The 57,671-nt window shown below is 34.3% G+C and carries 54 protein-coding genes, 1 pseudogene, 1 riboswitch and 1 other annotated feature (2 of these 57 running past the window's edge); of the genes and pseudogenes, 16 read left to right on the top strand and 39 right to left on the bottom strand.

Annotation, left to right across the window (positions count from 1 at the left end; translation table 11 throughout):
- The 7 genes from nagA to AABL52_RS18045 all read right to left on the bottom strand — a co-directional run.
- Window positions 1–136, bottom strand: the 5' portion of a protein-coding gene (gene nagA, locus AABL52_RS18015; RefSeq protein WP_001110425.1) for an N-acetylglucosamine-6-phosphate deacetylase. The gene continues 1,028 nt to the left of window position 1, outside the view; 136 of the gene's 1,164 nt are visible here — the first part of the coding sequence; its start codon is at window positions 134–136; its stop codon lies beyond the left edge, outside the window.
- Between the two features lie 6 nt (window positions 137–142).
- Window positions 143–1,330, bottom strand: coding sequence for an SIS domain-containing protein (locus AABL52_RS18020; protein ID WP_000924259.1), 1,188 nt, complete (start codon window positions 1,328–1,330; stop codon window positions 143–145).
- A 77-nt stretch (window positions 1,331–1,407) separates the two neighbouring features.
- Entirely contained in the window at window positions 1,408–2,127 is a 720-nt protein-coding gene (locus AABL52_RS18025; RefSeq protein ID WP_000560687.1) for a GntR family transcriptional regulator, read from the bottom strand.
- A 164-nt stretch (window positions 2,128–2,291) separates the two neighbouring features.
- Window positions 2,292–3,557, bottom strand: coding sequence for a Gfo/Idh/MocA family protein (locus AABL52_RS18030; protein WP_000626889.1), 1,266 nt, complete (start codon window positions 3,555–3,557; stop codon window positions 2,292–2,294).
- A gap of 26 nt (window positions 3,558–3,583) precedes the next feature.
- Window positions 3,584–4,417, bottom strand: coding sequence for a carbohydrate ABC transporter permease (locus tag AABL52_RS18035; protein ID WP_033659821.1), 834 nt, complete (start codon window positions 4,415–4,417; stop codon window positions 3,584–3,586).
- The gene (locus AABL52_RS18040; protein ID WP_000389888.1) at window positions 4,410–5,354 is read right to left on the bottom strand and encodes a carbohydrate ABC transporter permease; all 945 of its coding nucleotides are present in this window, start codon (window positions 5,352–5,354) and stop codon (window positions 4,410–4,412) included. Before AABL52_RS18040 ends, AABL52_RS18035 begins: the two co-directional genes overlap by 8 nt.
- A 53-nt stretch (window positions 5,355–5,407) precedes the next feature.
- Complete coding sequence (locus AABL52_RS18045) at window positions 5,408–6,658, bottom strand: ABC transporter substrate-binding protein (RefSeq protein ID WP_000758669.1); 1,251 nt, start codon at window positions 6,656–6,658, stop codon at window positions 5,408–5,410.
- A gap of 434 nt (window positions 6,659–7,092) precedes the next feature.
- Between AABL52_RS18045 and AABL52_RS18050 the strand changes: the two genes are divergently transcribed.
- The 3 genes from AABL52_RS18050 (at window position 7,093) to AABL52_RS18060 (ending at window position 10,246) form a co-directional block, all read left to right on the top strand.
- Window positions 7,093–7,956: a PucR family transcriptional regulator gene (locus tag AABL52_RS18050; protein WP_341518115.1), complete on the top strand. Its 864-nt coding sequence runs from the start codon at window positions 7,093–7,095 to the stop codon at window positions 7,954–7,956.
- A 102-nt stretch (window positions 7,957–8,058) separates the two neighbouring features.
- Window positions 8,059–9,162 carry an ABC transporter ATP-binding protein gene (locus AABL52_RS18055; RefSeq protein WP_341518116.1) on the top strand — a complete coding sequence of 368 codons (1,104 nt, stop codon included), beginning with the start codon at window positions 8,059–8,061 and terminating at the stop codon, window positions 9,160–9,162.
- 619 nt (window positions 9,163–9,781) lie between these two features.
- The gene (locus AABL52_RS18060) at window positions 9,782–10,246 is read left to right on the top strand and encodes a hypothetical protein (RefSeq protein WP_016134128.1); all 465 of its coding nucleotides are present in this window, start codon (window positions 9,782–9,784) and stop codon (window positions 10,244–10,246) included.
- A 19-nt stretch (window positions 10,247–10,265) separates the two neighbouring features.
- On the opposite strand, the gene AABL52_RS18065 is transcribed toward AABL52_RS18060, so the two are convergent.
- The 4 genes from AABL52_RS18065 to AABL52_RS18080 form a co-directional block, all read right to left on the bottom strand.
- On the bottom strand, window positions 10,266–10,544 hold the full coding sequence (locus AABL52_RS18065; protein WP_016134127.1) for a hypothetical protein: 279 nt from the start codon (window positions 10,542–10,544) through the stop codon (window positions 10,266–10,268).
- A 28-nt stretch (window positions 10,545–10,572) separates the two neighbouring features.
- On the bottom strand, window positions 10,573–11,835 hold the full coding sequence (locus AABL52_RS18070) for an MFS transporter (RefSeq protein WP_341518117.1): 1,263 nt from the start codon (window positions 11,833–11,835) through the stop codon (window positions 10,573–10,575).
- 144 nt (window positions 11,836–11,979) lie between these two features.
- Window positions 11,980–13,392, bottom strand: coding sequence for an S-layer homology domain-containing protein (locus AABL52_RS18075; protein WP_341518118.1), 1,413 nt, complete (start codon window positions 13,390–13,392; stop codon window positions 11,980–11,982).
- A gap of 309 nt (window positions 13,393–13,701) precedes the next feature.
- Window positions 13,702–14,943, bottom strand: coding sequence for an N-acetylmuramoyl-L-alanine amidase (locus tag AABL52_RS18080; protein ID WP_341518119.1), 1,242 nt, complete (start codon window positions 14,941–14,943; stop codon window positions 13,702–13,704).
- A gap of 169 nt (window positions 14,944–15,112) precedes the next feature.
- Between AABL52_RS18080 and AABL52_RS18085 the strand changes: the two genes are divergently transcribed.
- Window positions 15,113–15,598, top strand: a complete 486-nt coding sequence (locus AABL52_RS18085; protein WP_000070003.1) for an 8-oxo-dGTP diphosphatase — start codon at window positions 15,113–15,115, stop codon at window positions 15,596–15,598.
- A gap of 28 nt (window positions 15,599–15,626) precedes the next feature.
- On the opposite strand, the gene AABL52_RS18090 is transcribed toward AABL52_RS18085, so the two are convergent.
- The 3 genes from AABL52_RS18090 to AABL52_RS18100 are packed head-to-tail and all read right to left on the bottom strand — an operon-like array spanning window position 15,627 to window position 18,781.
- Window positions 15,627–17,252 carry a YndJ family protein gene (locus tag AABL52_RS18090; RefSeq protein ID WP_098258138.1) on the bottom strand — a complete coding sequence of 542 codons (1,626 nt, stop codon included), beginning with the start codon at window positions 17,250–17,252 and terminating at the stop codon, window positions 15,627–15,629.
- 5 nt (window positions 17,253–17,257) lie between these two features.
- Window positions 17,258–17,869 (bottom strand): DUF4166 domain-containing protein, encoded by a 612-nt coding sequence (locus AABL52_RS18095; RefSeq protein WP_341518120.1) that lies wholly within the window; start codon window positions 17,867–17,869, stop codon window positions 17,258–17,260.
- Window positions 17,870–17,872: 3 nt separating this feature from the next.
- Window positions 17,873–18,781 (bottom strand): DoxX-like family protein, encoded by a 909-nt coding sequence (locus AABL52_RS18100; RefSeq protein WP_341518121.1) that lies wholly within the window; start codon window positions 18,779–18,781, stop codon window positions 17,873–17,875.
- 191 nt (window positions 18,782–18,972) lie between these two features.
- A riboswitch (Lysine riboswitch) is annotated at window positions 18,973–19,159 on the top strand.
- A 198-nt stretch (window positions 19,160–19,357) separates the two neighbouring features.
- Between AABL52_RS18100 and AABL52_RS18105 the strand changes: the two genes are divergently transcribed.
- Together AABL52_RS18105 and AABL52_RS18110 are read left to right on the top strand one after the other, a co-directional pair.
- A complete protein-coding gene (locus tag AABL52_RS18105) occupies window positions 19,358–20,587 on the top strand; it encodes an aspartate kinase (protein ID WP_341518122.1) in 1,230 nt (409 codons plus the stop codon).
- A gap of 346 nt (window positions 20,588–20,933) precedes the next feature.
- A complete protein-coding gene (locus tag AABL52_RS18110) occupies window positions 20,934–21,389 on the top strand; it encodes a VOC family protein (RefSeq protein ID WP_341518123.1) in 456 nt (151 codons plus the stop codon).
- 194 nt (window positions 21,390–21,583) lie between these two features.
- On the opposite strand, the gene AABL52_RS18115 is transcribed toward AABL52_RS18110, so the two are convergent.
- Window positions 21,584–22,021, bottom strand: coding sequence for a helix-turn-helix domain-containing protein (locus AABL52_RS18115; RefSeq protein ID WP_098258142.1), 438 nt, complete (start codon window positions 22,019–22,021; stop codon window positions 21,584–21,586).
- 138 nt (window positions 22,022–22,159) lie between these two features.
- A complete protein-coding gene (gene asnA, locus AABL52_RS18120) occupies window positions 22,160–23,143 on the bottom strand; it encodes an aspartate--ammonia ligase (RefSeq protein WP_341518124.1) in 984 nt (327 codons plus the stop codon).
- 70 nt (window positions 23,144–23,213) lie between these two features.
- Window positions 23,214–23,472: a binding site (T-box leader), on the bottom strand.
- Between the two features lie 405 nt (window positions 23,473–23,877).
- Between asnA and AABL52_RS18125 the strand changes: the two genes are divergently transcribed.
- On the top strand, window positions 23,878–24,012 hold the full coding sequence (locus AABL52_RS18125) for a DUF3934 domain-containing protein (RefSeq protein ID WP_000047588.1): 135 nt from the start codon (window positions 23,878–23,880) through the stop codon (window positions 24,010–24,012).
- A gap of 100 nt (window positions 24,013–24,112) precedes the next feature.
- Here the strand turns inward: AABL52_RS18125 and AABL52_RS18130 are convergent, their stop codons facing one another.
- From AABL52_RS18130 to AABL52_RS18155, 6 genes are all read right to left on the bottom strand, one after another.
- Window positions 24,113–27,319: an SNF2 helicase associated domain-containing protein gene (locus AABL52_RS18130; protein ID WP_341518125.1), complete on the bottom strand. Its 3,207-nt coding sequence runs from the start codon at window positions 27,317–27,319 to the stop codon at window positions 24,113–24,115.
- A 118-nt stretch (window positions 27,320–27,437) separates the two neighbouring features.
- The gene (locus AABL52_RS18135) at window positions 27,438–28,370 is read right to left on the bottom strand and encodes a response regulator (RefSeq protein ID WP_341518126.1); all 933 of its coding nucleotides are present in this window, start codon (window positions 28,368–28,370) and stop codon (window positions 27,438–27,440) included.
- Between the two features lie 2 nt (window positions 28,371–28,372).
- The gene (locus AABL52_RS18140; RefSeq protein ID WP_341518127.1) at window positions 28,373–29,671 is read right to left on the bottom strand and encodes a sensor histidine kinase; all 1,299 of its coding nucleotides are present in this window, start codon (window positions 29,669–29,671) and stop codon (window positions 28,373–28,375) included.
- Between the two features lie 63 nt (window positions 29,672–29,734).
- Window positions 29,735–31,447, bottom strand: coding sequence for an oxaloacetate-decarboxylating malate dehydrogenase (gene malS / locus AABL52_RS18145; protein WP_341518128.1), 1,713 nt, complete (start codon window positions 31,445–31,447; stop codon window positions 29,735–29,737).
- Between the two features lie 75 nt (window positions 31,448–31,522).
- Window positions 31,523–32,962: an aspartate ammonia-lyase gene (gene aspA / locus AABL52_RS18150; protein WP_061676611.1), complete on the bottom strand. Its 1,440-nt coding sequence runs from the start codon at window positions 32,960–32,962 to the stop codon at window positions 31,523–31,525.
- Between the two features lie 24 nt (window positions 32,963–32,986).
- Window positions 32,987–34,258, bottom strand: coding sequence for a cation:dicarboxylate symporter family transporter (locus tag AABL52_RS18155; protein ID WP_061676610.1), 1,272 nt, complete (start codon window positions 34,256–34,258; stop codon window positions 32,987–32,989).
- 377 nt (window positions 34,259–34,635) lie between these two features.
- Between AABL52_RS18155 and pyrH the strand changes: the two genes are divergently transcribed.
- Window positions 34,636–35,379: a UMP kinase gene (gene pyrH / locus AABL52_RS18160; protein ID WP_000806134.1), complete on the top strand. Its 744-nt coding sequence runs from the start codon at window positions 34,636–34,638 to the stop codon at window positions 35,377–35,379.
- Window positions 35,380–35,431: 52 nt separating this feature from the next.
- Here pyrH and cls read toward each other — a convergent pair whose 3' ends face one another.
- The 6 genes from cls to AABL52_RS18190 all read right to left on the bottom strand — a co-directional run bounded on the left by cls (window position 35,432) and on the right by AABL52_RS18190 (window position 41,867).
- Window positions 35,432–36,643 (bottom strand): cardiolipin synthase, encoded by a 1,212-nt coding sequence (gene cls / locus AABL52_RS18165; protein WP_341518129.1) that lies wholly within the window; start codon window positions 36,641–36,643, stop codon window positions 35,432–35,434.
- A gap of 111 nt (window positions 36,644–36,754) precedes the next feature.
- On the bottom strand, window positions 36,755–37,900 hold the full coding sequence (locus AABL52_RS18170; RefSeq protein ID WP_341518130.1) for an ABC transporter permease: 1,146 nt from the start codon (window positions 37,898–37,900) through the stop codon (window positions 36,755–36,757).
- 1 nt (window position 37,901) lies between these two features.
- Window positions 37,902–39,011: an ABC transporter permease gene (locus tag AABL52_RS18175; RefSeq protein WP_341518131.1), complete on the bottom strand. Its 1,110-nt coding sequence runs from the start codon at window positions 39,009–39,011 to the stop codon at window positions 37,902–37,904.
- Between the two features lie 37 nt (window positions 39,012–39,048).
- The gene (locus AABL52_RS18180; protein WP_341518132.1) at window positions 39,049–39,987 is read right to left on the bottom strand and encodes an ABC transporter ATP-binding protein; all 939 of its coding nucleotides are present in this window, start codon (window positions 39,985–39,987) and stop codon (window positions 39,049–39,051) included.
- 136 nt (window positions 39,988–40,123) lie between these two features.
- Window positions 40,124–41,224 (bottom strand): sensor histidine kinase, encoded by a 1,101-nt coding sequence (locus AABL52_RS18185; protein WP_341518133.1) that lies wholly within the window; start codon window positions 41,222–41,224, stop codon window positions 40,124–40,126.
- A gap of 4 nt (window positions 41,225–41,228) precedes the next feature.
- A complete protein-coding gene (locus AABL52_RS18190) occupies window positions 41,229–41,867 on the bottom strand; it encodes a response regulator transcription factor (RefSeq protein WP_000694099.1) in 639 nt (212 codons plus the stop codon).
- A 283-nt stretch (window positions 41,868–42,150) separates the two neighbouring features.
- On the opposite strand from AABL52_RS18190, the gene AABL52_RS18195 reads away from it, so the two are divergent.
- From AABL52_RS18195 to exsE, 4 genes are read left to right on the top strand one after another with little or no spacing between them, the layout of a single operon-like run.
- Entirely contained in the window at window positions 42,151–42,633 is a 483-nt protein-coding gene (locus AABL52_RS18195) for an RNA polymerase sigma factor (RefSeq protein ID WP_255254381.1), read from the top strand.
- Entirely contained in the window at window positions 42,630–43,073 is a 444-nt protein-coding gene (locus tag AABL52_RS18200; RefSeq protein ID WP_097843254.1) for a hypothetical protein, read from the top strand. Before AABL52_RS18195 ends, AABL52_RS18200 begins: the two co-directional genes overlap by 4 nt.
- A complete protein-coding gene (locus AABL52_RS18205; protein WP_097843255.1) occupies window positions 43,066–44,136 on the top strand; it encodes a hypothetical protein in 1,071 nt (356 codons plus the stop codon). The genes AABL52_RS18200 and AABL52_RS18205 overlap by 8 nt, the downstream gene beginning before the upstream one ends.
- Window positions 44,133–45,089: an exosporium protein ExsE gene (gene exsE / locus AABL52_RS18210; protein ID WP_341518134.1), complete on the top strand. Its 957-nt coding sequence runs from the start codon at window positions 44,133–44,135 to the stop codon at window positions 45,087–45,089. The genes AABL52_RS18205 and exsE overlap by 4 nt, the downstream gene beginning before the upstream one ends.
- Before the next feature lie 29 nt (window positions 45,090–45,118).
- Here the strand turns inward: exsE and AABL52_RS18215 are convergent, their stop codons facing one another.
- Together AABL52_RS18215 and AABL52_RS18220 are read right to left on the bottom strand one after the other, a co-directional pair.
- Window positions 45,119–46,366, bottom strand: coding sequence for a DUF445 domain-containing protein (locus tag AABL52_RS18215; protein ID WP_341518135.1), 1,248 nt, complete (start codon window positions 46,364–46,366; stop codon window positions 45,119–45,121).
- 160 nt (window positions 46,367–46,526) lie between these two features.
- Window positions 46,527–47,867: a D-serine ammonia-lyase gene (locus AABL52_RS18220; protein ID WP_341518136.1), complete on the bottom strand. Its 1,341-nt coding sequence runs from the start codon at window positions 47,865–47,867 to the stop codon at window positions 46,527–46,529.
- A 150-nt stretch (window positions 47,868–48,017) separates the two neighbouring features.
- Between AABL52_RS18220 and AABL52_RS18225 the strand changes: the two genes are divergently transcribed.
- Window positions 48,018–48,563 carry a helix-turn-helix domain-containing protein gene (locus AABL52_RS18225; protein WP_000427651.1) on the top strand — a complete coding sequence of 182 codons (546 nt, stop codon included), beginning with the start codon at window positions 48,018–48,020 and terminating at the stop codon, window positions 48,561–48,563.
- Between the two features lie 50 nt (window positions 48,564–48,613).
- Here AABL52_RS18225 and AABL52_RS18230 read toward each other — a convergent pair whose 3' ends face one another.
- From AABL52_RS18230 to AABL52_RS18255, 6 genes are all read right to left on the bottom strand, one after another.
- Entirely contained in the window at window positions 48,614–49,294 is a 681-nt protein-coding gene (locus AABL52_RS18230; RefSeq protein WP_341518137.1) for a prolipoprotein diacylglyceryl transferase family protein, read from the bottom strand.
- Window positions 49,295–49,309: 15 nt separating this feature from the next.
- Window positions 49,310–49,864 carry a TlpA family protein disulfide reductase gene (locus tag AABL52_RS18235; protein WP_242257000.1) on the bottom strand — a complete coding sequence of 185 codons (555 nt, stop codon included), beginning with the start codon at window positions 49,862–49,864 and terminating at the stop codon, window positions 49,310–49,312.
- A gap of 18 nt (window positions 49,865–49,882) precedes the next feature.
- Window positions 49,883–50,596: a cytochrome c-type biogenesis protein CcdA gene (ccdA, locus tag AABL52_RS18240; protein WP_000990434.1), complete on the bottom strand. Its 714-nt coding sequence runs from the start codon at window positions 50,594–50,596 to the stop codon at window positions 49,883–49,885.
- Between the two features lie 54 nt (window positions 50,597–50,650).
- Entirely contained in the window at window positions 50,651–51,463 is an 813-nt protein-coding gene (locus AABL52_RS18245; protein ID WP_341518138.1) for a M56 family metallopeptidase, read from the bottom strand.
- Between the two features lies 1 nt (window position 51,464).
- Window positions 51,465–51,881 (bottom strand): BlaI/MecI/CopY family transcriptional regulator, encoded by a 417-nt coding sequence (locus AABL52_RS18250; protein WP_063263636.1) that lies wholly within the window; start codon window positions 51,879–51,881, stop codon window positions 51,465–51,467.
- Between the two features lie 110 nt (window positions 51,882–51,991).
- Entirely contained in the window at window positions 51,992–52,387 is a 396-nt protein-coding gene (locus tag AABL52_RS18255) for a DUF3942 family protein (protein WP_016088463.1), read from the bottom strand.
- 380 nt (window positions 52,388–52,767) lie between these two features.
- Between AABL52_RS18255 and AABL52_RS18260 the strand changes: the two genes are divergently transcribed.
- Window positions 52,768–53,466, top strand: coding sequence for a peptidase E (locus tag AABL52_RS18260; protein ID WP_341518139.1), 699 nt, complete (start codon window positions 52,768–52,770; stop codon window positions 53,464–53,466).
- Window positions 53,467–53,644: 178 nt separating this feature from the next.
- On the opposite strand, the gene AABL52_RS18265 is transcribed toward AABL52_RS18260, so the two are convergent.
- Together AABL52_RS18265 and AABL52_RS18270 are read right to left on the bottom strand one after the other, a co-directional pair.
- The gene (locus tag AABL52_RS18265) at window positions 53,645–55,054 is read right to left on the bottom strand and encodes an MATE family efflux transporter (RefSeq protein WP_063263638.1); all 1,410 of its coding nucleotides are present in this window, start codon (window positions 55,052–55,054) and stop codon (window positions 53,645–53,647) included.
- Between the two features lie 99 nt (window positions 55,055–55,153).
- Window positions 55,154–55,918 (bottom strand): DUF2087 domain-containing protein, encoded by a 765-nt coding sequence (locus tag AABL52_RS18270; RefSeq protein WP_098237510.1) that lies wholly within the window; start codon window positions 55,916–55,918, stop codon window positions 55,154–55,156.
- Window positions 55,919–56,125: 207 nt separating this feature from the next.
- Between AABL52_RS18270 and AABL52_RS18275 the strand changes: the two are divergent.
- Window positions 56,126–56,227: pseudogene (locus tag AABL52_RS18275) on the top strand (MBL fold metallo-hydrolase); the annotation flags it as partial.
- Between the two features lie 361 nt (window positions 56,228–56,588).
- On the top strand, window positions 56,589–57,011 hold the full coding sequence (locus tag AABL52_RS18280) for a PH domain-containing protein (RefSeq protein WP_341518140.1): 423 nt from the start codon (window positions 56,589–56,591) through the stop codon (window positions 57,009–57,011).
- Window positions 57,012–57,102: 91 nt separating this feature from the next.
- Here the strand turns inward: AABL52_RS18280 and fumC are convergent, their stop codons facing one another.
- Window positions 57,103–57,671 carry the final stretch of a class II fumarate hydratase gene (gene fumC, locus AABL52_RS18285; RefSeq protein WP_242242984.1) on the bottom strand. The gene runs 820 nt beyond the window's last position, so the window shows 569 of its 1,389 coding nt (coding positions 821–1,389); its start codon lies off the right edge, out of view; the stop codon is at window positions 57,103–57,105.

A 57,671-nucleotide genomic window follows, 5' to 3' on the forward strand; every position in this document is an offset into this window, starting at 1 on the left:
CAAAATCCATTACTAACGCTCCGTCTACTATTTCTTCAACATGTTTTAGAAAGTATCCATTTACAATATGTAAATATCCACTTTCACGAACACCATCTTCTAGTAGATATATAGCTGCTTTGACGTAGTAGTTCATAAATTACTATTCCTTTCCTTTATAAGGATGTACTGTTACCCCTTGAACGATACGATTTACACTTCCACTTGGACAAGGGTTATCTGGAGTAATCCCTAATGCAATTGATTTATATAATGCTAAAATTTGTCCGTATAATATATAAATAAACGTAATATACATGTCATCTTTTAGATTTCGTCCTTCATTGCATAAAAACGTATTACAATGTCTCCTTGCTTCTTGATTATCTTGATGTGCTATAACAATAATCTCGCTCCTTTCTTTCTCTTGAAAAATCTCTTTTAATAAATCAAGATCATATTTTTTCGTATACTCATCATTAGATAAAAATAATACAACAACTGTATCCTTATCTAAAATTGATTTCGGTCCGTGCCTAAACCCAAGGGGGGTGTCAAACATAACTGGGATACGACCAGCAGTTAACTCTAGAAATTTTAAAGCAGCCTCTCGAGAAAGCCCTTCAAATACGCCTGATCCTAAAAATACAATTTTACGAAATTCCTTTTCTGCAATTCGTTGAATTTCCCGTTCTTGTTTTTTGATAACATCTTTTCCTATTCTTACAATATCCATAATGCTAGATTCTAAAAGATGGGGATGATTATAGTTACATAACATAAGTGCAGTTAACATCATAGAGGTAAAACTTCCTGTCATCGCGAACCCTTGATCATTTGCCTTCTGTGGCATATACATAACAAAAGCGTTCTCCTTATGTTGAAACTGCTTCGCTAAATTTCCTTCTTCATTACATGTTAAAATAATATGATAAACTGAATGAATAATTTGTTCTCCTAATTGCACTGCCGCTACACTTTCTGGACTATTTCCAGAGCGAGCAAAAGATACTAAAATTGTTGGGATGTCTGGCTGAAGATAGTAATAAGGACTTGAGACTATATTTGTTGTTGGAATACTTTCAATATGCATTTTCTTTAAATCTGTTATTCTTTTTATATATGGAACAATTGTGTCTCCAACAAAAGCGGATGTCCCTGCACCAGTGAAAATAACTCTCACTCGTTCATGCTTTCTTGAAATACTTGAAAAGAAACCTATAATTTCATGATGCTTGCTTTGAAAATTCAAATATACTTGCTCCCAAAGATCTGGCTGTTGTGCAATCTCTTTCGCTGTAAAACATGCTCCATATATTTCTCTTATTTCATCATTTGCATGTAATAACATTTGAGAACCCCCTTAATATTAGTTCATATCTTATCACGTCATCATTACCAGTTGAATTACAATAAGTATAACCATACTTATTGTAATTCAACTGTGTAAGTAAATTTATCTCCTCTTGCAATGGTCTGTGTGTATTCGATTATATTTTCTTTCGCATATGCAATCCGTTCTAGAGATAAAGATGGTTCATTCTTTTCAACTTGTAGCCATGTTGCATGCTCTTTTTCTGCTGCAATCGCTTTGAAACTTTCCACCGCGCGCGTGATATGGACTTGATATTTTGTACGAAAAATCTCGTACATTGGTGTTTCTTCTAATTCTTTCTTCGTTAAATATGGAAAGAACTTTACAGGAATATAAGATGTTTCAAATAGCATCGGTTCTTTATCAGCTAACCTTAGTCTTGTAATTTGATATACCTCTTCTTCATGATTAAGATTCATAATTTTCGATATTTTTTTATCGCAATGAATTATGGAAAATGATACGACTGTTGATGATGGAACCTTTCCAAATTTTTTCATTTCTTCTGTGAAACTATAAAAACGAACCAGGCTTTGATTAAATACACGAGGTGAGACAAAACTCCCTTTACCATGTTTTTTATAAATATATCCTTCTTTTTCCAGTTCTTGCATTGTCTGTCTTACTGTCGTTCTACTTACATCATGAATCTCACATAGCTCGCGTTCTGATGGAAGCTTATCATGTTCTTGTAAATTCCCAGTTTCAATTTGTTCCACAATAATATCCATTAATTGGTAGTATAATGGTGTTCGATTATCTTTTGCAATCATGTTTTACTCCCTCATCTATAAAGTTGTTATAACCAGTTTATGGCTATTATATCGAATGAAAATAGGAATTACCATCACTTTCTCACATAGAAAGATAAGCTTATTCCAACTGTTAAAATTTACTTTAATCGTACATTTAATTTGTTCCTTTATATGCGCTCTTCTTATTTTGCTGGATTCATCGATTCTTGTAAGTCTGTCACATATTGCTTAAGATTTACTGTTTCACCCGTTATTCTTGATCTTTCAGCCGCAAAGGCAATCAAATGACTATTTGCCGAAATCATTGCAGACGTTAAACTTTCTGTTTTATTGTTTTTTACCTTTTCGATAAAATCAGTCATAATTGCATTATCTGCTCCCATATGTCCACCTTCTATTGTTTCTGGGTAAATCGTTTCAACCTCACCTGAAAAATATTTGACCTTCAATTCATTTAATACATCATGACCATGAATTTCACCATGTGTTCCCATAATTTTAAACGTACGGCAACACTCTTTCGTAAACGCAGACATTGTAAAAGCAACTGTTACATCATTATCAAATAGCAAATTTACTACTTGATGATCTACAACATCATTGTCACAATGGTACACACAACGCCCATAAGGTCCTTTTTTTAATGCCTCCAGTCTATTTTCAATGCTTGTATCAATAGAAACTACATTCGCTGGCCATTCATCTCTCTCGTGTAAATACCATTTTAAAGCAGAATATTGGCAGTTTTCTTCAACTTCACAACCATCTGTACAACGTAGCGTCGAACCCTTAGGTGCATGTTCGGATTTAAAATGAGTCAAACTTCCAAAAGATGAAATCTTTTCACACTCTGCACCCACAAGCCATTGTAGCACATCCATATCATGACAACATTTTTGCAAAATCATTGAACTTGATTCAGATTTATTACGCCAATTCCCTCTTACAAAACTATGCGCTTGATGCCAATGACCAACATTTTCATTCCATTGAATTGAAACGATGTCCCCTATCTTCTTTTGATCAACAATTTCTTTTAAAGTCCTATAAAATGGTGCATACCTTAATACGTGACATACTGTTAATAATGCGTTATATCTCGTGGCAGCCTCTGCAATTTCCAATGTCTCTGTAGGGCTTGGTGACATTGGTTTTTCTAATAAAATTTTGTATCCCTTCTCAATCGCTTGCATAACAGGTTTATAATGAAACCGGTCGGGCGAACAAATAAGCAATACATCACAAAGCTTTTCTTTCGCTAATAACTCTTCCCATGTTTCAAATTGCATATCTTCCGAAACGCTATGCATTTCAGAGAATTTCCGTCTTTTTGCATTATCCAATTCTGCAACCGCAACAAAAGTTATCTCTGTTGGATGTTCTAACGCGTAAGAAGCATAAGCGTACATTCCACGACTTCCTGCCCCAATTAATGCCGCTGTAATCATTCATATCCTCTCCTATTCTATTATTCTTATTTTCCACCTGTAATTGTAATTCCTTCAATAAATTGTTTTTGTAAAAAAACAAACAATAACAACATTGGTAAAATCGCTAAAAATGATCCCGCCATTAGTACCGGATAGTTTGTTGCATATTGCCCTTGTAGTGAAGATAAACCAACTGACAATGTCATCATATCTGGTGAATTATTTACAATCATCGGCCACATCAATTCATTCCAAGACCAGAGTGTTGTAAATATACCAAGCGCAATTAAACCTGGTTTCGCAAGAGGCAGCATAACATACCAATAAATTTGGAAGTGATTGCAACCATCTAATCTTGCTGCTTCTTCTAGTTCCTTTGGAACGCCCATAAAAAACTGACGTAATAAAAAGGTACCAAATGCACTAAATAACCCAGGTACAATTACCGCTTGTAATGTATTCAACCAATCCAGTTTTACCATAATTAAATATTGTGGAAGCAAAAACACTTGAGCCGGAACCATTAGGACGGAAAGGGTTAGTAAAAACAGTACATTTCTACCTGGAAATTGTATTCTAGCAAAAGCATAAGCTGCTAATGAGCATAAAAACAACTGCCCGACCGTTCTAGCTATTGTAACAATTACAGTATTCATCATAAATTTAAAAAATGGTAATAAGTTGAATATTTCCGTATAATTACTCCACATAAATTGAGATGGGATAATAACTGGTGAAACTTGAACAGATTCTGTATAAGTTTTTAGAGACGTTAATATCATCCAAATAAAAGGACCAATAGTTAATAAGGCACCTATGATAAGTATTGCATGAATCATAATTGTATTTTTATTGACTGCACCTACTCTTTTATTCATCATAATGCACCCACTTTTTCTGTAATATCATTTGAATCGCTGTAATGATTAATATAATAATTAATAATACAACTGCTATGGCTGCCGAATATCCTTTCTCATTTAAAATAAAGGCATTTTGATAAAATAAATAAACAATAGATTGTGTATTTTCAATTACATTACTTGTTCTACCAATCATCATAAAGATGAGATCGAATACTTGAAATGCTCCAATTAAAGACATAATCGTTACGAAGAAAATAACTGGCGATAAAAGTGGCAATGTAATCTTAAAGAAAATTGTAATTGGCCGGGCTCCATCCATAATTGCCGCTTCATAGTATGTTTTAGGGATGTTTTGGAGACCAGATAGAAAAATAACCATGTTATATCCTATCCCCCCCCAAATCGCAACTATAATAATTGAATATAATGCAATGTTAGGGTTGGTAAGCCAATTAGGACCATCAATTCCAAACCATGATAACATGTAATTGAGTAACCCATAGTCAGAATTATAGATCCATTTCCATACCATAGCGATTGCAGCTGGCATTGTAATAACAGGTAAAAAATATAATGTTCTATAAAGGGATTTCCCTTTAATGTTTTGATTTAATAGCACCGCTAATATGATGGATAAAAATATACCGATTGGAACAGTAAGCACGATATAAATAAATGTATTTTGAAAAGCCTTTCCTAAATCTTTATCAGTAAACATCTTTTTATAGTTTTCTAGTCCAATCCATTCATAGCTACCAAACGCATCCCACGCTGTAAAACTAAAATAAATATTTTGCACAATTGGCCACATATAAAAAATGAATAACCCTAACATAGTTGGGGCAATCATGACATATGCCCATATATAATCTAATTTCTTTTTCTTTTTATATTTTTTTTGTATATGTGTATTTTTTTGCTCCACTACCTTTATTGATAGATCCTCCATCTCTTCACTCCTCCCATAATTTTTGATTTAAAGCAAGGAGAGGATCCCTCTCCTTATTTTTTAGAAAGAACTTCATTTGCTTTCTCTGTTAATTCTTTTGTTGCTTCTTCAACATTCAATTCTCCTCCCCATACCCTTTTTAATACTTTTGTTTCTTGCTCCCATAAAGCTCCTGTATTTTTCACACTCGGTAATGGGTAAGAATATTCAAGACCAGTGATATACGCTTGTAAATTCAAGTTTGGAACGGATTTAACCCACGCTTCTTGTGTTCCATTAAAAGCAGGAATGACTGTTCCAGTTTCTGCAAACACATCTGCTGCCTCTTTAGAACCTAAATATTTCACAAATTCCCAAGCTGCATCCGGATATTTTGTTTTCGCTGAGATGACATTTGCTAGACCATGAATCATAACAGCTCTTTCTTTTCCTTTTGGCATAACAGCAATATTTAAATCAGGATTTTTCTTATATTCTGGTACCATCCAAGGCCCGTCAAAAATCATCGCTACTTTACCTGATAAAAACAAATCAGATGCTGTTGTCTCTGTCATTTGAGCAAATGTTGGTGATAATCCTTCTTTAATAAAACTAATGTTATAATTAAATGCTTCAATTGCTTGTGGTTTATTAAATCCTACTGTTTTTTTATCTTTAGAAAGCACATACCCTTTATTTTGATAAATGAGATCATAATAACCGCCTTGATTTCCCATTGCTGCTGCAAATCCCCAAACACCTTTTTCCTTTTTCGTCAATTGCTTTGCAGCTTCTTTCATTTTCTCCCAATCCCATGAATCATCTGGATATGCTACTCCAGCTTCATCAAATAATTTTTTGTTATACCAAAGTGCCGTTGTATCAAAATCTTTTGGAATACCGTAAGTTTTATTATCTACTGTATATAAATCAACTAAAGATTTTGGGTAATTTTCCAATTTATAATTATCTTTTTTCGCTTTATCATCCAAAGGCATCAATACTTTTCCCGAAGCGTATTTCACGACATTTGGTCCATTCATCCAAAATACATCCGGCAATGCATTTCCTGTTGCTGCCGTTTCAAGCTTCTGAAAGTACTGTCCGTACGCTGTTAATTCTATTTTCACTTTAATATTCGGATGTTTTTCATTAAACTGTTGAACCACTTTCTCCACTGCTGGTAGTTGTTTCTTATCCCAAAGTGCATACCGTAATTCTATTTTTTCATCTTTAGATGACGTGTTAACTTTTTCGCCACTGTTAGAACATCCTACTATTGCCAATAGCAATGTTGACAAAAAGAAAATAAACCACTTTTTCATCCTTTTTCCTCCTCTAGAAACAATCATCTATATAACAAAATCTTTACTTATGTTTCTTGTAACTCACTGACAACAAATTAAACTAATATAATCAACTTTACAAAAGATTTGGAGCACCTTGTAAATAAAGCGTTTACAAACGAATTTTATTCATTTATAAAAACAATGCTCTTCTCTCCCTTCCTATCAATTTTAGTAGACTTATGTCATTACCAGTTGAAGGAATAAACTATCATTGATATATTATTTATACATATACCAATTCGATCACGACATGATGTTGTCATTACCAGTTGTTATGAAGTATAACACTATCACTTTTTCCTCCGCAATATATTTTCTGAATTTTTTAAATTTTTATCACAAACTATGTCAATCCATTATCCCTATAGCATTTGTTATTAATAAATAATATAAAGATAAGGAGTGTTCATATGATTCAACAATTAAAAAGATATTACGATAAAGATATAAAAATTAATGAGGCCATACTTTCTGAAGAGTACAGTTGGTTTTTGATTGATGGGAATAGAGTAGGAATTCGTAAATCTCGCTTACATAAACAAGAGTGTCAATTACTTTCATCCCTCTTAACTCCCCTCCATACTGACACATGCTATGAAACAGAAATAGAAAAGTATTGGTACGAAGCGTTATATCAGAGTAAAGATATTCAAATAACATCTGTACGCTTTTTACATTTCTTCACAACGCATCCTATAACGGAACGAGAAGAATTTCATAATGCTTTACATTCAATACTTGGTTTTGATAATCCTACAATATGGGAAACTTCACAAACTGGAGTCCTCATCTTAACAGAAAATATATCTGAATATAGATTGCAAACAGCCCTTGATACGCTGGAAACAGATTTTTTTATATCCTTATTCTTTTTTGTCGGCAGACACTACACCCATACCAATCAAATTTCTCACTTGTATCAATGGGAACGAAATTTATTTTCTTATCTTTCTCCCTATCTATCAAAGAAAATTACATACATTGAACAACTCCTTCCTTATCAATTAATGACCTTATTACCAAAAGAAAAGAGGGAAAAATATACAAATCATTTATTAGCACATGTTTTCAATGATAAAGAGCTAATAGAGAGTATTAAAGTATTCTTCCAATGTAATTTAAATGTATCACTTGCGGCAAAACAATTATATTTACACCGAAATACTTTACAGTATCGAATTGACAAATTTATTGAAAAAACAGGATTGAATATAAAAACATTTGAAGGTGCTGTGGCTGTCTATTTGGCTTTTCTTTCTTTGAACATCTCGTAATTTTGCATAAAAAAATTAACATTTTTTGTGCAACTTGCCAATTCACCTTACAATCAATAAACCTTATAATTCAGTTAATTATAAAAATAGGGGTGATGTATAATGGCCGAACTCGTATTAGATCATATTTTCAAATTATATGATAATAAAACAACTGCTGTTTCTGATTTTAATTTACATATTCAAGATAAAGAATTTATTGTATTTGTTGGTCCTTCTGGTTGTGGAAAATCAACTACTCTACGTATGATTGCAGGTTTAGAAGATATTTCTAATGGTTCATTTTATATTGATGGTAAACTTATGAATGATGTCGCTCCAAAAGATCGTGACATTGCAATGGTATTTCAAAATTATGCACTATACCCACATATGTCTGTTTACGATAATATGGCGTTTGGTTTAAAATTACGAAAACTACCAAAAGATGAAATTAATCATCGCGTAACTGAGGCGGCAAAAATATTAGGTCTTGAAGATTATTTAAAGCGAAAACCAAAAGCATTATCGGGCGGGCAGCGACAGCGTGTTGCATTAGGAAGAGCTATCGTTCGTGACGCAAAAGTATTCTTAATGGACGAGCCTCTATCCAATTTAGATGCTAAATTACGTATAAGTATGCGTTCAGAAATTTCTAAGCTTCATCGTCGTTTAAACACAACTACTATATATGTAACACATGACCAAACGGAAGCAATGACAATGGCATCACGCCTTGTTGTGATGAAAGATGGTATCATCCAACAAGTTGGTACACCAAAAGAAGTCTATGATACTCCTGAGAATGTTTTTGTTGGCGGATTCATTGGTTCTCCGGCCATGAATTTTTTTACTGGAACATTAAAAGATAACTATTTTCATATAGAAAACATTCGTTTTAAAGTACCAGAAGGACAATTAAAAAAATTGCAGAAAAAGGGATACAACCAAAAAACACTTATACTCGGTATTCGTCCAGAAGACATTCACGATGAACCAATTGTCCTTCAATCTTCTCCCGATTCAACTGTCGAAATTAATATTGAAGTTGCTGAATTATTAGGTGCTGAGACTATGATACATGGAAAACTTGAAAATCAAAGTTTTGTCGCACGAATTAATGCTCGATCAGAACTGAAAGCTGGCGATAAGCTTTCAGTAGCCTTTAGTTTAACAAAAGCACATTTTTTTGATAGTGAAACAGAAGTACGTATACGTAACAATTAAACAAGCTTAATTGGTTATCCTAAAGTCAGACGTACGAAAAAAGCTGTGTAGTATGGCCTCTACACAGCTTTTTCCTCTAATCCCCTAAATATATTGAATATACTATTTAACGTTCTAATGAGGGCATTCTGCTCTCAAACATTTTGATGTCACTCATTTTATTTTCTCATTATATTCGCAGGGCTAAGGAGTGATTGTCCGTGTACTTAAAAACAAATGAACGCGATTAGTATCACATAACATTGCGATACTAACCATATCAAACTCGTTACATATCCCTTCAACCAATACTTTGAAACACTCTTCTATAATCATTTATTTCGGAAAAATTAAACAAAAAACCTGAAGAAACTACCTATACTTTGGATACTTAAATTACCACGGACCTTACGATTTTTAGTAGCATTCCGGATCCAGCTTCCCTTTCATTCTATGCCTAAAGGCGATCGGCTTTCTTGTTGGGAAAAAGCTGTACTAACACTAAGTATAAGCGTAACAACTAAGATAATGACTCCTAATCCGATATTCACAAAACGAACTCTTACATTATATGGTATACCCTTTCACAAAAAGAAAATAATAATAAATAAATCCGTTACAGAATGGGAGCTCTCTAAAAATGAAACGAAAAATATTTTCTCTCTTTGCACTAATCTGTTTAGCACTACCAATACAAGCTGGTGCATACACATTTCAATCACTACCAATTGAATCAAAGTCAAAACAGTGGTATATCGAAATTGATAAATCCCATAACGCAAACAAGCAAGCAGTGCAGACAAAACAAGGTGTATACGATACATATCGCTTACTCGTAAAAAACATCGGCAACGATGTGTCAAACGTAGCTGTAGAAATAGTTGATAACACCCCTACCTCTAAAGCTACTTTTAATCCTACTTTTCTAAATAGCAACGTTTCAAAAAATCAGACGAGCTTTGACTACATCGTATTCCCTTTAGATTTTAACAGCCACAATTTCAAAGTCGTCATCACTTGGGAAGAAAAGAATTTCTCTTACAACGGTCATCCGGTAAATGAAGGGAAACAAATGAAACAAACATTTGTATTTAATGAAGAGTAAGCCCTAATTTGATTAGGGCTTACTCTTCATTTACAAAACCAGATTGAATTGCTTCTGTCACTTCTTTTGTGATATCCAGTTTTGTTGCATCAGTGCTAATTTTCTTATGCCAAATATGTACGGAAGGCTTTTCGTTACAAAAATGTTTTATTAATACTAGTTGGTTATTTGCTAGCTTATTTTCTCTATGGGTAGCAATATAGACTGTGAAATTTTTTGCTTCAAAGATCTTTTCCTGCAAAGTGTATTGGCTGTCCAATTCCTTTGCTACTATATCGTTCAAGTTTTCTATAATCATATAAGTTATTCTCCTTTCCCTTATATCATCAATCAAATCGTCGAATACTTGGTACACATAATGCTACTCCAATTGTTACAAGCACTAATATAGCTAGTGTTATGATCGTTATTTCGCCACCTATGACCGTAGCTAACCATCCTACAACCACATAACCTAGTGGCAATAAAGCAAATGAACCTAGCATATCAAGGCTTGCCACTCTTCCAAATGCTTCTTCTGGCACAAGCTCTTGTAAACTTGTTTCCCAAATGAGTCCAAATATCATCATACCGAACCCTTCAATTGCCATTAATACAATTAAACCAGGTGCCGAGGCAATAAACGGCATTATTAAAAGCGCACAACCACTTATTAAAACACCACCATAGGCAAGTAATCCCCGCTTATGCCACCGTTCTCTCCCGCCAAATATTAGCGCGGCAATTACAGCTCCAACACCAGAGGATGCCATCCCTAATCCATACACGTATGCTTCAAAATGATGATGAACATTAAATAACCACGGAATTAATACGACGATAATTCCTGCATAACAAATATTGATGAAAGAAAAAACTAAAATTGTAATCCATAGCCACGGATGACTTTTTAAAATGAAAACACCTTCCATAAACTCTTGTTTGTAATCGATTTGTCTCTTTTCAATGGTTTTTACTTTTTTAAACTTTATTTCTCTTAAAAATATTAAACATAAAAATGATAGCAAATATGTTACTGCATCCAGTCCAAATCCTATTCCGGCAGATGCAACTGAAACAATCAATCCTCCAAGAGCCGGCCCAATTAGTCGTATACCTTGATTACTCATTTGCGTTAATGCATTAGCTGCATTTCGAATTTCCGGTACAAATACTTTCGCCCTTACAGCCGCATATGCTGGCTGAAATATCCCTTCCATAAGCCCATATAACGCTACGAGTACGTATAGAAGTGGAATTGTTAAAACGTCCATAAATATAAGCGTTGCAAGTAATAGCATTAATATGCAACGAATTATATCTGTAAATAACATTAATTTCACCCGATCAATTCGATCTACGACTAATCCAGCAAACGGTAACGCAAGAATATTAGGAAGCATGTACATTGCCATAGTCATTCCCATTACAACTGTTGAACCAGTCAATGAATACACAACGACTGGCAAAATAACCATCGTTATCGAACTACCTAAAGTCGAAAGTAATTGCCCGATCCACAAAAATTTAAAATGTGGTGACGCTTTAACTGGCAATAACAATTTACCGACATAACTTACATGTTTCTCTGTTCGTATTTCTCCTTGCATACTTCTCTCCTCTTTTCAAATTAAGTTAACACTAAATATAAAACAGAAAATTCAATCTTTGACACTTATAATTATATATGAAACTGTTAAATTATTGGTAAAAATATAAAAAGGTGTTTTCATAAATGAAAACACCTTTTTTATTTATAATTTTAAGTTCTTCTTCAATGTCCAATACTTTTCTTGAGCATTTTCAAATGAAAATTCTACCCAGCCGTTTGGATCTTCACGATATACATTTACTTTCTTACCATTTTCTAATTTTCCAACTTCATTTTGTGTAACATTTGGTACACTCTTAATTGTATAGCCAAATGAATATGGTACTTGATAGTAAGAGCCTACTAATTGAACAGTAGCTGTTGCATCTTTTGCATACTCTTTATATGGAATCGCTTCGCCTAATGCATTTACATTTAATGTATTAGGATTTTTCGGTAATCGTTTTACATTTTCATAATCTTTCTTGTTAAACGGTTTAATTCGCTCCATAATATTAGCAATTTTTCTAGACCATTCCATATCTGTTGCATACTTAATATTCATAGCAGGTAATGTGTAGCCGCGGAAATAATCAGCACCGTCTTCTAAGTAGTTCTTTCTTACATAATCAGCATTATACGAAATACTTTCCTTGTATGACGGTAAATATTTTGCATGTGCGAATGGATCCCAATCATATGCTCTTAAACCAAATAAATTATGTTTACGATATGCAATTTCTGATTTACCATAACCAGATTCTAAGATTGCATGTGCAGCTAAGTATAATGCGCTCACACCATACTCATTTTGTGCTTGAATAAAATCTTTACCAGTTCCAATAAGCGGACTATCTGCATGGGAATTTTTAATAAACTCATCAATCTCTAGTGCCGTTACGTTAGATGGTAATGTCACATCTAGATTAATATATGAAGGCTGTTCAACAGGAACATCCTTTTTAATTTGCATCGCTTTATATAATAATTGTGCATAGCTCTCACGTGTTAATACACCTGATGGGTCAAATCCTCCAAGGTTATTCCCTGCTGCTACACCATTGGATTGCAATGCACTAATTGCCTCTTTTGCCCACCAATGCGCTGCATCTATATCATTAAATGTATGTGGTGCTTTTACTTCTAATTTAAATGCTTTTTGCAAAATAACAGACATCTCAGCACGAGTTAACGATTCTTTCGGTCTAAATGTTCCTTTACCATCACCTACAAAAATCCCCATATCTGTTAATGCCAAAATTTCTTTTTGGAACATCGTCGTTCCTGCACTAATATCAGAGTATGGATTTTTATAATCAGTTTTTGCTTCTGGTTTTAATGCACGATACATTAATGCTGCTACTTGCTCACGAGTTACAACATCTCCAAAGCCAAATTTACCATTATCGTACCCTGCAATAACCCCTTTTGACGTTAAATCATTAATCGCTTCAAGTGCCCAATGATCTTTCGGAACGTCTGGAAATTCTTTTGTAGATGCAAACGAAGTTGCTGGAGCCATCACTACTTGAAGTGCGACTGTCACTGCTAACACATTAGAAATAACTTTTTTCATAAATTTTTTAACACGTTATGTATATACTTGTCCCGTGTTAACTTGCCTCCCTTTATCGTATAATTTTCCCTATTAAACTAACAAACTCTTAATTAGTCAACAGTAAAAGTATACGTGATAAAAATAAACTAATCTACCATTATTTTATTCATAATTAGTATAATACGATATATCTTTTTATTCCGATACAAAATTACACAAACTTACATAAATTGAGCTTTAATCAACCCCCACCAATCGGGTTGCGCGACAAATAGCGGGATAAAAAGCCCACCTCTATATAGACGATGGGCTTAGCAATCAATATTGTTATTTCGTTAAACGAGATTTTGAAACATCAAAACCTTTCCACTCATAATAATCTAAAATACCCGCATAAATTGCCTCAGCGGCTATTTGTCTTCCAGATTCTGAAGCTAACTTCTCATAATCCTCGCTGTTATCTAAAAATGCTAGCTCCGTTAATACTGCTGGCATCTCATTTTCTCTTAGTACATAAAAGTCTTCTGGTTTCACACCACGATCTCTTGTATCTAGAGCTTTAACTAATCGTTTTTGTATTTTATCAGCTAACATATAACTATCTTTTTCACGCTCAGTTAATTCTTTCTTTTCAGATCCTTTATAATAAAAAGTTTCTGTTCCATGTCCATCATGTTTTTGAGAAGCATTTGCATGGATACTTACAAAAATATCTCCATTATGTTCCTTCGCGAAATCCACACGATTTTTAAGGTCTTCTCCTTGTTTTTCACCAAGACGAATATCTGTTTCACGTGTTAACATCACACGGAATGGAGTTTGTTTCTCTATTAAACTTTGTAATCTTTTAGATGTATCTAATACAATATCACTTTCATGTAATCCTTGTGTCGCTTTCCCAGGATCTGTTCCTCCATGACCAGGATCAATAATAATCATCTGTTCTACTAAAGGATTTCCTATTTTAAGAGAATCTGCTTTTTTAATAAATTGAGCTGCCTCTGCTTTAGTTAGAATTTTTTCTGGCTCCCATCTGTCACCAGTCCCAACAGAAATCCCTAATTCAACTAGGATGTTAGCTTTTGCTTTACCCCAACTTTTTTCTAAATCACTGAATTTAGTTGCTGGAGTACCATTTACTTTAGAATCTAATTTGTAAGCTTCTACAATAAGAGAGGCCATTGAAACTCGATCAATTTTCCCAGTTGGATCAAATACACCTGGTCCTTTCCCTTTAACAACACCAGCTTTTTCTACAGCTGCGATGAATGGAGTATACCACTCATTTTGAGAATCACCGAAAGATGGTTTAGCATTTTTATCGATTGGTAAGTTTAAGATTTGAGCCATCATTGTAGCTGCTTCTGCACGAGTGATTTCTTTTTCAGGCTCGAACATTCCTTTATCGTTACCTTTAACTGCACCTTTATCTACTAAATAGTAAATAGAATCTTCTGCCCAATGTTTAGCTGGGACATCTGGAAATTTTTTTGTTTGTGCGAAACTACTAGATGAATAAGATAATATACTAGCTGCAATTACTCCTGCTGCGATTATTCTATTTTTCATAGAATATATTCCCCTCTCAAGTACAATGTATTTATGTAACAGACTAATTATAGTTCTGAAAATTAGTAATAGTCAATTGTAATTTGTATAATTTTGTATTATTATTGTATTTTTTGTCATATATAACTATAGTTAAAAACTATAAGGTTTTATAAGAGGAGAGATTCGTATGAGCAACAATTGGAAAGATATAGAACACCGTATTTACACGATGTGTATGATTCAGCGGAATAACGAAGTATTGCTAATACAGCGCCCCGATCGTCTAGGTTTCCCTGGTTATATCGCTCCTGGCGGTAAAGTAGATTTCCCAGAAAGTATCGTTAAAGCTGCTAAACGAGAAGTAAAAGAAGAAACTGGATTACTTGTCTCAAATCTAAGTTTTAAGGGATTAGATGAATACGTAAATCCGAAAGAAAATGTTCGATATATGGTATTTAATTATTGGACAGACTCATTTGATGGTGAACTTCTTATGAATCCTCCTGAGGGCGAATTATTATGGGTACCAATTGATGAAGCACTAAATCTTCCTATGCAAGATTGGTTTAAAGAGAGATTCCCATTATTTTTTGAAAAAGGTACGTTTGAAATTCAACGCGTTTGGGACCGAGACTTAGATAAACAAGTTGCTATGACAATTACGCATACATAAAAAAGCTTGGAATCTCTCCAAGCTTTTCCTACTTCTCCTCTATTTTCTTAATCTCATAATCAATTTCTAAAAACTTAACTCCAAGTATCCACATTCTATGATTAGCTTCTAATATGTGATCCGTGCTCTCTTTCATAATAAAAGTCTCTGCTAACGGTAAACGTATTGTAAAGAAACGAGTATGTAAATAAATACCCTCATCTCCCTTACCGTTTTCTCTTAGCTTACTAGTAATAATTAAATCATTACTCTTATTACATAATTTCAAAACCCCCGTCATATTCGAATATGATAAAGGTAATGCAATATTCATATATGTCTCGTTCCTATATGTATGCTTTGAGTAAAGAGCTACAAATATAGATTCTCCTGCTTCATTTTTTCTTAGCCAAGCCCTTACATTCTCTCTTCCATCCTTCGCATCTATTATCCCAATGATAGAGCCTTGCATCGTTTCCCACTTGCCGCCCATTCCTAAATGTATTTGTCCTACACGCTTACTCATTTTCTCATAACAAAATGCAACCGGGTGGAACCACCGAGCCCATTTAATATGCGATTGTAACTCATACTCTTTTGTATTTTCATAAAACCGAGTAATACTTAAAGGAATCTTCGCCATATCAAATGCCTCACTATGAAAATCATTCATATTATCAACTAAACCTTTGTATTCCTTGCTATCTATTAAATGTCTGTTATGTAAAAATGCTTCCCCAACTGTCGTATTTCCTCTTAACCTGCTCATTGGTTTCCCGTAATATTTATAATTCGAAGCACTCTTTTCAATCATCCAGCCGACAAATGCTGGTAACGCTACTCCAATTCCATTGACAACACCGTGAATCCAAACCATTTGAGCAATTGTAATCGTCAGTACATGTTTCAAATTCCCATATGAATATATAAGTGAAAACATAATTGTTACCATGAGTGTGCTAGACGATATGATCAGAAGAACCTTTGCACTGATAGCATTAAATTTCGTGCGCCAAACATAAATCCCATAACCATAAATCGCACATAAATATAGGAATACTGCAAAAAATTCAAATACTCTTGAGTACGTAATTCCTATTGCAACTGTCATAGGTGAAATGACGATGATAAACATAATAGCATCATATACTTTACTTCTCTTTTCTCTTTTTCTCCCAATTAAACCGACTGATAATGGCAATAGAAATGCTGAATAATGAAAGTGTGCAGCTGTGAGTAACACAATGTCAGAACTAAAATGCATAATGGAAAGTTTTGCTACTGAAGCAAAAAACCAGAAACCACCTAAAAACAAATACATAAACGCACTATCGATAGCCGTCTCTTCTAACGGTTTCCATCCTCTTTCTAGTAATCTACTTACACCAAATAACGCAACAATTCCTGTATATACAAACCAAAGTAAAGCAAAGAAATAGTGATTTGTTACGAAAGCTAGCGTTGCACTAATTGCTGCGATTGGATATAACAGCGATACCAGTTTATAAAAGAATACATATGATCCATTTCTTGTTTTCTTATCAATGATGCAAAATGACATCGGTATAAATAACAAAATAGATAATAATATAATTGCTTCAACTGGGTTTACATTTGTCCACTCACATATTAGAAAAACAATATAACAAGCAAGCCCAACTATTATATTTTTCATATCATTTATTTCCTCTCCACAAATGTTCCCTTATATGAAAATAATGAACCGATTAACGGATTGCGTACTTGTACATGAATTCGAAAGCATTGTTGCGTTTCATCATAACTTTCTACAATTTTTGCTTCGCCATACAAAAACTTTGGTAACGGAATTTTTCTTCCAAACATATAAAACCATTGTTTCTTTGAAGAAATATGCATTGCCCCCATCTCATCAATATGAAAATTCAATGTAGAAACAAGTAAGTGCGGTTCACCAAAACAATCTACAATTTCATTATTCTCTCCATCCAACTGCATAACGGCATTAAAATATCTTTTCTTATTATGGAAATAAAAAGTACGATTCCACCTTACTAGTTCATTTCCATGTTCATCTCGCTCAGCGGTATTATGTATTGTAAATGGCACTTCCTTCCCCCGCTCAGAGAAAAACATTCTAAACTTCGATGCAATTTTTAATATTAATTTTACGAAAAAAGAACCACCGTAAATTTCATCCATTTCTCCTTCTCCAGTAAAGCTATTTTCTTCCGTGATCTCATAGCGTTTCTGTAATTTCGGATGAAGTTTTTTATAAGAACCCCCTAATAGTCTTTCATACATATTAGCCATACATTATTCCTTTCTCTTCCTCTTGCAATTTTTTGCACTCGGTAAATCAGAACTATTTATATAACCGACAATCGATAACCCCATAAGTAGAACGTTTAATGTAATTGGATTAAACGGCTCTGTAAAGCTTACGATATTCGTAAAACCCGCCGCTATCGTTAAGGCTATTAACATAAAAATATGTACGATAAATACTTTTCGTTTTGGAAATGGCAACAGCCATAGGACACCAAAAATAATTTCTAGCAATCCAATTATTTTAACTAGAAAAATACTATGTGCAGTTGAACCAATTGTCACAGACAACATTTTTACTTCTTCTGAATGAGTAAACACTAGTTTCGGCACTATCCCTTGATACATCCATACAAAGGCAATTAATAAACACACGAGCCAATATGTCATTGTTCTTCTAATTAGTAATCTAGGATGAAGTCCCTTTTCTAACCATAACTTTAAAGCATCAAAACTCCAAGCAGTCGCCCAACCTAATAACGGCCGAAACATATAGAAATCTATTACATTCCCTATACGACCAAACCTCGTATCATAATCATATTGTGTCTCAAAATGAATGTGTTCTTTACGGGGGGTATACTTCCAATAACCACGCCCTATTTGAATAAGTGATAATTGATTGTCTGTCCAAAATTTTAAAGAAGAAATACGTTCACCTATTTCTTTTCTTATTTCACCTATCGATTCCCCTTCACCAGCTATTTCAAGTCCAAATCCAATTTTTGTTTTATATAAAAACTTCTGTGGTTCTCCTTCTTTTTTCTCTAAATATGAAATTTCCGTAAAACGAGCATCCCATTCTGTATGTATATCTGGTTCTTGCGTATATTCCCATAATTTCTCCATTGTCGTTTTCATTTCTGCCGAAACATAAATAGGCTTTTTCCCCTTCATTCTTCCACCTCCAGTGCACTATAAATTTAATGTACATGCTATGAATTTATTTTGCTACACTTTTCACAAACTCCTTTAAGAAAAGAAAGAATTTTTAAAATTTATACAAAACACTTGATTCCCCGAAAAATTTAAATTATTATAAAACAAATGTTACCAACAACTTTATAAATCAAACACTCTCGCCTAAAACGTGAGATAGAGGTTGCGATACTTATGATTATTCTAATGGAGACACAGAGATGTCTATGAAATTAGATGAAAGGAAGTATTGCCGAAATCGATAATTTTCTCTGCATTTATCGATTGGGGCTGTTTTCGAATAGAAACAGAACTGTCATATGTACAGAAGTGTATGTATGAAGAGCTATCTACAAAAAAGAGATATCATTTTTATGATATTCCTTTTTTGGCGGTTTTTTTATTAGCTCCGTTTTCTGTTTCCCTTTTCCTGTAACAGCACCATCCTCACTTATTTGAGATGGTGTTTTTTGTTTTTTCTGGTAACTACAGGAATGTTGGGATTTATATATGTCCTAATCTATTCTTAAAAATGGATGAAAGAAGGAATTCGTAATGGAAACGATTGTACAAAAATTTGGTGGCACTTCTGTCGGAAGTGCTGAGCGTATTCAACATGTAGCAAATTTAATTATTGAAGAATATGAACGAGGACATGGTATCGTCTCTGTCGTTTCGGCAATGGGAAAAAGTACAGATGAACTTGTCGCACTTGCTAACGCTATTACAGAAAATCCAAGTAAACGTGAAATGGATATGCTTCTATCTACAGGAGAACAAGTAACTATTTCATTATTAACGATGGCACTACAAGCAAAAGGTTATAACGCAATTTCATTAACAGGATGGCAAGCTGGTATTACGACAGAATCTGTACATAGCAGTGCACGGATTACTGACATTCATACAGATCGAATTCAGTCTTATCTTACTGAAGGCACGATTGTTATTGTAGCTGGCTTCCAAGGAATCAGTGAAAACCATGAAATTACAACGCTTGGCCGCGGTGGTTCTGATACAACTGCTGTTGCATTAGCTGCTGCACTGAAAGCAAAAAAATGCGATATTTACACGGATGTGACCGGTGTTTATTCGACGGACCCACGAGTTGTAAAAGATGCTTATAAATTAGATGAAATTTCTTATGATGAAATGTTAGAACTAGCGAATCTCGGTGCTGGTGTATTACACCCTCGTGCTGTTGAATTTGCTAAAAATCATAATGTCATGTTAGAAGTTCGCTCAAGTATGGAACAAGAAAATGGAACAATTGTAAAAGGAGAATGTAACATGGAACAACAATCAATCGTTAAAGGTATTGCATTTGAAGATAATATTACACGCGTCACAATGAAAGGTTTGGAACAAGGTGCACTTTCAACAGTTTTCTCTACATTAGCAGCGGCACATATTAATGTAGATATCATCATTCAAAGTATTACAAATGAAGGAACTGTTCATCTCTCCTTCTCAATCCATTCTAATGATTTAAAAGAAACATTAGAGGTATTAGAACAACATCAAGAAACATTACAATATGAATCTGTAGAATATGAAAATCATTTAGCAAAAGTATCAATTGTAGGATCTGGTATGGTCTCTAATCCAGGTGTTGCTGCGAATATGTTCACTACTTTAAAAGAAGAAGATATTCATATTAAAATGGTAAGTACATCAGAAATTAAAGTATCAGTTGTTATTGACCGCCTTCATTTAGTAACAGGTGTCGAGGCACTGCATCAATCATTTATGGCGAAAATTGAGCCTTTAGTGCAGATGAGTTAATTTCCACCAGTAAAACTTAAAATAAATTATATAAATCTATTTCCTTCCTATATTAATAGAAATAGGATGGGAATATTTTGCGGGGAAGTCGAAGTTATATTATCGAATAGAAACTACATTACCAAATTCTTACAATAATAGCATTCACGAAATAAAGTTCATGCGTATATCAGTAGTAGAAGGTTTCCGAGGTTTTGTTTGTTAACAAAATGTTTATTCTATACCCGAAAACACCTTGTCATTTTTTCCTACACTGTGACAAGGTGTTTTTTGTTTATAGGAGATTTTAGTATAATTATGAGGATAGTTAGATAATAAATTTATACATATAAAGGAGATAAAGACTATGGCAAACAACAGATTACTAAGAATGGATAATGTCAGCATCGTTGTAGAATCTCTTGATAACGCAATCTCTTTCTTCGAAGAGATTGGATTAAAACTCGAAGGACGCGCTACTGTCGAAGGTGAATGGGCTGGTCGCGTAACTGGACTCGGTTCTCAGTCCGTAGAGATTGCTATGATGGTGACTCCAGATGGCCATAGCCGAATTGAACTTTCTCGATTTCTCACACCACCTACTATTGCAGATCACCGGACAGCTCCTGTAAATGCCCTCGGTTATTTACGCGTCATGTTCACCGTTGAAGACATTGACGAAATGGTATCCAGACTTACTAAGAAGCATGGTGCTCAGCTCGTTGGCGAAGTAGTTCAGTACGAGGACTCGTATCGACTCTGCTACATTCGTGGAACGGAAGGAATTTTAATCGGTTTAGCGGAAGAACTCGGTAATAAATAAGTAATGTTTTACTGAAGCAAAAATATTTGAAAGAACTTTACGCTTAATAAAGCTTAGATTTTCAACCCCGTCCTAGCTTTAGAACGGGGTTATGCTTGTTTGAACTTTTTAACATACTATCAACATCCCAAAATTAGTATAAAACAATTCAATTACTTGTTATACTCTTTCCTAGGAAATATAACGGACTCTTCTCACTTCTTATCATATATATCTTTTCTATTAAAAAACGATTGGAACTCATTCAAAATAACTTTCTTCACGTCAGAGTAAAAAACCATCATGAATAGTGCAATTCCTAATAAAATCTCTTGCATTCCTTCATAATCAACGAAAGCACTCACAATTAACAAACCAAACCCAATATAAAAACCAAACTCATTCTCTTTCTCAAAATCCTCATCTTCATCAATATGTATTTTCTCTTTTAAATTTCGGTTCCCTTTTATTAACTCATCGAGCGTAACATTATACAATTCGCTCAATAAAATTAAATTTTCAATATCAGGGCAACTTTTATCATTTTCCCATTTATATACCGCTTGCCTCGTTACACCAATCTTTTTAGCAATATCCTCTTGTGAAAATCCCTTTGACTCTCGTAGTTTTTTTAACTGTTCTCCTAAGCTCATAACGTCCCCTCCTTTAACAAATTATTACACAAAAAGAGATATAGAAGAAAGAAACCATTAGTAAAATTCACTGTAAACCATTCGTTTACACAATAAAAAAGAGAGGATAACTCTTTGAGCTATCCTCTCTCGCTTCTATTAAAACAGATGAATGTTTTCTTTCTTGCAAGCTTCACGTAAATCATCAGGCCATACAGAAGATTGCACTTCACCGATATGTGCTTTACGTAAGAAGTACATGCACATTCTTGATTGTCCAATACCACCGCCAATTGTTAATGGTAAAACGTCTTCTAAAATACCTTTATGGAAATCGTACTCACGTTTGAAGTCTTCACCTGTTTTCGTTAATTGTTCATCAAGTGATTTACTATCAACACGAATTCCCATTGATGATAATTCGAATGAAGATTGTAATACTGGGTGCCAAAATAAAATGTCACCGTTTAATTTCCAATCATCATAATCAGCTGCGCGTCCGTCATGCTTTTCACCTGAACGAAGTGCATCACCAATTCCGATAATGAAAACTGCACCGTGTTCTTTCGCAATCGCATGTTCACGATCTTTCGGTGTTAATTCTGGATATTTATCTTCTAGTTCTTGAGAAGTAACAAACACGATTTCTTCTGGTAAATACTTTCCAAGGAACGGATATTTTTCAAATAAGTGATCTTCTAAATCTTTGAATATTCCATAAATTGTTTGTACTGTTTTTTGTAAGTAATCTACAGTACGCCATTCTTTTTGAACGATTTTTTCCCAATCCCATTGGTCAACGTAAATGGAATGTGTTGCATCAAGTTCTTCATCACGACGGATTGCGTTCATGTTTGTATATAAACCTTCACCAGCTTCATAGCCGTATTCATGTAATGCGAATCTTTTCCACTTCGCTAGTGAATGAACAATTTCTAATTCTTCTCCTGAATGTAACATATCAAATTCAATTGGACGTTCTACACCGTTTAGGTGATCGTTTAATCCTGATTTTTTCGTTACGAATAATGGTGCAGATACGCGGAATAGTTCAAGGCGTTTTGCTAATTGATCCTCAAAAAATGTTTTAACTTCCTTAATTGCGATTTGAGTCTCTCTTACTGTCATTAATGATTGATACATGGTGGTTTCCTCCTAAAATGTTTGGATGTTGTGAAAAGAAGCCAACAAAAAAAGCCCTTCTTTCCCAAAAAACTGGGACGAAAGACTTTGGTTCCGCGGTACCACCCAAATTAGCAACAGAGGTTGCTCACTTATACAATACGGAGATGAAATATCTCGATACTGTTCTTCTTGTAACGGCGAAGTTCCCGGCTAAGTCTACTTTCCTGTAAAGGATTTCGGTTAGCAACTCCAGGAGGTTCTTCATAATAGGCTTCGTATCAGGCTCACACCACCCCTGACTCGCTTAGACTACATCCTACTACTACTCGTCCTTTCATAGTCGTTTTGTTGTCACATCTCTGAAACATTTTATTAATGATTATTCTATACAAAAAATAAAGAAAGTCAACAAAAATTAAAAAATATTTTTCAATTCTTTATTTTACGGCTTTATTGATTGTTTTCAATATAACGTCTTTACTTCTTCTGTCTTGTCAATCCAAAAAATGTTTCACTAACCGAAACTAACATATACACAACAAGTAATGTAATCGTTCGAAATATAGAATCCGCAGTATTTCGTATTATTTTCATTTTCTTTGTAATTCCTTTCAGTTTACGTGCAAATTCGTGTTATACTATAGCATTCAAGCAGTTTATTTTTACTTAAAGCAATCATAGTCATTTATAAAGAGTATGTTCTAAATCATTGACTATTATTAAATAAGATTTTTATATAACGGAGTGATCATATGAGTAAAACGAAAGCAAAACCGAAAAAAGGTGTAGGACAAGGTACAGGAAGTAAAGGATGGAATCGTTGGCAATCAAGTGCAAAGAAAAAAGCAGCTGCAAAGCCCTACAAAAGTAAAGGTACAAAGAAGTAAAATAAATAGTGTCTTATTTCTTTACTTTGTTCAAAACAAAATATTATTATTACAACAAAAAGCTATGCTCTCATAAATTTGAAAGCATAGCTTTTTCATATTAAATCATTAGAATATCTCGTATTTCTTCCTCCGTAATAGAAGATAATTTCTCTTCTCCCGGCTCAATCACCTCAGCGATTAAATTTTTCTTACTCTCTTGCAGTTCATGCATCTTTTCCTCAATTGTGCCGTGAGCCACTAATTTAATAACTTGTACCGTATTTTTTTGTCCCATTCGATATGCCCTATCTGCTGCTTGTTGTTCAACAGCTGGATTCCACCATAAATCGTATAATATAACCGTATCAGCACCCGTTAAGTTAAGACCAGTACCACCAGCTTTTAAAGAGATGAGAAATAGATCCCCTTCCCCTTCATTAAACCGATCACATAGCTCTACACGTTCTTGCGAAGGGGTATTTCCGTCTAAATAAAAGTATGGAATTGCTTGACGATTTAACTCACGGCCAATAATGGAAAGCATCTTCGTGAATTGAGAAAAGATAAGAATTCTCTTCCCTGTACTTCTACATTCCTCTAAAATCTCTAACAGTTGTTCAAATTTAGCTGAACTGCCCTTATAATCATCAACAAACAAAGCAGGGTGACAACAAATTTGGCGTAATCTTGTTAATCCCGCTAAAACTCTAATTTTATTTTTGCGTAACGTATCTTTGTCTAAATGTTTTAACGTTTCTTCCCTTAATTTCGCTAAATACGCAGCATACAATCTCTTTTGATCTGGTAACAACTCCGATGATTGTAGATGCTCTATTTTATCTGGAAGCTCCTGTAATACGTCCCCTTTTAATCGTCTTAATACGAAAGGTTTTACGCGCTTCGCTATATCTTCGCGCCTTAAATCACCGAATTCTTTTCTTCCTGGTAATAATTCCGGAAATACGACATGGAAGATAGACCATAGCTCTTCTAATGAATTTTCTACAGGCGTTCCCGTTAGCCCGAAACGATATTCAGCTTGAATTGTTTTCACTGCTTTTGCAGTTTGGGTTGTAGGATTTTTAAACGCCTGTGCTTCATCAAGAAACAGTGTATGAAACGGCCTCGCATACGATCTTATATCTCTTCTCAGTAATGGATATGACGTAATTACGACATCAAATTCCACTATGTCTTTTAATATTTTTCGCCGCTCCGTTTGATTTCCATCTGCAATAACCGCTCTAATATGCGGGGCGAATTTTTTCAATTCACTAAACCAATTATAAACAAGAGAGGACGGTGAAACGACTAATATAGGTAGTTTCTTTTCTCGAATTTCAGGCAACACAGAATCTATGTAAGCAATACTTTGCAGCGTTTTTCCAAGTCCCATATCATCTGCTAAAATACCGCCAAAGCGGTAATAGGCGAGTGTCTTCATCCACTCAAATCCGTATACTTGATACTCTCTCATTACAGCATGTAAAGTATTTGGCACTGTAAACTTTAATTTTTTCGGATTTTGAATGCTTTCCACTAAATCTTGAACAGACTCATCTAAACTTAAAACATTACCTTCGTGAAGTCCGTTCATCCATTTTACACTCCGAATAAGCGGAACATTCACTTCTTCCCCGTGTAAAAATTCTTTTCGAATACCTGATTCTTTTACAAACTGATTAATTTCATTAAACTCTTTGCTCTCTAGTGATAATAAAGAACCATTCGCTAATCGGTAATATTTGCGTTTCTCTTCAAGAGCGACTAATACACCTTTAATCTCCGCTTCTGGTATTCCTTTTATATCAAAACGAAATGATAACCAATCAATTCTTTCTTTTCTTCTCACTCTAATAAGTGGTGCTGTATCCCCTTTATGAATACGTAATTTAATTGCTGTCGTCGCATAAATGTCAACCAAGCCTTTTAACGACGGAACGACGTGATATAAAAAGTTATACTCAGCCTCTTCATTATGCATAAAGTAACCACCTTCTGTTTTCGCGAAGGCACTTTCACTCATAATGTCTAAAATCTCTTTTTCCTTTTTCTCATCACGATTAAAAACAGACGGCTGTCCGTCTTCTTCTAACGGATTGATCATGACGTTTCCATAATGAAATTCAAGACCTGCTAACAAACGATTTTTCACTCGATCTAAATACAGTTTTGCTTTTAGCGACGGCGTTTCAACACGATCTGATATTACTTCATCAATGCGTACCGTTCCCAGTTTCATTAATCCTGGCACAACTTTCGCTACAAAATGTTCCATCTTATTTTCAGGAATATAGAACTGATTGCTATTTGAGCGACTCATCATCTTTTGCAATTCAATAAGTCGCATACAATCTTCCATAGGTAAATGATATAATTTCCCATCGTAAAGAGCGTTGTTATACATTTCCATAACTTGAACACGATTTAGGCCGTCTATATGAAGTGTGAATCCACCATTATTTCCTTTCGTAAACTCAAAATGTAATGGCAATAAACCGTTTGAAATTTGTAAGCCATGAAACAGTTGCTCATGTTGTTTCAGCTGTACATACTCAACTTTATAAAGTGAAGAGAGCATATCTTTCCATGAAGATGGCGGTATGAATATCATACCTTCATCTTGTTTCGCATGTACTTCTAACGCATCTTCATACATTTTTTCGTTATGATATATTTTAATGAGTTGTTGTATAATCGCGTCCGTTTCTTGTTTAAAACTGTGTACATCTGGCGTATATGTAAATTCATTGGAACAATGAAAAGTCTCTCTTTTCTCCACTTTAGAAAGAAATTCTCTAATATGCTTTATATAATATGTTTTCGCAAGTTTTAACTGAATTCCAAGAAGGGCCCCACCACTTTTCGTCGCTACTGGTGAACATATAAACGCAACATCTAATATTTCACGTGTATCAAAACGGTGTTGTTTACTTTTTGGCCGCAGTGGTTTGTCTGCAAACAACTGAAACATCCCATTCGTTAATTGATCATTTCCGCTCATATTTTCACTACTAGCAGGGAGCATGCCACCCGTTTGCTGGTTATAATTTATCTGTATAAGGACGGCCGCAACATGTTGACAGTACGTTTGAAAAGACGCTAATGAAGGACAACTACATCTCGCAACTACATCACCTTTTTTAGCTTTTTCTACTGTAACATGAAAATCTACATTCCCTTTTACCGTCGCCTCACAAATTTCTTTCGCTTCATCATAATGATTCACAATTACTTTATTTGATTTATAATAAGCTTCGCCTCTTTTATAGGAGGTCTCTCCGCATACTTCTTTTATAATTGATTTATTTAATGTAAAACTCATTGTTTTGACACTTCCTTAATGTAAAACCATTTTCTCTTACTTAACATTTTACATGCTGAACGAGAAAATATAAAATGTTGATTGAACAAAAAAAGATGCTTATTTATAAGCACCTTCTTCACTCTATCTCCATCAACCGTTTCGCTTCAAAATACAACACTTGAATAAACTTTTTCGTGTTTATCCGCGTATGACCTGAAACTGCAAATTCTTCCTTTGTCATTTCTGTCATCCGTTTTCTCACTACAGTGAAATCAAAAAACTTCGGGGCATAGCTCTCAAATTTTGGATTTGAAAAGTCTGTTAGTCCAAGAGAAGCTAAATGATTCAATGATTGATAAATCGCTCTTCTTACACGTTGTTCAGATGCTTTTCTCTCTTTATCTATATCTGCATCCGAAGCTATATGATCTAATTTTTTTAATGTGATTTGGTGAAAAATGTCTTTTAACGCAGGAAATCCAAATTCAAATGTTTGCGCCTTTTCTTGTCCATATAAATATTCCAGCATACTAAGTAAATCTTTACTGCCATTCTCTCCCGCAATACCGAGTTCTGCTAGTAAGAAGCGTCCTGAATCTGATATCTTTTTTCCTTCTTGCATTGTTTCACTACGCATTTGCGGCTTTTCCCACTGAAACACATTATTTAATGATTTTTGAATGTCATATATAGAACGTTCCAAACGAATACGCTCCATCACTTTTCGTACAACAGATACTACTTCTATTTTGTTTAGTGGTTTCGTAATATAATATTCTACACCAAGTGTATACGCTTCACCAATGAGCTGTTTCGATTCAACTTGAGAAATCATAATAATTTTTCCAGTAAATGAAGACGCTATTTGGCGAACTGTTTCAATGCCATCTCTCATCGGCATGAGTAAATCAATAAATAAAATATCCACTTTTTTATAATTTAGCTGTTCTGCTTCAACAAAAGCTCCATCTTCCGATTCTCCAATTACTTCCCCAAGATCACTATCCTCAATAATTTGCGAAAGCATCGAACGGAAAACTTCATCATCATCTACGATATAATAAAACAAACCTATTCCCCTTCCTGCTTTAAACTGCACTCCGGTAAACAAACGATAAACTTACACCCTTTTTCAGTTTCATTGTCTTCTAACGTTACTTCTCCGCCGAGCTCTGTTACCATTTCGTGTATGTAAGAAAGCCCAATACCTGTTGACGGTGTTCCCGTTTGATCATACTTGGAAGTAAACCCGGGCTTAAATACTAATTTCTTATACTTTTGTGCAATACCAGGTCCATCATCAATTACTTCAAAGATTACATGTTGATCTCGTTTATATAGCTGAATACGAATGAGACCTCTATCTTCAATTGCTTCCACTGCATTGGCGACTAAGTTATTAAAGATTGATAGCACTGTATACACGTGATATGCAGCATGTTCACCTTCTATATGTTTAGAAAAACGTATATCTTTCCCTAGCATTTCAGCATATTTCTCATTTATTCTTACAATCATTTCTGTAAGCTCATGACCTTCTACATACTCAGCCACATTTTTATCTAATAACAGTTTAGATAATCCTGCAAAAATCCTTTGATTATCCTTTTTTATTTCGTGCACTTCTCCTGCTATTTTCAATGCTGTTTTACTACTGAGATCATCGTCCGCTTGTAAGTTTCGATATAGTTGATATGCTTCTTGTGTAATCAACTCTGCATTTTGTAACGTTTTTTTCAAGTGAACAGATTCAACATATAAATTTGAAAGGTGCATGAACATTTTTTCATTTTCTTTTCGAACTTGTGACTCTTTTAATTTCGTTTCATATAAAATCATCATATTTAAAAAGCCAAGTGCAAAGAAACTACGGAAAATAGCAATAATGATAAGTTTATTTACTTCAGAAACTGTTATCGTTGTACCGAGTACTACCATATGATAAATCGCTAGTTCTGACATACTTGCGATAATTTCAATTGTAATTCCAAGGCATCCAATAACGATTGGTTTCTGATGAAACTTATTTACCCTACAAAGTGAAAAAAGACTTCCATAAATAAAATAATAAAAGAACACGGGATAACGCAAATAAAATGATTCTGTCATATGAAATGAACCTTGCAAAACCCAGTCAACACATACACGGAATAAAACGACACATATACCAACAAGGATACCTGCAGCCGCTGCTGGTATTCTTCTTAAAAATAGTAATAAAAAGAAGAAAAGCGGTGTCCCAAAGCTAACACGAAACGTATCGTTAAAAGGATGAAAATTAAGCTCTCCAGCAATCGGAACAACTACCATTAATATAATTAAAAGGGATATATCTTTCTTCCATAACTGATTCCAATTCAAAGGTGCCACTTCCTATACTTTTTGTCAGTAGTAAAAGTGAAAGCCCGCTTATATAATAAACGGGCTTTATTTCTATATTCTAACCTTTTCTACCGCTTTTATTTGGCGATACTCCGGCTCCCAAATTGCTTCTTTCACTGCAATCTTGATATCATTATCACTTAAGTTCTCTCTAGCAACACCTTCTGCAACAGCAACTTTCGCTACTTCAATTGCAACCATTTCCGAGATATTACGTAACTCTTCAACTTCTGGCAAAATAGGTGCTCCTGGCTGACTTGTGTCTACCATGCTTGCAACCGCTTCAGCAGCTGCTGCGAACATTCCATCCGTCATGACGCTTGCACGTACAACAATTGTTCCAAGGCCAAGCCCTGGGAAAATAAGTGCATTATTTGATTGTCCAATCACATACGTTACACCGTTATATGTAACTGGTTCAAATGGACTTCCTGTTGCTACTAATGCTTTTCCTTCTGTCCACTCGATTAGATCAGCTGGTTTCGCTTCAGCAAGTGGCGTCGGATTCGACATTGGTAAAATGATTGGTCTTTCTACGTGAGAAGCCATGTCTTTAATAATCTCTTCTTTAAATGCTCCTGCAACCGTTGATGTACCAATTAAAATTGTCGGTTTTACATGTTTCACAACTTCAGCAAGTCCGATCACATCATTTTGTTTCCACTCACTTACTTCCACTTCTTTTCGTGCATACGGCATTTGGAAATCAAGAAGATCTTCCATATTATCTGTAACTAACCCGTTACGATCAATACACCAGAAACGCTTATATGATTCTTCTTCTGATACGCCTACGCGGACCATTGCATCTCTAACTTGATCTGCGATACCGATCCCAGCCGTCCCAGCACCAAACACAACAACGCGGTGTTCACTTAACGGTACACCTGAAGCTTTCACTGCCGATAATACAGCAGCAAGGGAAACTGCACCTGTACCTTGAATATCATCATTAAATGTACAAATATCATGACGATATTTATCTAAAATTTTTCGTGCATTTCGAGAACTAAAGTCTTCCCAATGTAATAGTGCTTTCGGGAATTGCTTATTTACCGCTTGTACAAACGTATCAATAAACTCATCGTAAGCTTCACCAGTTATACGAGGGTGACGATTTCCAATATAAAATGGATTATTTAATAGTTCTTCACGATTTGTACCTACGTCTAGAATTACCGGTAATACACGACTAGGATCGATTCCAACCGCAGCCGTATAAACAGCTAATTTTCCGATTGCGATGTTAATACCACCAACGCCCCAGTCACCAATTCCAAGTATGCCTTCTCCATCTGTTACAACGACTAAATCAATATTTTCTGCTGTTGCACCGATATTGGCGAATGCTTCTTCAATACCTGACGGATCGTTAATTGATAAATACACACCACGTGGTTTACGATATTCATGACTATATCTTTGAATTGCTACACCAACAGTTGGTGTATATACAATCGGTAACATTTCACGTAAATGATTTGTTAATATACGATAAAATAACACTTCATTTCGATCATGCAACGCTGTTAAGTATACATTCTTTAATAAATCATCCGGCTGAGAACAAAATTGCTCGTATGCTCGGCGTGCTTGTTCTTCTAACGTTAAAACTGCTGGAGGTAACAACCCTTTTAAACCTAATTCTTCTCTCTCTTCTTGCGTGAAAGCGACCCCTTTATTTAAAAGTGGTGTTGATAATACTTCTACTCCTCTTAATGTCGTTTCTAATGAACCATTAGAAGCTACTGTAAACTTACTCATAACATCCCTACCTCTATTCATATATAGCATTTCTATATTGTAAACAAAAAAGAGGGGATTGTCCCCCCTCTTTTTTTAATTTTTCTTTAAAAGAGTTGCTCCTGCAATCCCTGGGTGTGTCATTTCGAATGGATCTAGAATTAACTCTAAGTCTTCTTGTGACAATACACCATTTTTCACACAAAGTTCTCGAACGGATTGCCCAGTCGCAATTGCTTCTTTCGCAACACGAGCTGCTGCTTCATAACCGATATGAGGGTTCACGGCTGTAATAATTCCTACACTCTTCTCAACATACTCTTTTAAGCGATCTTCATTCGCTTCAATTCCTTTTAAGCAATTATCTGTAAAGGCACGGAAACCATTATTCATAATGCTAATTGATTGAAGTAAGTTGAAAACAAGTACTGGTTCCATAACGTTTAATTCTAATTGTCCTGCTTCTGAAGCAAGGCAAATTGTATGGTCGTTACCAATTACTTGGAACGCAATTTGATTAATTACTTCTGGCATAACAGGGTTTACTTTCCCTGGCATAATAGATGAACCTGGTTGACGAGCAGGTAGCATAATTTCCGCTAAACCAACACGTGGACCTGATGCCATTAAGCGAAGGTCATTTGCAATTTTAGACATATTCATCATACACACTTTAAGTGCTGCAGATACTTCTGTGTATGCATCCGTATTTTGCGTTGCATCTACTAAGTCTTCTGCACCAACAAGTGGTAATTCACTAATTGCAGCTAAATGTTTTACAACTGCTTCAATATATTCTGGATCTGCATTTAAGCCTGTACCAACTGCAGTTGCTCCCATATTTACTTCATATAGATGTTGACGTGATTGCTTGATACGTTTCATATCACGTTCAAGTACGCGAGAATACGCTTTAAATTCTTGCCCAAGACGAATTGGCACAGCGTCTTGTAAATGTGTACGACCCATTTTAATAACATGATCGAACTGTTCTGCTTTTAATTCAAATACATCGTGCATATAACCCATCGTTTGTAATAAACCTTCTAATGCATTTAATGTTGCAATATGAATCGCCGTTGGGAATGCATCGTTTGTTGATTGTGCCATGTTTACATGACTATTTGGACTAATATAATGATAGTCTCCCTTTTCCATTCCTAATAATTCAAGAGCACGATTGGCCATGACTTCATTTGCATTCATGTTCATCGAAGTACCAGCTCCGCCTTGGATTGGATCTACGATGAAATGATCATGCCATTTTCCATCAAGAATTTCTTGAGCGGCTTCTGCGATCGCGCCGCCCTTGTTCAATTCCAATCTTCCTACATCTGTATTAGCAAGTGCTGCAGCTTTTTTTACAATTGCGAATGCTTTAATTAAGCCTTCATGGATTTTATATCCTGTAATTGGGAAGTTCTCAACTGCACGCATTGTTTGTACGCCGTAGTATGCATAGTTTGGTACTTCTTTTTCACCTAAAAAATCTTTTTCAATTCGAACACCATTTTTAACTTCAGTTAATGTTGCCATGATTATTCACTCCTTAACGATTTCTTATGCTGCTTTTGTTTCTTTGACTGTTTCTACATATTGTTTTGCTTTCTCATTATCGAATTCGCCTTCCCACTTCGACATAACAATGGCCGCTAATGCATTTCCTAACACATTGACAGATGAGCGAATCATATCTAAAATGCGGTCAATTCCCGCAATTAATGCGATACCTTCTAGTGGTAACCCCATTGAACCTAACGTTGCTAATACAACAACGAACGATGCGCCTGGAACTCCCGCCATACCCTTGGATGTTAACATGAGAACGAATAATAACGTGATTTGCTCGGTCAGTGACATGTGCACACCGTACATTTGTGCAACAAACAATGCCGCCAACGCTTGATAAATAGCCGATCCAGTCAAGTTAAATGTATAACCTGTCGGAATTACGAAAGAGGCAACTGCCTTTGGACAACCGAACTCTTCCATTTTTCTCATTATATTAGGTAAAACAGCTTCTGAACTTGCTGTCGTAAATGAAAGAATAAGTTCTTCTTTTAAAATTTTCATTAATGTAAAAATGTTTACGCCAACCATTCGTGCATTAATACCTAATACAATCACAACGAATAGTATAACAGTTACGTATACAGCTAGCACTAGTTTTCCTAAAGGAAGTAGTGTTGCTACACCAAATTTTGCAACCGTAACCGCAATTAATGCGAATACACCAAATGGTGCAAATTTCATAACTTGATTTGTAACCCAAAACATTGCTTCGAGTACACCTTCAAAGAAGTTAAAGACAGGCTTTCCTTTGTCTCCAATTGCTGCAACTCCTAAACCGAATAGTACTGAGAAGAAGATAATCGGTAATAAGTCACCTTGTGTAATAGACTCAAATATATTTTTCGGTACAATATGAACAATCGTCTCAGCGAATCCTTTCTTCTCTGTAGCATCTGCCGTTTGTTTATAAGAAGAAATATCACTTTGTTGTAAATTACTCATATCAACGCCAGTACCTGGTTGGAATATATTTGCCGCAAGTAATCCCATTAAGATAGCAATCGTCGTAATGATTTCGAAATAAAGAATTGTCTTCCCGCCCAGTTTCCCAAGCTTCTTCATATCTCCTACACCAGCTACCGCAACAATTAATGCTGAAATAACAATCGGTACTACAATCATTTTAATTAAGTGAATAAATATATCCCCAATTGGTGTGATATAAGAAATCGCCGTTTTATTACCATAGAAGATTGCCCCTACTACAATCCCTAAAACAAGTGCAACAAAAATTTGTGTTGCCAATCCGAATTTTTTCATTTATGTTCATCCCCTTTATGCGAACGCTTTCATTTCGTATTTATAAAAGCTTACACACACATCATATAGGCGAACCTACAAAATCATACAAAAACCTACAAGTTCGCCACAAAAAATTCGAAAATTTTTCTTTTCTTTTTCATTGACACCTTTTCATGAAAAAGAAATAAAATATACTTGATAAGTAATCAGATTGTTTCGTATAATCAAAAAGATATATACTTACAACAAATCGAAATGAAAAGGAGTGGATGGTATGAAAAATTATGTACAAAAATTCGTCCTATCTTCTTCTTTTCTTTTTCATTTTCTTAAAAAGGAACAAAGGCATTTGCCTTTGTTCCTTTTTTATTGCGATTTATATAGGGGGAATTGTTATGAAGCCATACAAAAGAGTCTTAATTAAATTAAGCGGCGGCGCACTTGCTGATCAATCCGGAAATAGCTTTAACTCCAAACGATTAGAACATATCGCAAACGAAATTATATCCATTATTGACTTAGGTATCGAAGTATCCATTGTCATCGGCGGCGGTAACATTTTCAGAGGTCATCTAGCTGAAGAATGGGGAATTGATCGTGTAGAAGCTGATAATATCGGGACATTAGGTACAATCATTAACAGCTTAATGCTTCGCGGCGTTTTAACAAGTAAAACAGATAGAGAAGTACGCGTTATGACTTCCATCCCATTTAATGCAGTAGCAGAGCCTTATATTCGCCTCAGAGCAGTACATCATTTAGATAACGGTTATGTTGTCATTTTTGGCGGTGGTAACGGGCAACCGTTCGTTACGACAGATTATCCAAGTGTTCAAAGAGCCATTGAAATGAATAGTGACGCAATATTAGTCGCAAAACAAGGAGTAGATGGCGTCTTTACTAGTGATCCAAAACATAATAAATCAGCGAAAATGTACAGAAAACTAAACTATAACGATGTGGTTAGGCAAAACATTCAAGTCATGGATCAAGCCGCTTTATTACTTGCCCGTGATTATAATTTACCCGCACACGTCTTTAACTTTGATGAGCCTGGTGTAATGAAACGAATTTGCTTAGGTGAGCATGTGGGGACATTGATTAATGATGATGCTTCATTGCTTGTGCATGAAAACTAATTACTTCTCATAAAAAAGGGTGTCTATAAAAGACACCCTCTCCCATTAACCTTTATAAATAATACTCCACCATCCCCCCCAACTTTTCCTTACAACGCTCCCAAAACGATAACTTCTCAAAAAATTCTTTCGTCATTTCTTTTGAATCATGAAAATCCTCCGTTAACGCCTCATTAACTTGCCCTACAATTGAACCACCATGAATATACAAATTCATTTCATCATTTATATTGAAACTTCGTGAAGTAAAATTTGTTGTACCGATAACAGTTAGTTCATTATCAATTAACATTAGCTTCCCATGAAACATCCCTTTTTTATAACCATATACTTTAATTCCATTATTAACAGCTTGACGAATATACGGATACGCCGCCTCTTTAATAAGAGGAATATCTGGTTTATATGACCAAAGTATTTTTACTGTAACACCACGTTTTTGCGCTTCAATTAAAGCATTCATCAGTTTTTTATTTTTTGCTATAAAATAAGGCGTTGTAATGACAATTGAATGCTTCGCCTGAGTTACTAACTCTATATATTTTTCAACGACGTAATGTCCATTGTAGCTAACCATCGTATGTAGTGTATTCCCTTTACTCGCTTTATTCGTACTTCTTTTTATATGTTCTTTCGTATCTCGTTTCCAATCTAAAGCGAATTGCTCTTCTAAATCTTTTGCTCCTTCTCCTCTTATCCGTACATGATAGTCACGCCAATATCCAAATCGCTTATCTTTTCCTAAGTACTCATCTCCTATATTAAAACCACCTGTATATCCAATTTCTCCATCAATCGTCGTAATACGGCGATGATTACGATGGTGAAGTGAATAAAAACCGAATGGCAATTGAGGTTTTCTACTATATGTAAAATGTACACCACTTTCCCGCAATTCATTTATCTTCTTTCTTTCGAATGATAAATCATTAATACGATCAACGGATAAATAGACGTTTACTCCTTCTTTTGCCTTCTCTTTTAATAAGTTTAAAAAAGTATGGCTACTTTTATCATCAGACAAAATAAAAAAGTACGTGTAAATAGATTGTTTCGCTTCTTTTATATCAGTAAATAACTGTTTATAAAATGACTTCCCTTCTACATATAATTGAAAATCACTATGATGAGGTGCATACTCTGTCGGCATATTTTTCCCGGCTTCCATTTTCCGTCCAATCGTAACGTCAATATGCATCCAAATTAATATAAAAATAACAATCGCAATAATAATAGAAGTAACTCGCAATATTTTTTTAATCATTTTAATTTCCTTCCGCTCATTTTTCTTTCCACCCTTCTATTTTGTCATTCCAATTTAGATTTCATGCTTCATACAAAAAAGGATGCGACTTAACGTCACATCCCTTTTCCATTAAACAAAGTTTCTCGCATCATTATTTCTTCCAAACTTATAAATAGCAATTAAGAAGAATGCTACCGCAAAGGCGAGTAAGATTAAAATATTTAAATACAAATCTGAAATTGAAATTCCTTGTTGTAGTTTTGATACTGTGTCTAATAGCCATCTCTGCGGAAGAAAATCAGCTACTTTTTGTACCGCTTTTGGCATAATGTCATACGGAAAATAACATCCAGCCAGTAAACATGTCGGTACAATAATCATATTTTGCAGTGCATTTGCTGATGCTGAGTTTTTCGAAAAAGCGACAAGGACTAACGATATTCCAATCGCTATTAAAGCAAATAGCATGAGTACACCAATCATCACTATGAAAGGCATATTGATATTTATATGAAAAACATTCGTTAGGAATAAGATTGTAATCAGAATTTGTACTGTTAATAGCATCATATTTACCCCGACATTAGATAATATGAACTTCTTCCCATCTATCGGCGTTGATAAGAGTCTAAAATACGTTCTATTTTCTTTTTCTTTTAAAATATAACCTGATAAGTTCGCTGCTGAAAATAGCATAAACATAATAAGATAACCCATCGTTTGGTTTGTCATATCTTTATTTTTCGAAGTATCTTCTAACGTCTCCGTTTTCATTTTAATAGAACCTTTTTGATATCCTGCGTACATACTATCAAATGCACTTTGATCTGTACCTGCTACATTACTAATAGCTGCTACATTATCAACATAATTGTATAAATATGATTTTATAAATCCTGTTACTTGATCACCTTTAATCGATGCAATTTCAATATGAGCTGGTTTCCCTTCTCGAACACTTTTTGAAAAACCAGAATCTAATGTAATAACTCCATCAAGTTTTTTGGAAGTGAGTTTATCTTCTACTTCAGATTCTTTAATTTCACTTACCTTTACATGATTTAATCCTTCTAAAAATTTCACCGTATCATTTGCTATAGATTGATTTTCTTTATTTATAACCCCGATATTTAACGTCCCTTGCCCCACATTCCCATACATTGAGAAGGAGATTAGTGTTCCGATTATTGGCAAACTAATAATAATGAATAACCCTTTTTTATTTTTCAAAAGTACAGATAACGTTTTTTGTATGAGCCATAAAATATCTTTCATACTATAGCCCCTCCCGTCTACGTAATGCAATAATCGCAATTAATAAAAAGAATGCTGAAATTCCAAGGTTTAAACATATTACTGGCAGTGCTGCTCCTACATCATTTGCATAAATAATTTTCATGACAGCTGTGTTTGCCCACGTTAATGGTGATAAATTCGTAACAAAATTTTCTTCTATTACGAAATATGCACCACCAAAAATAGAAGCTAATTGCACAATAACCATAATAATCGCTCTAGATGATTCCGGTGTTTTTGTAATATATCCAATTCCTAAACCAAAGCTAATTGCTAGAAAGACTTGTGTTAATAAAATAATAAATATGATTCCAAGATGGTCGCCCCAATTCGCTTGAAAAACATATTTACTAAATAACATAACGAGTAATATGCACAGGGCATTTGCTACTAGGCTACCAAGTACTTTTCCAATGAATATTTCAGCCTTACTTATAGGTGCAGCAATGAGACGATCTCCCGTTTTACGTATTCGTTCTCCTCGAATTAAAGAACTCGCTCCCATCGCAGCATATAGTGCAATCATCGTTGTCATTACAACCGCATAGTAATCCATAGAACCTGGTTTTTTCGCAGCTTGTAAAGATGTTTCTTTTATATAATCATTATGATTTCCATTTGAAATAACTGCGCTCACCTTACTAGGATCAACTTTTGCAACTTCGGCCGCTACATTGTACTTATCAACAAATGTTGTAAGCATGCCTTCCACAATACTTCCCTCAATACTACTTTTGTCACTTCCGTACAATTTTGCACCATCTTTATTTAACTCTACATAAGCAGCATATTTATTTTGCTTCACTTCTTCTTTCCCATCTATACTGCCGGAAGCTTTTTTAAAATGAATACCCGATTTATCGACTTCTTTCGTAAATGCTGCAAACGTTTGAGAAAGTGTACTACTCGCTTCATCTTTATACAGCACTTGTATATCCTTAATCGATTGACTATCACTATTAAATGCATTCGTTAACGCAGTTCCTAACACAAGCATAAGCACAATCGGAAATGCTAACATAAAAACTAAAGTTCTTACGTCCCTGAAATCTCTTTTAATATGCATAATTGCAATATTGAAGATGTTCAATTGATGAACCTCCCTTTACCTTTTCTTCATTTACCTTTTATTTATCTCGTAAGTTTCTTCCAGTCAACGTAAGGAATACTGTTTCTAAGTTTGGAGCCTGCTCCTCTAACGAGCGGATTTCAATATCATGATTAATGAAGTGCTGAATAATTTTATTTAAATTGTTTACTCCTGCATCCGAGTTTACTTTAATTACGTTCTCTTCAATTTGAACAGCTTTCACACCATTTATCTCTTTTAACTGTTCTACATCTAAATTTTCTACTGACTTCACCTCAACCCAAATATCTTTCGTATCAGTAATAATCGCTTTTAACTGTTCTTTCGTACCTTCTGCAATTACTTTACCGTGATCTACAATTGCTATTTTCGTGCAAATCTCTTCTACTTCTTCCATGTAGTGGCTCGTGTAAATAATGGTACTTCCCATTTCATTTAATTTTCGAACAGACTGGAGAATATAGTTTCTTGACTGTGGATCAATTCCCACTGTCGGCTCATCCATAATAATTAACTTCGGTCTATGAGCGATCGCACAAGCGATATTCAGTCTTCGTTTCATCCCGCCAGAAAAGTTTTTCGGGTAACTTTTATGTTTATCACTAAGCCCTACAAACTGAAGTGCTTCCTCTACTCTTGCTTTTAGATCAGCTCCTCTTAACCCGTACAATCCAGCAAAGAATTTCACATTTTCATAGGCAGTTAACTCTTCATAAATCGCAATATCTTGCGGAACGATTCCTATATTCATCTTCGCAAATCGACTATGTTTCTTTATATTTTTTCCTAATATGCTAATTTCACCTTCATTACTTCTTAACAACCCAGCAATCATATTTATCGTTGTACTTTTACCAGCACCATTTGATCCTAAAAAGCCAAATATCTCTCCTTCTTTAATAGATAAAGACATATTATCTACCGCGATGAAATCACCAAATTTTTTCGTTAAATTTTTAATTTCTAATGTATTCATCATTTCACCCCTATTTCGGTTTCTCTGCTATTAGTATAAACAAAAAAAATGAACCTGCTCAGTGCAGAAGTTCATTCTTTTCACATGAGATTATTCACTTTTTTCATATGAGATGATTCATCCTCGTCATAATTTCCTATATGGGCAACAGCATCGTTACTGAAAAACCACTTGTTCCGTCTACAATAATTTTTCCGTTTACTGACGCTGTTCGCTCCTCCATCCCCATAATCCCGAGACCTTTCTTAACGAGAGCTGCACCTTTTCCATTATCCTTCACTTGTACTTTCACCATCTTGTTAAGTACATGAATATCAATTGAAATGACTGTCGCATCAGCATATTTCATCGCGTTCGTTAGTGCCTCCGTAACATTTTCACCGATAATCTTCCACTGAATCGGTGAAATCATATCTAAATTCCCTTTATATACGAAAGGAATATTTATATCATGCTTACCGGCAAATTCCTCTATGAATAATTTCATACGATGAATACCAATTTGCTCAGTTGGTGGCTTCATATTTTTTAATGTAACCCGAATACTTTCAATTCCATCTTTCGAAATATGAATTGCATTTTGTAATAACTCAGCAGATTTTTCTTTATCTATCCCCATTAATCTCTTTGCTGCTTCCATTTGAATTAGCGCCCCTGTCATCGAGTGGCCAATTTTATCATGAATTTCTTGAGAGAGCCGGTTTCTCTCTTCTAACTTAAATGTGTACTCTGATTGCTTTATGTACTCTTTATTTTCATGTAAGCTTTTCGTCAGCCTCTGCATATCTTTTCGCATCTTATCATTTTGCGATTCAAGCTTTAATACACGCGATATATACCGTTCTGCCATAGTTAATATGATGAAAGAAAATGCAACAATTAATCCATATGTCATTCGAATACTTTCATCCGTAAAGATAATAGGAATCATCATAATGAGAAAGAGCTGCCATTTCTTCTCTATATAACGAAATATAATTTCATATAAGTTCAATGGTAAAAACAAAATAAAAAACGGATGAACCTTCCATGTAAATAACATAACTACGCAAATTGACACAGAAGTTAATATGTTTTTGTACATATCTTTTTTAAATATAGAAATCAGCACGTTTATAGAAAGATATAAAAGCAAAGTCAGTATAATCCATGGTAAGTTCGCGACATTTAAATAAATGTAACTAAACACAATATATATAAAGACAATTAATTTACTTACAGTTAACCAAAATTCCATATCTTTAATCTACTTTCCCTGTTAAGTAATAAATCGCAATTTGTGTACGATGTTCTAGTCCAGTTTTCCCTAAAACTGATGTAATATAATTTGCAATCGTTCCTTCTGATATGAAAAGTTGCTTTGAAATTTCTTTATTCGAGAAACCTTTCGCAATTAATGCGATAATACTAAGCTCTCTTTCTGTAAAAAGACTTGTATCTATTTTACATTCTTCCTCTTTGCTTTCCATTAAATTGCACTTAATTTTATCAAGCACTACATCTTGCATAACAGTTTGACCGTTATATACTCCTTTTATTGCATCACGAATACGCTCTGGATCATTATTTTTTAATAAATAACCTTTCGCTCCGTTTTTTACTGCGTCCAAAATATATTCATCATCATCGAACGTCGTTAAAATTAGCGGTTTCGTTTTCGTCTCTTCACAAATGAATTTCGTCGCCTCTACCCCATTCATGTTTGGCATACGAACATCTAAAAGAGCGATATCAACGTCGTTCTTTTTGCAATAGTCCACTGCTTCTTTCCCATCATTTACTGTATCTACCACTTCGAACTCTTCATATGTATTTAAAATAATTTTCATGCCTTCTCTAATAAAAGAATTATCATCTGCTATTAATATTTTTATTTTCATGTTTGTTAGTATGGACCTTCCCCTACTAACATTCACATCCTTTCTTCCCGTAACATTTCCCACTTGCTCATTATATACTCCTTTTTACCATTTTTTCACACCTTTTTTCATATAGCCTCCTTTCTAAAAATATATTATTCTTTTTTTACAACATGTGTAGGGTGACCAGTCATTTCTTACGTCTATATAATAGAATGCGTCAAAAAGGAGGGAGAGACCCATTGAGGAAAAACAATTAATTGAAAAAGCACAGCAAGGAAGCGAACATGCTTTTCGTATCCTTGTGCAAACATATCGTCACTATATTTTCCAAGTTACCTTTTCCATTTTAAGACATGAAGAAGATGCGAAAGATGTTACACAAGAAGTATTCGTAAAAATTCACGCCTCTCTCCCAAATTATCAATTTCGCGGATTAAAAACGTGGATGGCGCGTATTGCCACCAATCACGCTATTGATTATAAGAGAAAAAAAGCTAGAGAAAACGAAGAACTCTCCTTATGTAAAGAAACCGAGGAAAATATAAAATCCTCTCATAATATTGAGGCTTTATTATTGACGAAAGAGCAAAAATTACTCATTGCTCAAAAACTGAGAGAACTTCCCGAAAATTATCGTGACGTCGTTCTCTCACATTACCTAGAAGAAAAAAGCTATCAAGAAATTGCTTTGCAAGAAAATATCGAAGTGAAAACAGTCGAAATGAAACTGTATCGGGCAAGAAAATGGATTAAAAAACATTGGAAGGAGGAAGAGTTTCTATGACGCATTATTCAAAAGAAGATTGGCGCAATTATACTTTAGATTTTATAGAAAACAATGAACGTGAATCTATGGAAGAACACCTTTATGAATGTGATCATTGCTTAGCGCTTTATATAGAAAGTATCGATGATCAACATGAAAACCTTCCAATGATAAATGATGATTCATTTACGCACGAAGTTATGACGCAAATTGATTTTGAAACGCTACAACCTAATGAAAATATAAAAACAAACTCACTAAAGCGAACGATTATTCACTACATAATTGCAACCGCAGCTACAATTATTTTTATGGTAAGTGGTTTATTCCAATATATTTTCACAGCAACATCAAATTTCGAGAAATCTTCAAAACATAACGAGTCTTCCATCTCACAACAAATTGTTAACAAATCGGTAGACACATCAAAAAAGGACGGAGGTTTAAAACATGAATAAAAATCCCTTTTTAGCACTTGTATTAGGGCTAATTCCCGGGCTTGGACATTTATATTTAAAGAAGTTTGGACGGTTTATTTTATATAGCGGAGGGGCTGTATTTCTATTTATCTTTGCAGCATTTTGTACAATAGCATTAGGAGCGCGCGATATTGCTTTTCTTTCTCTATTTTTACTAGTCATATTATGGGCGATCAATTTATTAGATTTAGTCATCACTATTATTAATCAATCGAAAAAACAAGCAACCGGAGAATTTACAGAGTCCTCTAAAGAGAGCGAACGATTTTATATCATTCTTCTATCAATCATCCCTGGACTTGGACATTTTCAATTAGGGCTTATGCAACGTGGACTTACATTTTTAGTAGCTTGCACAGGAATCGGAAGTATGATTATTTTCGTTGCACTTTTAACATCGCAAGAAAGTTTTCTAATCTTCCTTATTACATTACCTGTTTTATGGATTTACAATTTCTTCGATGTTGTTCAGCAACTCCAGAAAAAAGAACGTGGCGAGCAACTAGATGATCGTACTATTTTCGAAGAGTTTGAAGAGCATCGTGAACAAGGAAAGAAAAATAAAACATTCGCTTCTATTTTAGCGATGTTCCCCGGAGCAGGACATATGTATTTAGGTTTACAACGCCGCGGACTTCAGCTTATGGCAGCCTTTTTACTTTCCATCTATTTACTTGACTTATTAAGACTTTCTGCGTTTTTATTTTTAGTTCCAATCATTTGGTTCTATAGCTTTTTTGACGCTTTACAACAAACCGCAAAGTATGGAAAAGAACGTGTAAATGACGAACCTATCATTGATTATTTTATCAATCATCAAAGATGGATCGGTATTGGGTTAATTACACTCGGTGGGTATTATTTATTAGATCAAACCGTCCTTCCTATTTTGAATGATTACTTTGCAACTATATTTAACATTCATCTTAGCGAGCTATATTATCGCTATTTCCAAACATCTATCGTTGCACTCCTTTTAATTGGTGGCGGCTTTAAATTGTTAATTGGAAATAAAGAAAACAAAGGTGGTACAAAAGAATGAGAACATGGCGCGTTGGAACATTTTCAATGGGGCTTTCTATTATTTCATTAGGTTGCTTCTTACTATTTTCAGTTATAAAAGGTACTGAGGTATTAGATTCCTTAACAGCATGGTGGCCTGTTTTACTTATTATACTTGGCGTAGAAATTTTACTATACCTTCTATTTTCTAAGAAGGAACAAACCTTTATTAAATATGATATTTTTAGCATTTTCTTTATCGGCGTTTTAGGAAGCGTTGGAATTGCTTTTTACTGTTTATTATCAACTGGATTACTAGATGAAGTTCGTCATTCTATTCATACCACTCGCCAAACGAGCAATATTCCAAGTGGACAAATTGATATACCTGAATCTATCAAAAAAATTGTAGTGGATGCAGGACAGCACCCTCTAACAATAGAGGGAAACCATACAAATCAAATTCACCTTCTTGGAACATATGAAATGACGACGAAAGCTAATGAAAAACTTAATTTAAAACAAGAAGATTTCCTTTCAGTTCAAACAGCTGGGGAAACGATGTATATCACTTTAAAATCATTACCAGTTCAACATACGTTATGGAATTCAGCACCACAGGTAAAACCAACACTCGTTCTTCCGCAAAATAAAAATGTAGAAGTTCGCGCTTCAAATAACGAACTATCCCTTTATCCAGGTCAATTACAAAATAATTGGTTTGTACAGGAAAGTTCACATGTATCTGTTCATTTAACGAAAGAAAGTGATATATCTTTAATCGCCGTAACAAACAAAAAAGAAGCACACGGAAACACACCTTGGGAACAAGTTGAAGATTTAACGAAAAAAGAAGAGAATACTTCAGAAGAAAATAAAGAATTCAACGAGCAAGAACATTGGTATAAAAATTCGATTAAAACAGGAAATGGGACGTACAAGTTAAATATTGAAAAGGCTTATAATATCAATATGAGTATTATTGAAAAATAAAAACCTTCCACAATTGTGGAAGGTTTTTCTCATATAATCGCTTTAATTCCTTCTAACACTAATCCAATCATAAATCCGCAAACAGCCCCGTTTACTCGGATCCACTGTAAATCTTTACCGACGTTATTTTCAATCATTTCGATTAATGTTTTATCATCTAACTTATCAAGGTTTTCTTGTACAAGTTTTCCGATTTTTGAATGATTCTTCTCCACAAGTGTGACAACTTGTTTTTGTAACCACTCTTCTATTTTTTGAACAGTTTGTTCATCTTCTTTTATTTTATTCATTTGTGTTTGTAAAAATGGAATAACATATTTATCCGTAAATTCTTCATTTTTCACAAAAGTAATTGCCCTTTGTTGTACTTGCTCCAGCATCTCTTTAATTTTGTCAGTAGCATCCCAATTGGCAATCCATTTTTCTTTCCAATTTTCTAATTCTTGTAGTAACGCTTCATTTTCTTTTACATTTATAATTTCTTGGCGAATTTTCGATAATATAAGTTGTCTTGTGCTATTATCTGCATCTTGTAAGCTGTTAATATTGCTAATGATAAACTTCTGCAAAATGCCGCCAATTTTATCTTCATCTACAATATTCATAAATGATTTCAAAGTAAACTGCAAGAATCCATCTACTTTTATGTTTTCCATCGCCTTCATACCTAAGCTTCCGAGCTGGTAACGTGCTTCATCTTGCGCTGTCCAATCTTTCACTTTTACTAATATGTAATCAAGTGTCTTTTCATCATATTCTTGCACAACTAATTGATCAACAAGCACTTGTAAGATGTTACTTGTATTAATTGTATGCAAATACGTTTTGAGTTCTTTTTCAATAATAACAGCTAGCTTTTCTGTATCTATTGAAACAATCGCTTTCTCAGCAATCGTTACAATTCCTTTTTTCACAGCATCAGACTGCATTTCTCTCTCAGCAATTTGCAGCACCATTTGTGCTAGCTGCATTTCTTTTACTTTATTCGTAATACTTTCTTTCGTCAGCCACTCATTTTCTAACGTGTTAATGAGCCCTTTCGTTACTCGTTTACGATTTTTAGGTAATAACGCTGTATGTGGAATTGGAATTCCCATCGGATGACGGAATAATGCTGTAACTGCGAACCAATCCGCAAGTCCGCCAACTAACCCAGCTTCAAATCCCCCTTGAATAATCTCTCCAGCTACCGTTCCTTGAAAAGGGATAGAAGCGGCAAAACCTACTCCCATAACCCCAAGCGAAATACCCGCTATATATTTAGTCTGTAATGACATCGTATACACATCCTCTTAATTATGTAAAATAAAGCTTTTTTGTTATATGTATTTCATATTCGTTCTTTATATCTATACTATAATGAACTAATGCGAAAATAACAAAGAATTTATAATAATACATATGTCATTTAAATAAAAAAAGAGGCCACAATTAGCCTCATTTTTCTAATATTGTTAATGCTTCACCTGTTTTATAATATCCATTCACCACATCTTTTGGAACCATGCTACCACCAGTTCCCCACACAATATGAGTACCTTTCTTCATCTTCTCTGTTAACTGTTGTTTTTGTAAATACCCATCTTCTTTACATACTTTCACTGGCCCTATCATACCAGCTAATGCAGAAGGCTCTAAATAAATATCTTCTGTATCAGCTAGTTCTTTCAACAATCTATATAACTCTTCATCATTTACTGTGTAATTTCCACTCAGAAATGGTTCCATCGTTTTACCGACAAATCCAGACGGTCTTCCTACCGCTAGTCCGTCCGCATCTGTTACATTATCAATCCCGATATCTTGAACAGCAATTTTATCATGCAGTCCTGTCATTAAACCGAGTAACATACAAGGAGAGTGCGTAGGCTCCGCAAAGAAACAGTGCACGTTGTCTTTATACAATAACTTTAAACCAAATGCAACTCCGCCAGGTCCGCCCCCTACTCCGCACGGAAGGTAAACGAATAAAGGATGTTCTTCATCTACTACAATCTCTAACTCTTCTAATTGTTTTTGTAAACGCGATGCCGCTACTGCATATCCTAAAAATAAATCATGGGAGTTTTCATCATCTACAAAATAACAGCTAGGATCTGCATCTGCTTGCCTTCTTCCTTCTTCTACAGCTTTACTATAATCAGCTTCATATTCAATAACATTTACACCTTTGCTTCTTAATAAATCTTTTTTCCATTGTTTCGCATCTGCTGACATATGAACCGTTACGTTAAAACCTAACTTCGCACTCATGATCCCAATGCTTAATCCTAAGTTTCCTGTCGAACCTACCGCAATAGAATAAGTGGCAAAAAACTCTCTACATGTATCACTATCTAAAATGGCATAATTATCTTCTTCTGTTAACATACCATACTGCAAAGCTAATTGTTCAGCATGCTTCAACACTTCATAAATGCCGCCTCTAGCTTTAATTGACCCTGATATCGGAAGATGACTATCACATTTTAATAATAATTCTCCTAAAATAGGTTGCTCGTAATGTTTCTCTAAAGCTTGTTTCATTGAATGGATTTTGACTAAAGGTGATTCAATTATGCCTTTCGTCTCTTTCGTTTCTGGAAAAACTTTCGCAATATATGGTGCAAAACGCTTTAACCTCTCTTCGGCATCTTTTACATTTTCTTCATTCAATGGAGAATCTTTTATAGCCGTTTCATACTTTGCCATGTTCGGATTCAGCCAAAACACTTCTTCTGTTTCGATTAATTTATTTATTAGTGGATGTTCCTCTTTTAAATTCTCTAATCCGCTCATTTTTCTTCCTCCTCATAACCTTGTAGCTTACGATTCAATAAATTATAATTAAATTAATTTTAATATAGTTTAACACAAATTATTCGCTTTGGTTAATTTTAATTTAATTTATTTAAATATAATTTAATAATAATTAAGGAGCTTTTCATTATGGAAAATATAGATATTGGTAAAAAGATCGAAAAACAAAGAAAAGAAAAAGGTTTAACGAGTAAAGAACTCGCAAAGATGGCAGGTATTACACCATCTATGTTAAGTCAAATTGAGCGTGGGTCTGCTAACCCTTCTATTCAAACATTAAAAGTACTCGCAAAAGCGTTAGATGTTCCAACATTTAGCTTTTTACTTGAAGATACAAATACAGACGATTTAATTGTACGTTCTCATAAACGAAAAAAAATGATTATCGATAATTTATCATATGAATTGTTATCACCTGATTTCACAGGAAATTTAGCAACAGCAATTATGACTGTTCCGCCGAATACAGCTTCATCAGAAAATGTACTAGAACATAAAGGTGAAGAATTGGCATTTGTATTAGACGGGACAATCACATTACATTTAAACGAAGAAGAATACATATTAGAAACAGGTGATAGCGTAAAAATACCCGCCTATTTAAAACATAAATGGGTAAATCAATTCGAGAAAAATGCCATTGTTTTATTTTCCGTTACTCCGCCGATTTTTTAATAGATGTAATAAAAATAGCCACGTGCGGATTCCTCCGTACATGGCTATTTTTATTTTTTCGGCACCAACAAAATCCCTAAACTCATAACACAAAAACTGAGTATTTGCTGCATCGATAAACCAAATAGAACCGAATTTTGTTCACTAACAAGCGAAATAATAATATGAGCAAACCCCTCAATAATTAGAAAAACACTTATATTCTTTCCATTTCCGATTCTTTCATTTTTCATCCATAACAAGCCCAGTATACAAAGGCCAAGGATGATTTCATATACGAAAATGGGATGATATAAAAATTTAGATTCATATATTTTCACACCCCAAGGCAGTGTCGTTTGTACACCTATTTTGTGGTGGAATAGAAAATAAAAAATAATACTCATACATAGCCCAATAGGCAATGCATCAAGTAAAATCCGAAGCGAAAATTGCTCTTTTTTACTTTTCCAAACAATATATGCACTCGCAATTACACAGCCTGCTATAATATGCTTCATACTTCCTATAGCTAATAGTGCTTGCAATGGCGATTTAAAAGCCCATACTGGATTTATAATTGCCGGTGCAAATTTCCATACAAATACGATGATAAGAAAAGCATTTGTTACTGCATCCATCATTTTTTCATATGGTACACTTTCGTTCTTCATCTTTCGTTTCATCAACATAAATCCAAATAGACTTCCAATTATAAGAGATACAGGTTGTAACCTCACGATCCACTCCATCAATACAAAATCCCCTTAACTCTCAATTAATTTCTTAAATTTCTCTTCTAATTGATCTGGAGGTAATACACCTCGTACTTGCTCTACGATAATTCCATCTTTATTAACAAAAAATGTCGTTGGTAACGAAAATACTTTATAATCTAATCCAGCTACTCCGTCCATATCTAGTAAAACAGGAAACTTAAATCCGTGACGATCTGCAAACGCGCTCGCTTCTTGTACCGGATCTCCAATTGTCGCATTTACCGCAAAAATTTCAACATCCTTTTTATATTTATCATACATATGAACTAAGTCAGGTGCCTCCATTTCACATGGGCCACACCACGATGCCCAAAAATTAATAAGATATGGTTTTCCTTTTGCATCATTTAACGAATGCAGCTTCCCATCTAATCCTTTTAATGTTATGTTTGGCGCTTTAAATCCTACTTGTGGTAATACTTCTGTTTCTTGTAACTCCGCTTGCTTTGCTTTTCTTTCTTTTTCTTCTTTTTTTGTATTATAAAAATTCACACCTGCCCAAATTAGCGCACCGGCTAGTATAATCGCAATTAGTTTCTTCACTTTTCTTCCTCCTCATTATTAAAAACCTGTAAATCCACCGAATAGGCGAATAAAGAATGCTGTAATTTTCGTCATTTGATTTGTATACAATAAAACACCTGTTATAATCATCATTCCGCCGCCAATTTTCATCATGACATTGGCATATGTAACAATCCATTTTACCTTCCCAATAAAGAATGCCATCACGAAAAACGGAACCGCGAACCCAAGAGTATATGCGGTAATATAAAGAAGTGCTCCTTCAGGATTCGTCGCACCAAGCATGAGTACAGCTGAAAATATCGGTCCAACACATGGCGTCCACCCCGCTGCATATGTCATACCGACTATAATAGAGCGAATATACCCAGTCGATTTACTTCTATACTGCACTTTTTTCTCTGCCATAAGCCACTTAGGTTGAAATAAGCCCGTCATAAACAATCCCATCAAAATAATGAAAATCCCACCAATTTGTTGAATCAATTTTTGGTTAGATGAAAATGTTATTCCAATCCAACTTACCGATAAACCTAACGCATAAAATATAACCGAAAATCCAATCACAAAAAATACGGTATGCATAATCGCTGATTTTTGCATCATTCCACGATTATCTTTTAAATCTTGAATAGAGACACCTGTAATATATGATAAATAAGATGGATATAGCGGTAAAGAACATGGTGATATAAATGACAATACCCCTGCCCCAGCTACAAGCCAAATTGTTAAATCTGCTGCATTCATTTTATTCCCCCTAAACACACTACAATGAGTAGTGTTAATTCTTAAAAAAAGAGGCTATATGCACTCTCCGACAATAAGTACAATCGATATACAGAATAAAGCTAATGTTACATATACCGAATTCGTATGTAATGGAATATTAAGCTTTACGACTTTTTCATTTAACACTTGCTCGATTCGTAAATTTATTGCTGTTTTTGCAAATGAAGCTGTCACACATCGATTTTCCATTGTCTTTATTTTAATTAATTTTAATAATGCGCTACCTAACTCGAATTTAGATTTCATTTTTCGCATTGCATATTTATCTGCGGCTAACTCCTGATACACATGATAGCGTTGCAATAGGCCTTTTAATATCGGGATGTATATCATTCCTTCTGCTAATAACGTAAAACAAAATAATTTTAACGGATCTCGATTACTTTGATGATATTCTTCATGGAAAATAATTGCATCCATTTCTTCATCTGAAAATGTTTGAAGCATACCTTCTGACATGACAACTTTCGGACGAAATAACCCAATTGTAAATGCCGCAACTTCCTCGGTCGGCAATATATATATCTGTTTTCCTTTTCGAATGAAAGGGATAAGTACTTTTTGTAACTTTTTACTATAGAAAAATTGCCTCCAAATTCTTTTGCACACGATGATCACAGTAAGTAGTAAAAATCCAGTAATTATAATACGAATGAGCGATAATTCCTTCATATGTTGTTCTAATTGGAACAAGCAAAAATTTGAAAGAAAGAACGCCTTATTTTGAAACAGAAATGGATATGTAACGTAATACACTAACATACTGAAAAAGAGGGTACTAACAATCACTGCTAACAATACGATTTTACGCATTTGCCATTTCATTTTATTGATCCTCTTTTTTTAACTGATTCAATTTGTCTTCTAATTTTTTTATTAAAGTCGGATCAGCCTGCTCTAACTCATCAAGCATATGATTTACAACTAAATCTCCAAATTCCCCCATCAATTCCTGTGTCATTTTCTTCGTTTGATTGGATAAGAATTCTTCTTTTGTTTGCACAGCACGATATATGCCACTTCTTTTCACAGTCTGTTTTTCTAAGTGAAATTTCTCTACTAACCTGTTCATAACTGTCATGACTGTATTAAAATTCACAGGTGATTCTTCACTTAATTTCTGCTGCACTTCTTTAATCGTAATACCCTCGGTAGACCAAACAATCTCCATAATTTTCGCTTCAAGCGGTCCAAAGAAATGATTTAACCCTTGCTCATTTAACTTATAGTTTTGAGTAAACATAATGCGGCTCCTTTCACACTACGAATTGTAGTATAAATTAAATGAAAGGTCAAACACGAATAGGATACACTAAAATTCACTACCTATAAATACGTACGCCATTCCATTCATTATAATCCTAGCTTCTCTCCAAATGTTTCAAAGAGATACTGCTCTAATATTTGTACACTAAACTTCTCATTACGCCCAAGTGCAAATAATTCCCGATCTTTCGCTACGATAGTATCTAATGGAATAACGACATTATCCACTATTTTTGTAATTTCAATGATGTTACTTTTGACATTTACCTCTGTTTTAAATTCAATATTTTCTAATACGATATGTGAGCGTCTTCCTGATGCCAAAAAAGTAAAGTTAGGATTTTTATAAATGCCAATTTCACTCTCTAATGGGTATAAATACTGAAAAATGATATCTCTATGTCCATCTTTTATTATTTTTTCATCCTTCTCATCATCTAAGTATTCTTTCACCTTCGTTGTAAATTCAAATCGAAAATCCACTTTTTTCACGCTCCCTCTTTGTATTTTTATATTAAATAAATATATTGAAATAATTTTACCATATTGTGATTCAAGTTCCTATTAAAAGTAAAAACTCATTTGTAAAATCTCTATTATTTCCGATTCTTTTTTAAGTATAAGTACTAATTCAATATGAATTCATGCTTTGTTATATCTATTTAAACATATTGTTTCCATATTTTGAAACAATAGTATGAAGTATTATATATCGATAAAGTGAAACCTTTATCAGCTCTCACCACCTTTACTATTCCGATATACTGAAACTACATTTTCTACTTATTCATTACATAGAGAAGGAATGTAAGTCTCTTCTATCGAATTTTTATATAACGAAAATGATTAGGTGGTGCTTTACTATGAAATTAGCTGTCATTGGTGGCGGTGACTTGCAAGATTCAAATCACTCGCCTATTAATGAACGACTTATAGCATTAACAAATAAACTGTATCCAAAAGTATTATTCATTCCTACAGCTAGTCATGATGATGAAAGCTATATAAAACTATTTTTAGACACGTTCGAACAACAATTACACTGTGAAGTACAAATTTTACGCACTATAGCCGATACACCTTCTAAATATGAAATAGACGAAATGATTCAATCAGCTGATTTGATTTACCTCGGTGGCGGGAACTATATTCACATGCTTACACAATGGAAAGAACATAAACTAGATGAAAAATTATTATTTGCTTTGCAGCAAGGAACGCTCATTGCGGGGTATAGCGCCGGTGCTATGTGTTGGTTCACATCTAGTATCCGATCCGATTATGAAAGTTCTGGTTATATTGAGAGCAACGGCTGGGGGATTGTAAACAAAAGATTTTGTCCACATTATAATCAATTAAATAGAATGAACGCCTTCCATTCCTTTTTACAAAACCATCAAGGTAATATAGAAGGAATTGCACTAGAGGATAATTGCGCTTTATATATTACAGAAGAATCTTTTGAAATTATCGGCGAACCTGAAAAAGCGTGGGAGTTTTATATGAGTGATAACAAACTCATTAGACAACATTTTGATATCACTTTAAAAAGCTATTTATAAAGTGAAACTTTAATCAGCCCTCACCAATCGGGCATTTACGGGCAATTGATCTGCCACCTAACTTCTTTGCTCCAGCCGAATTTTGAGGTGGGAGTCTTATTGCCCGGCGTATAGCGGGATAAACATACACTTACAAAAAATGTCCCTAAGTATAATAACTTAGGGACATTTGCATGATTTAACTTACTAATCGTGTAATTCGTTTCTTCTGCCATGAAAGCTTATAATATGCATACTGTAAAATTAAGCTAACAATAAATGCTGCTGGGTACCCAATCCATATCCCTTCTATACCAAGACTTGTATGATAAGAAAGGTAATACGCTACAGGTACTTCAACAAGCCAAATTGATACGACGCCGATAACAGTTGGCCATAATACTGTACCACTTGCTCGCATTGTCGCACTAATGATTTGCGCATGACCGAAAATTAAATAGCTCCATAATGTAATCATAACAAGGCTGTGAGCAATATCAATTGTAGTTTGACTCGTTAAAAATAGTGATAGTATGTCTCTTGAGAACAAGTAAATAAGAGATATTAGCACACCACCGATGACATAGTTCATAATAATTCCGGCCTTTACAACTTTCTGCAATCGATCAAATTGATTTGCACCAATTGATTGTGCTGCAAAAATGGAAACTGTAATACCAAGGCTAACTGCTGGCATTTGTACATAACTTGCAACCTGATTCACGACGCCATATGCTGCTGTTGCATCCGAACCGTAACGATTTACAAACGCGATAACCGCGATTTCAGATAATGAAACTAATATCATATTAATACTCGCTGGAATTCCCAGTCGAAGCAATAGCTTCAATAACTCCCCATCCATGCGAAGATATTTCCTTACCGTACTATCTAATTGTAGTGGGTGATTTTTCTTCTTTAAATACACTAGCATGACAATAAACGTAATAACTGTAGATATAACAGAAGCATACGCTGCTCCATACACATCTAATTTCGGAGCTCCTAACCATCCAAAAATAAGAATTGGTAATAAGATCATATTTAGCGCTGTACTTACAATTAAAAAGTAAAATGGCGTTTTGGAATCTCCTGTACCTCTCATAAATGTTGTATATGCGAAATATAAAAATAAGACTGGCATCGATATAAATAATATCCGTGCATAATGTACACTTATTTCAATAATATTTTCTGGCGTTCCCATAAGACGCATAATATCCATTGCAAAAATACTGCCTACTATCGCCAACACAACTCCAATAATAAATGTAAATGTCAGCGTCGTACCAACGATAGCTTTTAAACGATCTTCGTTTTTAGCGCCAAACGCCTGACCAATTAAAATAGAACTACCTGAACCAATACCAATTACAAATGAAACGAGTAAGAAAAATAGAGGAAAGAATGCTGATATGGCTGCTAAATCATTAACTCCTAGCCATCTTCCTACTACTACCATACCGAATAATTGTCCAATCGATTGTAATACATTACTTAATAGTAACGGTACTAAAAACATGGACATCGACTTCCAAATTGGTTTACTCTCACTCTCTAGCTTATGTGATTCCGCACCTTCTTTATTGTTATCTGTAGGTGGTTTCAAATTTCATTTCTCCTTTTATTAAAAATCTGTTTTTCAACTTCTATCTCTTTGTATAGTTATTATAATGATGTGCTTCTATTCATTTTCTTTTCCGTATGATTATAACTTCACCCAATATTGGCTTCCATCAGCTGTTCTATCTAAAAATCCATATTCGATTAAATATCTTCTTAACGTTACAAAATCCGGGTATACACTTTCTATAACTGTATTCACTTCTTTTTCAGTATACTTTTTATTACTATCAAACTTCGTCACTAAATGGCGTAATATAATTAATTTACGCTTTTGCTTTTTCGGAAATTTAGAAAGCGGTCCATCTAATCCTTCTGTAAAATGTGCTTTTAATACTTCATCATTTTCTTCTTCCGTAATATTGTAGCGATCATCTACCATCGTCGCTGTTCTATGAATCGGTACAAATTTCGTTTGTACTTTTGATTTTTCTTCCGACAGTTCCATTAACGCTAAAAACACTTTCGCTTGCTTCATTTTCTCTCGAAGTGTAAATCGATGATTACGAATAGTTGATGTACTTCCGCCATCCATCTCTTTTACAATCTCTTTATCATTCAGCCCCATATGGAAAAACTGAACCATTTTCTTTTGCAAATCAGTTAAACCAGTGTACTTCTTATCAAGATTTAATAAATAATCAAACATAGACGTATGTTCATTTTGCACATGCAATTGTACAAACTTCTCTGCTTCATACAGAACTTGATTATCTTGATAAATTACGCCCTTAATAAACGCTTCTCCACAAGCTAAACAAATATACTCCTCTGCTTCCGCTTCAAACACATACCCTTTCTTCAATTCCTCAACCGAAGCATCCCAAAACTTCTCTGAAATATCACTCATACTAAACACTCCTTTAAAATGTTTATCTAAAAACAGACATTTCCCAATAACGTTTACTATCACTTCATCATCTTAACATACAGCGAATAAACATTTCAATGTTTCGTTTACCCATTTTATAAACTTTTATAAAAACGTCTATTAAACAATCCTTTGGAAGGACTTAAAGCAATGAAAAGCGAATGTATTTAATAAGTGAATTTCTAATTGAAAGAAGTAAAATACGTTATTCAATATTTAAATGATAACAACCTCGTTCAATATGGAACCGGTACTCACTCATTCCAAAACTTCAGCATTCAATTTTAACTACAAAAAAGGTGTTTCCATATACGAAAACACCTTTTATCCATTATATATTCTATTTGCAATCTCTAGTAAAACTTTACTTACCTGTACGAATATATGCTTTAGGTCTCGATTTTCAACAAATTTATTAGCATAACTACCCATAATCATCATACAACTAATTATGACTAACACTAACTTTCTATTCTTGTAAGTCACTTCATGTCACTCCACTATTAAAAAACTTCCTTTGAATTTACCCCATCAAGAAATTTTACATGAATAATAAAACGTGTGAATATGTAATTCTGCATATTCACACGTTTTATTACGATGTTGTGATTTAATTTAATTAGAGTACGCGGATACCGAGGTGACTAACTTGAAATTTAAAGCGAAAAAGAATCCATTTCACGTCATTTTTATTACATTATTTATCAGTATTTTTCTCGTTTCACTATTCTTCCAAAATGAAAATTCTATTTTTTTCACTCTCATGATGCTACTAAATGTCGTGAATCTTTCTTCATTCTATTTTTCTCACTACAATGTAACGGAAACATCCCTTGTTGTAAAACATGGTTTTGTATTTCATACTGAAATTCCATTTGAAGATATTCGTCACGTTAAATTCTCCGGCAAAACACTTCGCTCAGAGAAGTGGACTAGGCAGCAATTAGAAATCCATTACAATTTATTTGATTCTGTGACAACTTTCGTACCCAAAGAAGAAGAAAAATTCATTGCACTCTTAAAAGAAAACTGTCCACAAATGAAAGTATTGAATCGTCCTGCTAACAAATAATATATTTTGGCACTTGCAGTAATACAAATGGAAGACATACAAATATATCAAAAAAGCCCAGATTCTAAACAAAGAACCTTGGCTTTTTCTATTACTCTTTCGGAGCAATCATTTTTTTCGGATCGACAACTTCATCAAATTGCTCTTCTGTTAGTAATCCAGATTGCAATGCTGCTTCTTTTAAAGTTAACCCCTCTTTATGAGCATGCTTCGCAATTTTCGCTGCATTTTCATATCCGATATGCGGGTTTAATGCTGTAACAAGCATTAATGAACGATTCACATTCTCTTTAATTACTTCTTCATCTGCTTCAATACCAACTGCACAATTATCATTAAATGAAACAATTGCATCTGCCAATAAGTGAGCGGATTGTAAAAAGTTATATGCAATAACAGGTTTAAATACATTCAATTCAAAATTACCTTGGCTCGCAGCAAATCCGATTGTTGCGTCATTTCCCATCACTTGCGCTACAACCATCGTTAACGCTTCACTTTGCGTTGGATTTACTTTACCTGGCATAATAGAGCTTCCTGGCTCATTTGCCGGAATAATAATTTCGCCTAGACCACTACGTGGACCGCTTGCCAGCCAGCGGACATCGTTAGCAATCTTCATTAAATCAGCTGCTAATGCTTTTAATGCACCATGCGTAT

The sequence above is a fragment of the Bacillus paramobilis genome, from assembly GCF_038096195.1.
Taxonomy (GTDB): domain Bacteria; phylum Bacillota; class Bacilli; order Bacillales; family Bacillaceae_G; genus Bacillus_A; species Bacillus_A mobilis.

Excerpts from the sequence above, each read along its gene's own strand:
- aspA (WP_061676611.1), bottom strand. The coding sequence starts at position 32,962 with ATGGCAACATTAACTGAAGTTAAAAATGGTGTTCGAATTGAAAAAGAT.
- AABL52_RS18250 (WP_063263636.1), bottom strand. The coding sequence starts at position 51,881 with ATGTTTACTCAAAACTATAAGTTAAATGAGCAAGGGTTAAATCATTTC.
- AABL52_RS18185 (WP_341518133.1), bottom strand. The coding sequence starts at position 41,224 with ATGGAATTTTGGTTAACTGTAAGTAAATTAATTGTCTTTATATATATT.
- AABL52_RS18095 (WP_341518120.1), bottom strand. The coding sequence starts at position 17,869 with ATGGCTAATATGTATGAAAGACTATTAGGGGGTTCTTATAAAAAACTT.
- asnA (WP_341518124.1), bottom strand. The coding sequence starts at position 23,143 with ATGTATCAATCATTAATGACAGTAAGAGAGACTCAAATCGCAATTAAG.
- AABL52_RS18050 (WP_341518115.1), top strand. The coding sequence starts at position 7,093 with ATGATTCAACAATTAAAAAGATATTACGATAAAGATATAAAAATTAAT.
- AABL52_RS18070 (WP_341518117.1), bottom strand. The coding sequence starts at position 11,835 with ATGCAAGGAGAAATACGAACAGAGAAACATGTAAGTTATGTCGGTAAA.
- AABL52_RS18110 (WP_341518123.1), top strand. The coding sequence starts at position 20,934 with ATGGCAAACAACAGATTACTAAGAATGGATAATGTCAGCATCGTTGTA.
- AABL52_RS18130 (WP_341518125.1), bottom strand. The coding sequence starts at position 27,319 with ATGAGTTTTACATTAAATAAATCAATTATAAAAGAAGTATGCGGAGAG.
- AABL52_RS18215 (WP_341518135.1), bottom strand. The coding sequence starts at position 46,366 with ATGTCATTACAGACTAAATATATAGCGGGTATTTCGCTTGGGGTTATG.
- AABL52_RS18155 (WP_061676610.1), bottom strand. The coding sequence starts at position 34,258 with ATGAAAAAATTCGGATTGGCAACACAAATTTTTGTTGCACTTGTTTTA.
- AABL52_RS18085 (WP_000070003.1), top strand. The coding sequence starts at position 15,113 with ATGAGCAACAATTGGAAAGATATAGAACACCGTATTTACACGATGTGT.
- AABL52_RS18230 (WP_341518137.1), bottom strand. The coding sequence starts at position 49,294 with ATGGAGTGGATCGTGAGGTTACAACCTGTATCTCTTATAATTGGAAGT.
- AABL52_RS18055 (WP_341518116.1), top strand. The coding sequence starts at position 8,059 with ATGGCCGAACTCGTATTAGATCATATTTTCAAATTATATGATAATAAA.
- AABL52_RS18180 (WP_341518132.1), bottom strand. The coding sequence starts at position 39,987 with ATGAATACATTAGAAATTAAAAATTTAACGAAAAAATTTGGTGATTTC.
- AABL52_RS18060 (WP_016134128.1), top strand. The coding sequence starts at position 9,782 with ATGAAACGAAAAATATTTTCTCTCTTTGCACTAATCTGTTTAGCACTA.
- AABL52_RS18075 (WP_341518118.1), bottom strand. The coding sequence starts at position 13,392 with ATGAAAAAAGTTATTTCTAATGTGTTAGCAGTGACAGTCGCACTTCAA.
- exsE (WP_341518134.1), top strand. The coding sequence starts at position 44,133 with ATGAGAACATGGCGCGTTGGAACATTTTCAATGGGGCTTTCTATTATT.
- cls (WP_341518129.1), bottom strand. The coding sequence starts at position 36,643 with ATGATTAAAAAAATATTGCGAGTTACTTCTATTATTATTGCGATTGTT.
- ccdA (WP_000990434.1), bottom strand. The coding sequence starts at position 50,596 with ATGAATGCAGCAGATTTAACAATTTGGCTTGTAGCTGGGGCAGGGGTA.
- malS (WP_341518128.1), bottom strand. The coding sequence starts at position 31,447 with ATGAGTAAGTTTACAGTAGCTTCTAATGGTTCATTAGAAACGACATTA.
- AABL52_RS18205 (WP_097843255.1), top strand. The coding sequence starts at position 43,066 with ATGAATAAAAATCCCTTTTTAGCACTTGTATTAGGGCTAATTCCCGGG.
- AABL52_RS18030 (WP_000626889.1), bottom strand. The coding sequence starts at position 3,557 with ATGATTACAGCGGCATTAATTGGGGCAGGAAGTCGTGGAATGTACGCT.
- AABL52_RS18020 (WP_000924259.1), bottom strand. The coding sequence starts at position 1,330 with ATGTTATTACATGCAAATGATGAAATAAGAGAAATATATGGAGCATGT.
- AABL52_RS18065 (WP_016134127.1), bottom strand. The coding sequence starts at position 10,544 with ATGATTATAGAAAACTTGAACGATATAGTAGCAAAGGAATTGGACAGC.
- AABL52_RS18125 (WP_000047588.1), top strand. The coding sequence starts at position 23,878 with ATGAGTAAAACGAAAGCAAAACCGAAAAAAGGTGTAGGACAAGGTACA.
- AABL52_RS18225 (WP_000427651.1), top strand. The coding sequence starts at position 48,018 with ATGGAAAATATAGATATTGGTAAAAAGATCGAAAAACAAAGAAAAGAA.
- AABL52_RS18270 (WP_098237510.1), bottom strand. The coding sequence starts at position 55,918 with ATGAGTGATATTTCAGAGAAGTTTTGGGATGCTTCGGTTGAGGAATTG.
- AABL52_RS18090 (WP_098258138.1), bottom strand. The coding sequence starts at position 17,252 with ATGAAAAATATAATAGTTGGGCTTGCTTGTTATATTGTTTTTCTAATA.
- AABL52_RS18115 (WP_098258142.1), bottom strand. The coding sequence starts at position 22,021 with ATGAGCTTAGGAGAACAGTTAAAAAAACTACGAGAGTCAAAGGGATTT.
- AABL52_RS18080 (WP_341518119.1), bottom strand. The coding sequence starts at position 14,943 with ATGAAAAATAGAATAATCGCAGCAGGAGTAATTGCAGCTAGTATATTA.
- AABL52_RS18245 (WP_341518138.1), bottom strand. The coding sequence starts at position 51,463 with ATGAAATGGCAAATGCGTAAAATCGTATTGTTAGCAGTGATTGTTAGT.
- AABL52_RS18040 (WP_000389888.1), bottom strand. The coding sequence starts at position 5,354 with ATGGAGGATCTATCAATAAAGGTAGTGGAGCAAAAAAATACACATATA.
- AABL52_RS18100 (WP_341518121.1), bottom strand. The coding sequence starts at position 18,781 with ATGAAGGGGAAAAAGCCTATTTATGTTTCGGCAGAAATGAAAACGACA.
- AABL52_RS18200 (WP_097843254.1), top strand. The coding sequence starts at position 42,630 with ATGACGCATTATTCAAAAGAAGATTGGCGCAATTATACTTTAGATTTT.
- AABL52_RS18190 (WP_000694099.1), bottom strand. The coding sequence starts at position 41,867 with ATGAAAATAAAAATATTAATAGCAGATGATAATTCTTTTATTAGAGAA.
- AABL52_RS18025 (WP_000560687.1), bottom strand. The coding sequence starts at position 2,127 with ATGATTGCAAAAGATAATCGAACACCATTATACTACCAATTAATGGAT.
- AABL52_RS18260 (WP_341518139.1), top strand. The coding sequence starts at position 52,768 with ATGAAATTAGCTGTCATTGGTGGCGGTGACTTGCAAGATTCAAATCAC.
- pyrH (WP_000806134.1), top strand. The coding sequence starts at position 34,636 with ATGAAGCCATACAAAAGAGTCTTAATTAAATTAAGCGGCGGCGCACTT.
- AABL52_RS18170 (WP_341518130.1), bottom strand. The coding sequence starts at position 37,900 with ATGAAAGATATTTTATGGCTCATACAAAAAACGTTATCTGTACTTTTG.
- AABL52_RS18105 (WP_341518122.1), top strand. The coding sequence starts at position 19,358 with ATGGAAACGATTGTACAAAAATTTGGTGGCACTTCTGTCGGAAGTGCT.
- AABL52_RS18035 (WP_033659821.1), bottom strand. The coding sequence starts at position 4,417 with ATGAATAAAAGAGTAGGTGCAGTCAATAAAAATACAATTATGATTCAT.
- AABL52_RS18045 (WP_000758669.1), bottom strand. The coding sequence starts at position 6,658 with ATGAAAAAGTGGTTTATTTTCTTTTTGTCAACATTGCTATTGGCAATA.
- AABL52_RS18220 (WP_341518136.1), bottom strand. The coding sequence starts at position 47,867 with ATGAGCGGATTAGAGAATTTAAAAGAGGAACATCCACTAATAAATAAA.